The sequence below is a fragment of the Mesorhizobium kowhaii genome (genome assembly GCF_042431665.1).
GTDB lineage: Bacteria > Pseudomonadota > Alphaproteobacteria > Rhizobiales > Rhizobiaceae > Mesorhizobium > Mesorhizobium kowhaii.
Map to the genome: position 1 here is coordinate 1 of NZ_JBHLYT010000028.1, position 42,340 is coordinate 42,340.

At 60.8% G+C, this 42,340-nt stretch carries 37 protein-coding genes; 22 read left to right on the forward strand and 15 right to left on the reverse strand.

What is annotated here, in order from left to right; translation table 11 throughout:
* On the forward strand, positions 1 to 193 hold a 193-nt coding region (locus ACFFNA_RS17205), incomplete at its 5' end, for a hypothetical protein (protein ID WP_378920122.1).
* 344 nt (positions 194 to 537) lie between these two features.
* Here the strand turns inward: ACFFNA_RS17205 and ACFFNA_RS17210 are convergent.
* Positions 538 to 1,944 (reverse strand): FAD-binding oxidoreductase, encoded by a 1,407-nt coding sequence (locus tag ACFFNA_RS17210; protein ID WP_378920124.1) that lies wholly within the window; start codon positions 1,942 to 1,944, stop codon positions 538 to 540.
* Between the two features lie 86 nt (positions 1,945 to 2,030).
* On the opposite strand from ACFFNA_RS17210, the gene ACFFNA_RS17215 reads away from it, so the two are divergent.
* Complete coding sequence (locus ACFFNA_RS17215; protein WP_378920126.1) at positions 2,031 to 3,062, forward strand: GlxA family transcriptional regulator; 1,032 nt, start codon at positions 2,031 to 2,033, stop codon at positions 3,060 to 3,062.
* Between the two features lie 141 nt (positions 3,063 to 3,203).
* On the opposite strand, the gene ACFFNA_RS17220 is transcribed toward ACFFNA_RS17215, so the two are convergent.
* The 6 genes from ACFFNA_RS17220 to betC all read right to left on the reverse strand — a co-directional run bounded on the left by ACFFNA_RS17220 (position 3,204) and on the right by betC (position 10,541).
* Complete coding sequence (locus ACFFNA_RS17220; RefSeq protein WP_378920128.1) at positions 3,204 to 4,532, reverse strand: adenylate/guanylate cyclase domain-containing protein; 1,329 nt, start codon at positions 4,530 to 4,532, stop codon at positions 3,204 to 3,206.
* A gap of 325 nt (positions 4,533 to 4,857) precedes the next feature.
* On the reverse strand, positions 4,858 to 5,850 hold the full coding sequence (locus ACFFNA_RS17225) for an ABC transporter permease (RefSeq protein ID WP_378920130.1): 993 nt from the start codon (positions 5,848 to 5,850) through the stop codon (positions 4,858 to 4,860).
* On the reverse strand, positions 5,816 to 6,916 hold the full coding sequence (locus tag ACFFNA_RS17230) for a quaternary amine ABC transporter ATP-binding protein (RefSeq protein WP_378920132.1): 1,101 nt from the start codon (positions 6,914 to 6,916) through the stop codon (positions 5,816 to 5,818). Before ACFFNA_RS17230 ends, ACFFNA_RS17225 begins: the two co-directional genes overlap by 35 nt.
* 68 nt (positions 6,917 to 6,984) lie before the next feature.
* Complete coding sequence (locus ACFFNA_RS17235) at positions 6,985 to 7,938, reverse strand: SUMF1/EgtB/PvdO family nonheme iron enzyme (protein WP_514132018.1); 954 nt, start codon at positions 7,936 to 7,938, stop codon at positions 6,985 to 6,987.
* Positions 7,904 to 8,896 carry a glycine betaine/L-proline ABC transporter substrate-binding protein ProX gene (gene proX, locus ACFFNA_RS17240; protein ID WP_378920135.1) on the reverse strand — a complete coding sequence of 331 codons (993 nt, stop codon included), beginning with the start codon at positions 8,894 to 8,896 and terminating at the stop codon, positions 7,904 to 7,906. The genes ACFFNA_RS17235 and proX overlap by 35 nt, the downstream gene beginning before the upstream one ends.
* Positions 8,897 to 8,996: 100 nt before the next feature.
* Positions 8,997 to 10,541, reverse strand: a complete 1,545-nt coding sequence (betC, locus tag ACFFNA_RS17245) for a choline-sulfatase (RefSeq protein WP_378920137.1) — start codon at positions 10,539 to 10,541, stop codon at positions 8,997 to 8,999.
* A 257-nt stretch (positions 10,542 to 10,798) separates the two neighbouring features.
* Between betC and ACFFNA_RS17250 the strand changes: the two genes are divergently transcribed.
* From ACFFNA_RS17250 to ACFFNA_RS17275, 6 genes are all read left to right on the forward strand, one after another.
* Complete coding sequence (locus tag ACFFNA_RS17250) at positions 10,799 to 11,689, forward strand: LysR substrate-binding domain-containing protein (protein ID WP_378920139.1); 891 nt, start codon at positions 10,799 to 10,801, stop codon at positions 11,687 to 11,689.
* A gap of 218 nt (positions 11,690 to 11,907) precedes the next feature.
* Positions 11,908 to 13,272, forward strand: coding sequence for an LLM class flavin-dependent oxidoreductase (locus ACFFNA_RS17255; RefSeq protein WP_378920141.1), 1,365 nt, complete (start codon positions 11,908 to 11,910; stop codon positions 13,270 to 13,272).
* Between the two features lie 23 nt (positions 13,273 to 13,295).
* Positions 13,296 to 14,300, forward strand: a complete 1,005-nt coding sequence (locus tag ACFFNA_RS17260; RefSeq protein WP_378920143.1) for a flavin reductase — start codon at positions 13,296 to 13,298, stop codon at positions 14,298 to 14,300.
* Complete coding sequence (locus ACFFNA_RS17265) at positions 14,297 to 15,901, forward strand: GMC family oxidoreductase (protein ID WP_378920145.1); 1,605 nt, start codon at positions 14,297 to 14,299, stop codon at positions 15,899 to 15,901. The genes ACFFNA_RS17260 and ACFFNA_RS17265 overlap by 4 nt, the downstream gene beginning before the upstream one ends.
* A 23-nt stretch (positions 15,902 to 15,924) precedes the next feature.
* Positions 15,925 to 16,962: a GlxA family transcriptional regulator gene (locus ACFFNA_RS17270; RefSeq protein WP_378920147.1), complete on the forward strand. Its 1,038-nt coding sequence runs from the start codon at positions 15,925 to 15,927 to the stop codon at positions 16,960 to 16,962.
* A 149-nt stretch (positions 16,963 to 17,111) separates the two neighbouring features.
* Positions 17,112 to 17,636, forward strand: coding sequence for an NAD(P)H-dependent oxidoreductase (locus ACFFNA_RS17275; RefSeq protein ID WP_378920149.1), 525 nt, complete (start codon positions 17,112 to 17,114; stop codon positions 17,634 to 17,636).
* 18 nt (positions 17,637 to 17,654) lie between these two features.
* On the opposite strand, the gene ACFFNA_RS17280 is transcribed toward ACFFNA_RS17275, so the two are convergent.
* The 4 genes from ACFFNA_RS17280 to ACFFNA_RS17295 all read right to left on the reverse strand — a co-directional run bounded on the left by ACFFNA_RS17280 (position 17,655) and on the right by ACFFNA_RS17295 (position 22,302).
* On the reverse strand, positions 17,655 to 19,085 hold the full coding sequence (locus ACFFNA_RS17280; RefSeq protein ID WP_378920151.1) for an aldehyde dehydrogenase family protein: 1,431 nt from the start codon (positions 19,083 to 19,085) through the stop codon (positions 17,655 to 17,657).
* Positions 19,082 to 20,107 (reverse strand): ATP-binding cassette domain-containing protein, encoded by a 1,026-nt coding sequence (locus ACFFNA_RS17285; protein WP_446685969.1) that lies wholly within the window; start codon positions 20,105 to 20,107, stop codon positions 19,082 to 19,084. Before ACFFNA_RS17285 ends, ACFFNA_RS17280 begins: the two co-directional genes overlap by 4 nt.
* A gap of 62 nt (positions 20,108 to 20,169) precedes the next feature.
* Positions 20,170 to 21,219, reverse strand: a complete 1,050-nt coding sequence (locus ACFFNA_RS17290; protein ID WP_378920155.1) for an ABC transporter permease — start codon at positions 21,217 to 21,219, stop codon at positions 20,170 to 20,172.
* A 111-nt stretch (positions 21,220 to 21,330) separates the two neighbouring features.
* Positions 21,331 to 22,302, reverse strand: a complete 972-nt coding sequence (locus tag ACFFNA_RS17295; protein WP_378920157.1) for an ABC transporter substrate-binding protein — start codon at positions 22,300 to 22,302, stop codon at positions 21,331 to 21,333.
* Between the two features lie 170 nt (positions 22,303 to 22,472).
* Here ACFFNA_RS17295 and ACFFNA_RS17300 point away from each other — a divergent pair, with 170 nt between their 5' ends.
* Positions 22,473 to 23,414 (forward strand): LysR substrate-binding domain-containing protein, encoded by a 942-nt coding sequence (locus ACFFNA_RS17300; protein ID WP_378920159.1) that lies wholly within the window; start codon positions 22,473 to 22,475, stop codon positions 23,412 to 23,414.
* A 224-nt stretch (positions 23,415 to 23,638) separates the two neighbouring features.
* Here ACFFNA_RS17300 and ACFFNA_RS17305 read toward each other — a convergent pair whose 3' ends face one another.
* Positions 23,639 to 24,544 carry a LysR family transcriptional regulator gene (locus ACFFNA_RS17305; protein ID WP_378920161.1) on the reverse strand — a complete coding sequence of 302 codons (906 nt, stop codon included), beginning with the start codon at positions 24,542 to 24,544 and terminating at the stop codon, positions 23,639 to 23,641.
* Between the two features lie 118 nt (positions 24,545 to 24,662).
* Between ACFFNA_RS17305 and ACFFNA_RS17310 the strand changes: the two genes are divergently transcribed.
* From ACFFNA_RS17310 to ACFFNA_RS41270, 3 genes are all read left to right on the forward strand, one after another.
* Positions 24,663 to 25,085: a DoxX family protein gene (locus tag ACFFNA_RS17310; protein ID WP_378920163.1), complete on the forward strand. Its 423-nt coding sequence runs from the start codon at positions 24,663 to 24,665 to the stop codon at positions 25,083 to 25,085.
* 99 nt (positions 25,086 to 25,184) lie between these two features.
* On the forward strand, positions 25,185 to 26,003 hold the full coding sequence (locus ACFFNA_RS17315) for an NmrA family NAD(P)-binding protein (protein ID WP_378920165.1): 819 nt from the start codon (positions 25,185 to 25,187) through the stop codon (positions 26,001 to 26,003).
* 136 nt (positions 26,004 to 26,139) lie between these two features.
* Entirely contained in the window at positions 26,140 to 26,553 is a 414-nt protein-coding gene (locus ACFFNA_RS41270; protein WP_446685967.1) for a hypothetical protein, read from the forward strand.
* Between the two features lie 606 nt (positions 26,554 to 27,159).
* Here ACFFNA_RS41270 and ACFFNA_RS17330 read toward each other — a convergent pair.
* Positions 27,160 to 28,161: an NADP-dependent oxidoreductase gene (locus ACFFNA_RS17330; protein WP_378920191.1), complete on the reverse strand. Its 1,002-nt coding sequence runs from the start codon at positions 28,159 to 28,161 to the stop codon at positions 27,160 to 27,162.
* A 60-nt stretch (positions 28,162 to 28,221) separates the two neighbouring features.
* Positions 28,222 to 29,037 carry an oxidoreductase gene (locus ACFFNA_RS17335; RefSeq protein WP_378920169.1) on the reverse strand — a complete coding sequence of 272 codons (816 nt, stop codon included), beginning with the start codon at positions 29,035 to 29,037 and terminating at the stop codon, positions 28,222 to 28,224.
* 106 nt (positions 29,038 to 29,143) lie between these two features.
* Between ACFFNA_RS17335 and ACFFNA_RS17340 the strand changes: the two genes are divergently transcribed.
* From ACFFNA_RS17340 to ACFFNA_RS17380, 9 genes are all read left to right on the forward strand, one after another.
* Positions 29,144 to 29,731, forward strand: a complete 588-nt coding sequence (locus ACFFNA_RS17340; RefSeq protein WP_378920171.1) for a TetR/AcrR family transcriptional regulator — start codon at positions 29,144 to 29,146, stop codon at positions 29,729 to 29,731.
* Between the two features lie 508 nt (positions 29,732 to 30,239).
* A complete protein-coding gene (locus tag ACFFNA_RS17345) occupies positions 30,240 to 31,031 on the forward strand; it encodes a GntR family transcriptional regulator (protein WP_378920173.1) in 792 nt (263 codons plus the stop codon).
* A gap of 339 nt (positions 31,032 to 31,370) precedes the next feature.
* A complete protein-coding gene (locus tag ACFFNA_RS17350; protein WP_378920175.1) occupies positions 31,371 to 32,684 on the forward strand; it encodes an ABC transporter substrate-binding protein in 1,314 nt (437 codons plus the stop codon).
* 136 nt (positions 32,685 to 32,820) lie between these two features.
* Positions 32,821 to 33,648 (forward strand): carbohydrate ABC transporter permease, encoded by an 828-nt coding sequence (locus ACFFNA_RS17355; protein ID WP_378920193.1) that lies wholly within the window; start codon positions 32,821 to 32,823, stop codon positions 33,646 to 33,648.
* Positions 33,648 to 34,475, forward strand: a complete 828-nt coding sequence (locus ACFFNA_RS17360; RefSeq protein ID WP_446685968.1) for a carbohydrate ABC transporter permease — start codon at positions 33,648 to 33,650, stop codon at positions 34,473 to 34,475. Before ACFFNA_RS17355 ends, ACFFNA_RS17360 begins: the two co-directional genes overlap by 1 nt.
* 14 nt (positions 34,476 to 34,489) lie before the next feature.
* Complete coding sequence (locus tag ACFFNA_RS17365) at positions 34,490 to 35,569, forward strand: ABC transporter ATP-binding protein (RefSeq protein ID WP_378920179.1); 1,080 nt, start codon at positions 34,490 to 34,492, stop codon at positions 35,567 to 35,569.
* A gap of 69 nt (positions 35,570 to 35,638) precedes the next feature.
* Positions 35,639 to 36,676, forward strand: coding sequence for a zinc-dependent alcohol dehydrogenase (locus ACFFNA_RS17370; RefSeq protein WP_378920181.1), 1,038 nt, complete (start codon positions 35,639 to 35,641; stop codon positions 36,674 to 36,676).
* Between the two features lie 35 nt (positions 36,677 to 36,711).
* Complete coding sequence (locus tag ACFFNA_RS17375) at positions 36,712 to 38,040, forward strand: FGGY-family carbohydrate kinase (protein WP_378920183.1); 1,329 nt, start codon at positions 36,712 to 36,714, stop codon at positions 38,038 to 38,040.
* Positions 38,041 to 38,075: 35 nt separating this feature from the next.
* Positions 38,076 to 39,698 carry a dihydroxyacetone kinase subunit DhaK gene (locus ACFFNA_RS17380; protein WP_378920185.1) on the forward strand — a complete coding sequence of 541 codons (1,623 nt, stop codon included), beginning with the start codon at positions 38,076 to 38,078 and terminating at the stop codon, positions 39,696 to 39,698.
* 167 nt (positions 39,699 to 39,865) lie between these two features.
* Here ACFFNA_RS17380 and ACFFNA_RS17385 read toward each other — a convergent pair whose 3' ends face one another.
* Positions 39,866 to 40,645 (reverse strand): class I fructose-bisphosphate aldolase, encoded by a 780-nt coding sequence (locus ACFFNA_RS17385; protein ID WP_378920187.1) that lies wholly within the window; start codon positions 40,643 to 40,645, stop codon positions 39,866 to 39,868.
* Positions 40,646 to 42,067: 1,422 nt separating this feature from the next.
* Here ACFFNA_RS17385 and ACFFNA_RS17390 point away from each other — a divergent pair.
* Positions 42,068 to 42,340 (forward strand): Arm DNA-binding domain-containing protein (locus ACFFNA_RS17390; protein WP_378920189.1); only part of this gene is annotated, 273 nt, incomplete at its 3' end.

The window sequence follows — 42,340 nt, forward strand, 5'->3', positions numbered from 1 at the left end:
GACCGGCGGCTATATTCTGAAACGCGTGGATAGCTTGCTGATCGATGCGGCGAATGGAGTGGGCGACCACATCGCTGCGCTGATGCGTGGCGAGGCACCATCCGGGCGGGTGATACAGTTTCGTCCCAGGGGCAGGAGCGCAAGCTCAAAGACGGAAGCGAGAGTGCGAACCATTGAATGCCGCCAGATTTGACGCCGTATTGCGTCAGAATATCGCTGGCTACATTCAGGGCATGCTGGATGGTTTAGCGTTCACCCACACCGCTTATGCGCACGATCGGGATTCCAGGAAGTCGGCTCTTGCGCACTTCCTGGGCCAGACGAAGTAAAGAGGCCAGAGATCGGCCACACCATCGCTTGATCAGGCCACTCCGCAATGACTGCTTTGCGCCAATGTCGGCCGTTGCGGACAGATTTGCCACTGATTGAAAGCGGACATCGCGGCGACCACACTGGGCGTCGCTCGCGACTCAGCGCGATCAAAGCCACCACGGCCGAGACGAGAGTCGCAACCGTATGCCCGATTTGGATTGTGCGTCAGTGCATTGGCAGGATGTTCTGGTTGAGGCGGAACAGATTGTCCGGATCGTATCTGTGCTTGATCTTGGCGAGCCGCGCGTAGATCTCGGCTCCGAAGGCGTCGCGCACGAGATCCGCTCCTTCGCCATGGCCTGGGAAGTTCAGGTAGAGGCGGCCGGTCGAGTAGCGCTGCATGTCCTGCCAGAAGCTGCGAACCCAGCCGATGTTCGCATCGTCATCGTCAGCGCCTGGCCAGATGGCGTCAAGGCTGAGCATGAAGGGCATGGAGCGGTCGCCGAAGGCGGTCGCATCGGCTGCAACGCGCTGGACGAAACCGCCGAACTTCCAGATCGAGGCGAAGGTCATTTCGGAGGGCCGCTTCGCCATCCGCGCGGTGATCTCCCCGATGACCTCGTCATCGAGGCGCGAGAGGTAGGTGGATTTCCAGTAGCAGCGGTCGCGGCCTTTCGGGAACAGGCCGTCATAGAGCGACTGGATGGTGCGATACGGCATGCGACCGCTGAAATCGACGAGCGGTTCGCCAAAGCTGCGCAGCGGAGCCACGACGCGCTCGCCCTCGTCCGCCGGTCCGTCATAGACATGCGCAAGCGCCAGGACGCGGCGGCCCCAGGCGTGTTCGGGAACGGAGGGATCCTCCGGAATGGTGGAGAACTCGGCCAGCCCGCTCAGGCGGTCGGGGGCGGTTTGCATGAAGTCGCGCCAAAGCGGAATGATCTCGTTGGCGCGCTCTTCCGGATAGGCAGGACCGCAGAACATCAGCTCCGGTTCCATCGGGTGCAGCTTGAACTCGAAGCTCGTCACCACGCCGAAATTGCCGCCGCCGCCGCGCAACGCCCAGAAGAGATCCGGGTTCTGCGTCGCATCGACATGGATGAGGCGTCCATCGGCGGTCACCAGATCGGCGGCCAGCAGATTGTCGACGCTGAGGCCGTGGCTGCCGCGCAGCCAGCCGATGCCTCCTGAGAGTGTCAGGCCGGCAACGCCAGTCGCCGAGATCAGGCCGCCCGGCGTGGCGCGGCCAAGCGGGGTGGTGGCCGCATCGACATCGGCCCAAATAGCGCCGCCCTCAACGAAGGCACGATCGAGGCCGGGCGCGACCCGCACGCCATTCATCAGCGACATGTCGATCATCAGGCCGCCGTCGCAGACGGCGTAGCCCGCAACATTGTGGCCTCCCGAGCGGATCGCGATCGCCAGCCGCTCTTCGCGCGCGAAATTCACCGACGCCTCGACCTCGGCAGAACTCCGGCAGCGCGCGATGAGAGCGGGACGGCGGTCGATCATGCCGTTCCAGACGATCCGCGTCGTGTCATAGGATGGGCTCGACGGCTCCAGCACCTCGCCGCGCATCGTTGAACGGAAGCTTACGATGCTCGATGGTGCAAGGGTAGCGGTGGCGGCCATATGGCGGTCTCCTCGTTTCACACACGCTAGCGCAGCGCGGGCATGGCCACTAAAGTCGAAAATGCTGGAAGGCGGTCATTTCTGCCATGGTTGAACAGACCGGCCCATTGAATGTGGCGATCCTTGCCGTTCCGGAGGCTACCGCCTCCACGATCTACGGCATGTTCGACCTGTTTTCCTCGCCAGGCAGGGATTTCCTGTTCATCACCAGCGGTGCGGCGGGCACGCCGCGCATGCGGCCCTATGTGGTTGCTGGGGACGGTAGCGCGTTTCGCGCCGCAAACGGCGTCTGGGTACGCCCCGACCACGCGCTTTCCGACTGCCCGCGACCCGACATCGTCTGCATCCCCGATTTCTTCGTCAATCCGGGCGAAAGCGTCGCCGGGCAGTATGATGCCGAGGCCCGCTGGCTGCGGCAGGCGCATGCGGACGGCGCCATGTTGGCCAGCGCCTGTTCCGGCGCGGTCCTGCTCGGCGAAGCGGGGTTGCTGGAAAATCGCGAGGCCACAATCCATTGGGGCTATGTCGCGACGCTCGCTAACAACTATCCCGGCGTGAAGGTGAAGCCGGGCCAGTCGCTGGTGCTGAGCGGCGAGGCCCAGCGCATCGTCATGGCCGGGGGCGGCTCGAGCTGGCAGGATCTCGCCCTCTATCTCATCGCGCGCTTCGTCGGCCTCAAGGAGGCGATGGAGGTCGCCAAGGTCTACATGCTGCAGTGGCACGACATGGGCCAGCAGCCCTTCGCCGCGCTGATGCGCTTTCGCCAGACCGACGACGCGGTGATCAACCGCTGCCAGAAATGGGCGGAGCTCAACTACCGGACGCCCTCGCCCGTCGCCGCCATGACCAAGCTATCAGGCCTGTCCGAGCGCTCCTTCGTGCGCCGCTTCGCCAAGGCGACGGAAATGAAGGCAATCGACTACATCCACGCGCTCAGGCTCGAAGCGGCCAAGGAACTGCTCGAGACGGGCGACCTGCAGGTCGAGGCGGTGGCCAATGAAGTGGGCTATGAGGATGCGAGTTTTTTCGGGCGCCTGTTCCGGCGCAAAATCGGACTGACGCCGCAGCAATATCGCATTCGTTTCAGTGCTCTCCGGCGAGCGCTGAGCCGCGATTGAATCTCAACCGTCGCGGCGCGATGCCCATATTCCGCTCTGCGCCCAATGGCAGTCATTCCTGCGGTCCCGTCCATTCACCAAAAGCGGACATCGCTAGTACACACTTCACAGGCGGCTTTGCGCCAGAAGTGGACGTTGGCTTTAGCCTGCCAATGCATAAAGCTCCCAGCCCTCGGGGATGCCCTTCATCTCCCGGCGCCCGACGAAGGTGAAGTTCAACCCAGAGCCGACCGTCAGATCCTTCACTGTTCTGGACGCCAGGATTGAGCCTGGCTCCGATTCGGCCATGATGCGCGCCGTCAGGTGAACTGCCAGGCCGCTCAGGTCATCGCCGCGGCGTTCGCACTCTCCAATGTGGATACCGGTCCGCAACTTCAGCCCAAAAGCTTTCGCGTCTCGCGCCAGTGCCCTGGCACATTCAATTGCGGGGGTAGGTCCTGCAAATGTGAGGAGATAGCCGTCGCCAGTATGCTTGATCTTTTGTCCACCGAGAGCCGCAACGTGTCGACTTACATTGACCTCCAGATGTTCGAGGATCGTCCGCCATCGGTTATCCCCCACTTCACTTAGGGTTTTGGTCGAATCAACGATATCCGTCATCAGCAGCGTCATCAGTGCCCGTCCGGGCTTGGCGGTCATCCGTGTACCCGTTAGGAACTCCTCCACTTGCCCGATCAGCTCGTCCTGATCGCCGTACCAGGGGATGTGGTCATCGCCGGGCAAAAGGCGAAACTCGCTGCCGGGAATGTGTTCGGCGAGATAGTGCGCCTCATCCACTCCATGCCAGCGGTCGCCAGCGCGATGGAGAACAAGGGTCGGCACCTGTATCGCGGAGAGGATTTCGCGGATGTCGATCTCGTAGCCCAGCCGAGTAATCAATTCAGCCGCGCGAGGGCTGGCTGCAAATCGCAGGTATGCGGCAAACCAGTTTTGAACATCAGAATCGCCCGCCACGCTTGGCGCGGCGACTTCGAGATCGAATGGCCGGCCCCAGTTGTCCAGGAGCGATTTAACATAGCGCTCGATTTCTGCCTCGGTCCGTCCCCAGGGATAGTCGGGCGCCCATTTGGTTCGGGCACAGGAACCGAACAGGACCAGCGCGCTCACCCTTTCGGGATAAGTGGCGGCAAAGAGCGACGTCATGTTTCCGCCCTCGGAAACTCCGAAGAGCGCCGCTTGCTCCGATCCTACTGCATCGAGCACGGCGTTTATGTCCTCGGTTCTTTGTTCGAGCGTCGGAAAGCTGACGTTCCGGTCGGACATCCCCGTACCGCGTTTGTCGAAAAAGATCAGACGGGAAAAGCGGCTGAGCCCGCTGAGAAATCGAGCGTATTCGGGGCTTTCCCAGGCGTACTCGATGTTGCTGAGCCAGCCTTGAGCGTAGAGCAGATCCGTTGGGCCATCACCGACCACCTGATAGGCAATGGAAATGTCACCGCATCGTGCATAGCGCGTCTCGGGTCTTTGCATGATCGCCTGACAATCGATTGGGTAACTGCGACACGCTACCGAGACAGATGCGAAGCTCGCAGCCCAAGATACCGAACTTTGGCAATGAGGGGAATGTCGGCTTCGGGGTGAAGTCACGGCATCGGACCTTGGAGGCTGAAAGGTCCGCTATCGTTCTTCCCTGATCACAAGCGGACATACTGTTCCCGGCCCCAATTTAGTCATTAGGAGATACGGGTTCAGATGACCGCTCCAGGCACGCAGCAGCCATTCAGCGTGGTGGGTTGATATTGCCTCGACGGGGCACTGTGCCCGTCCGCTGGCGGGCATTCAAAACCCCGGATTCCTACATCGACTGTCCTCCTTGGGGCTGCTCAACTTTCTTCGCCACGCGAACTGGGGCATAGAGCGCCCGTGTGTGCGCGAAGAGCCGACGTATGGCGCCGATCGGCCCAGCCTCTATCCAGGATTTGTGTAACCTGTCCCTGCTTGATTGGCCGAAACCGTTCGAGATGCGATCGACAACCATGGCGATCAGCACGATTCCCAACCCGCCAGTGGTTGCCAAAGCAATGTCAAGCCTTCCGATGCCGCGAAGCACCATCTGGCCAAGGCCGGTCACCGAAATCATCGAGGCAATGACACTCATTGACAGGGACAGCATGATCGTCTGGCTGATCCCTGCCATGATAGTGGGTCGCGCCAGCGGCAACTGGACCTTGACGAGACTCTGCCAGCGGGAGGCGCCGAAAGCATTCGACGCCTCGACGAGATCGTGCCGAACCTGCCGTATGCCAAGATTGGTCAGGCGGATCAGCGGTGACACGGCGTAGATGATCGTTACCACGACGCCGGCGACGTTGCCGATCCCGAACAGCATGACGATAGGCACGAGGTAGACGAACGACGGGATCGTCTGCAGGAAGTCGAGCACTGGCCGGAGAATGTCCTGCAGAAGGTCGTTCTGAGCGATCAGGATGCCGACGGGGATGCCGACCACACAGCAGACGACGACCGAAGTGATGATGATCGCAAGCGTCGTCATCGCCTCCGGCCAGGCGCCGATCAGCCCGATCAGGATGAAGGCGACGGCGACGAAGATCGCGACCCTGAGGCGCGCCACTTGCCAGGCGAACAGGAAGACAAGCGCGATGAAGATCATCGGCGGGCAGGAGCGCAGCCCGTACTCGACGCCGGACAGGACGGTGTCGATCGGCGCTTTCATCGCCTGGAATACGAAGCGATAGTTGGTGACCAGCCAGCGGACGAAGTCGGCAACCCAGTCGCCAACCGGCAGGACGGGATTAGCGAACGGGTTCCAGGTCAGGATATCGTGCATCTGAGCGTCCTTCGGTCGGAGAATGCGGTTCGGGCGTCGTCGGCGGCTCGGCGGCGGTGATGGCGTTGATCAGGGCGTAGCTGTCGATGATGCCGACGATCGCACCGTTCCGCTCGACGCCGATCGGCTCGCGCACGGCTACAAGCTTCGCTGCAATCGTGCCCAGGTCAGCGTCATGGACGACCCTATGGTTGGGTCGCCGCTTGGCGTCGGCCGGCGGCACCATCACGTCCTCGGCCTTGACGAAGCGGCTGCGCGACATTGGCCGCACGAATTCGGCGACGTAGTCGTTGGCGGGGTGCAGAATGATCTCCTCACGCGTGCCGATCTGGACGATGTGACCGTCGCGCATGATTGCGATGCGGTCGCCGAGCCGTACCGCCTCGTCGAGATCGTGGGTGACGAAGACCGTCGTCTTGTTCAAGCGGGCGGACAAATCCAGGAAGTGGTTCTGCAGCTCGCGGCGGATGATCGGGTCGAGCGCGCTGAACGGCTCGTCCATCAAGAGGATCTCCGGATCCGCGGCCAGCGCCCTGGCAAGACCGACGCGCTGCTGCATGCCGCCGGAGAGTTCGTCGGGGTAGTGCCCCTCCCAGCCGTCGAGCTTCATCATTGCGAGCGCTTCGGACGCGAGGCGGCGACGTTCGGCCTTCGCCACGCCGCGGACCTCAAGGCCATAGGCGACATTGTCCTCAAGCGTGCGGTGCGGCCATAGCGCCATGTGCTGGAACACCATGCCGATGGTCTGCGACCGCAGGCGGCTGAGCGCGCGACGGTCCATTGCGCCGACATCGGCGCCGGCGACGCGAATCGTCCCGGCCGTCGGCTCGATGAGGCGGTTGATGTGCCGCAGCAGCGTCGACTTGCCGCTGCCGGACAGGCCCATGATGCAAAAGATCTCACCACGGGGGATCTGCAGCGATGCATCGGCGACGCCGACGACGTGGTTCAGCGTCTTGCGCGCATGAGCCTTGTCGAGAGCGCCGCCGCGAATGGCGCCCAGCGCTCCGGCCGGGTCGCGGCCAAAGACCTTCCAGACGCCTGTGCATTCGATGTGCCAGTCCATTTTCACCTCTTACAAGGGACGGGCGCAGGGGCCCGGATTGTTCGGAGCGACCAGAAGCGCGGGCGGCATCACAGGTCGAAGACGACGCGCAGGCCAACGTGCCCGGTGGTCGTGTCCGGCGTCACGATGCTACGCGCCGCGATGCGGTATCGGTAGCAGTAGGATTCGTGGCAAAGGTACGAGCCACCCTTTGCGATCTTCGCGGGATGGCGGCCGGCGCCGGGCGCGACCGCCGCGTCGGCGCACCACTCCCAGACGTTGCCCGCCAGATTGAACAGGCCGAGCCCGTTCGGCGCGAATGCGTCGACGACGCAAGTGCCCTGCCAACCGTCGGCCCCCGTGTCCATCTGCGGAAAAACGCCCTGCCAGATGTTGCAAGGCAGGAAGTTCTGGTCGTCCGGCTCACGGTCGCCCCATGGGAAGCGCGGGTCGACAAGGCCGCCGCGGGCGGCATGCTCCCACTCCGCCTCGGTCGGCAGGCGTCCCCCGGCCCACGCGGCGAAGGCCGCGGCGTCCGCCCAGCCGGCATGGGTGACCGGATGATTGCCGAGACCCGACAGATCGCTTGCCGAACCGAACGGCCTGTTCCACGCCGCGCCGGCGACCTCTTTCCACCACGGCGCCCCGGGTACGGCGGCCAGGCCGGAGCCGGCATCCGGCAGGAATGCCGCGAACACGAACGATGAGCCGTACCGCTCCGCCTCCGTTACGTGGCCGGTCTCGTCGACGAATTGCGCGAACCAGTCGTTCGTCACGGCGAAAGGGTCGACGGCATAGGCGGCCAGCATGGCCGGACGCTGGGGGCTTTCGCCGTCCCTGCGGATGACGGGACGATCGGTGCCGGCCCATGTCTCGGCTGCCGCGATCGGCACGGCACGGTCGGGGCGTCGACGCGCTGTGCGATACGCCGGCGCCGCAGCAGATTCGTGTCGCTCAGCCATGCGCGTGGGGAGGCCGGTGCAGCAGCTCATCGCGCGGGCTGTTTCGTCACTTTGCCGCTGCGGCTTCCTTGACCCAGGCATCGAACTGATCCTTGTGCGCATCCACCCACTCATGCGCTTGCTGCATGATCTGCTCCTCGCTGTTTTCGCCATTGTGCTGTCGCAGGATCACAGCGTTCATGTCTTCGATCGGCATATGAACGAGTTCGAACAGGCGCTTGGCGGCAGGGTTCTCGGCCAAAAATTTCTTGTTGGCGAGGAAGACGATCGTGTCCACTCCGAACCCCGGGTTGCGGCCGTCGGCCTGCTTGGTGTCTTTGCCGTCGGGCATGGCGGAAAACGGCACGTCGAGTTGCGTGACCTCCTTGCCGGGCCGCAGTACCGCGCCGACCCACTGCGGCGTCCAGGTGTAGAACAGGATCGGCTGGCTTGCCTGGTAGCGGGTGATCATGTCGGCGATCAGCGCAAAGTAGCTGCCCTGGTTGTGGGTGACGGTGTCGCGCAGCTTGAAGGCGTCGAGCTGGTGCTCAATCACCCGCTCGCAGCCCCAGCCGGGATTGCAGCCGGTCAGGTCCGCCTTGCCGTCGCCATTGCTGTCGAACAGCTTTGCGATCTTGGGATCGGCGAGCTGGCCGAGATTGTTGATGCCGTATTTGTCAGCCGTCACCTTGTCGATGAAGTATCCCTGGCCAGCCCCGGTGATATACTTGCCGACGCGTTCCATCGTGTCGTCGCCGCCGGCCTGCTGGTAGAAGGCGTCATGCGTGGGGATCCACTCGGTCGCCATGTAGTCCGCATCGCCTTGAGCAATGGCAAGGTGCAGCGGCGGATAGTCGGCCTCGAGGGCGGGCTTTACCTTGTAGCCGAGCATCTCGAGCCCGATCGCGATCACGTCGTGTGGAAAGATGTTCCCCTGGATCCCTGCAGGGCGGATCGGCTGTACTGTCTTGCCTTCCCCAGGCATCTGCGCATGCGCCACGCCGCCTACCAGCAAAAAAGGCAGACCCGCGGCACAAACAAGTTTCGTGATCAGGCGCATAGTCTGCTCCATTCATTTGAGGGTGGAACCCGGTGTTACGCTAGCGTCCACGGAATCGCCTGTGAAGAACGCAAAAACTTCCAGCTATGTTAAGTTCAGCTTAACGGTGCCGCACCGGCGGCGGAGGACCCTTGGCTCCTTCCTCCGCCGACAGCAAGGACAGCGCCCACTCATTGTAGCCGCCGCTGCGGTACCACCGGACCTGCTCGCCTGGGGCCTCATCGTGGTTCCAGCGCGTGGGCTGCCCGTTCTGCATCGCCTGTCGGATCAGTCGCCGCCGCCGCTGGCTAAGCAGGATGCGCTCGGTCAGCTCGGCCTCGTTCCATTTGGCGCGGACCTCGGTCTCGAATTCCGCGACGAGGCTGGCATACTGCGGCAGCAAAGCGAGGTTATCGCGCTCGTCAGGGTCGGCCTCCACGTCGAAGAGCAGCACGGGGTCGGTCGAGGACGAGATGAACTTGTACTCACCGCGCCGGATCATGAAGATTGGCGCGGTGATAGCCTCCGCCAGATATTCGCAATACACCGTCCTGGGGGGCGGCATTTGCGTGGCCAGCAGCGTGGTCAGGTCGATGCCTTCCAGTTCCTCGATCGCGCCATCCCAGCCTCCCCCGGTCGCAAGTCCCATGAAGGTCGGCAGCAGATCGACGAGGGAGACGAGCTCGTCCACCCGCGACGGCCCTATCCACGGCGCATTGATGACAAGCGGGATCCGAGACGACGGCTCATAGAAGCTTTTCTTGAACCACATGCCGCGCTCGCCGAGCATCTCGCCGTGATCTGACGTGAAGACGACGGCCGTGTTCTTATCGAGACCGGTGGCCCTGAGTGTTGCGAGCACCCTGCCGATGAGCTGGTCGACGTAGCTGATCGAGCCATAATACGCACGGATCGCCCGGCGGATCTCCGCCTCGTCGAAGTCGTAGTCGAGGATGCCGAAATCGCGCATCAGGCGCAGCGAGTGCGGATCGGCCTCCGTCTCGCCGAGCCTTGGCACCCTAGGCAGCGGGATGTCGACGCCCTCGTAGTAGTCCCAGAATTCCTTTCTGCACAGAAAGGGCTCGTGCGGGTGGGTGTAGGAGACCTGGAGGAAAAACGGGCGCTCGTCATTGGATCTGGCGATGTCGTAGAGGTGCTGGACCGCTTTGAAGGTCACTTCCTCGTCGTAGTCGATCTGGACGTTGCGCTCGCAGACACCGGAGGTCAGCAGCGTCCGCGGATCGTTGACGTCCGGGTTGTCCTCCCGGCCCCAGTTCGGCACCCAGGCATAGTCGGCGGGATAGATGTCGGCGGTGAGCCGCTTTTCGAAGCCGTGGAACTGGTCCGGTCCAATGAAGTGCATTTTTCCGGATAGCGCAGTCTGGTAGCCCACCGTGCGCAAATAGTGCGCGTATGTCGGGATAGTGGCGGGCATCTCGGCGGCGTTGTCGTAGGTGCCGGTTGCCGAGCAGAGCTGGCCCGTCGCCATCGAGAAGCGCGAAGGGGCGCAGAGCGGGAAGTTGCAGTAGGCGCGCTCGAACACGACACCGCCCGCGGCGAGCGCTTCGATGTTGTCCGCCTTGCAGATCGCGTTGCCGTAGGTACGGAGATAGGCCGCCGCGAGCTGATCGACCTGCAGGAATAGGATGTTAGGCTTTTGCGACATCTATTGGTCTTTCTGCCGTCAGCAATGAATCGGTCTTCGCACGCGATCGTGTCTTCGCCCCCTCGGGTCGCTTCACGCGAACTTGCGTTCAGGAAGGCTTGCGCGGTCTCTTGGGAAGCATTCCCGTCGTGCCGCTTTGCAACAAGACGTTCAGCCGCTCACCGGAAAAGTGCTTTTGAGATTTCAGGCTATGGGCCGGTCGGCAGGGCTTCAAGTGGTCCATTGCGGACGCTTGTGTTAACCTGCACGATACGCGAATGAACCCTAACGATGCATATCTCTTGCGCAACCTGGCTACGTTCGAGCTAGCCGCTCGGGTTGGCGGGTTCTCGCGCGCTGCGGACGAATTGCGGCTCAGCCGCGTCGCAGTGAGCCGGCAGATGGCCGAGCTCGAAGCCCGTCTTGGCCAGAAACTTTTCCACCGCAACCACCGCAGCGTCAGCTTGACGGCGGCCGGACGCGCGCTGTTGGACGAGGTGGCGCCGGCGCTCGGCAGCATTGGCAACGCGCTCAACCAGACGCGGCGCATGAACGCCCGGCCGCGGCTTTCGATCACGGCAACTGCCGCGTTCGCGACCTACTGGCTTATGCCGCGGATGGTGGGCTTCAATACGCTGCATCCAGACGTCGAGATCAATCTCGTCGTGTCGGACAGCTATCTCGATCTTGCCGCCGAGGAGATCGACGTAGCCATCCGCTACACGCCGACGACACCGACGGTCGGCGACGCCAGGATGCTGACCCGCGAGACGATCTTTCCGGTCTACAGTCCGCGCTACCCACGACGGACCGAGATGCGCTCCATCCTCGACCTGACAAAGGAGCGGCTGCTCTTCCTCAAGGGATCGTACCGGCGCGAGGCGAGCTGGCCCTTCTGGTTCCAGCGTCTTGGCCTGCCCTTGCAGGACGAAAACGGGATCGCGTTCAACACTTATCTCAACATGTTTCAGGCGGCCCTCGAGGGGCAAGGGGTCGCCCTCGCCGGGCGGCCTCTGGTCGACCGGTTTCTCGCCGACGGCACGCTGCTCCGGATCGAAGGCATCGCGCCGTACGAACGCGACTGCTACTTCCTGATCAATTGCTCGCCTGAGAAGCCGTTTGCGAACGCCTGGTGCGCATGGGTCGAGCGGGAGTTCATATCCGCTTGAGATATTCTGAAGGCTGGCGCTGTGAAAACTGCATTCCTACAGTCTTCAAGACCGCCACCCACCACCTGACGTAAGCTTGACTTAACAACAACGGCAGTTTTTTCGGCGTTTACAATATCCGGCCAAAGTCGGACGTTGCCCTCAACAAGAGCATGTCCGGTCGGCCGTACGATCCATCAGATCGTCGCCGCCACACGTGCCAACGGAGGGTTTCCTTGATGAGCAAAAAGCAGATGAAGCTGGGGCTCTCCATGCGCTACATGGGCTACCATGTCGGCTCATGGCGTCATCCGGACGTGCCCGCGGACGGCAGTTCTCTCTTCCAGTCGTTCCTCGACGTCGTGCAGACTGCCGAACGCGGCAAGTTCGACATGGTGTTCCTGGCGGACGGCATCGGCGTCCGTCTGGACGACAAGCCGAAGGGATCGATGGCCCGGTCGCGCCACAACGTGGAACTGGAGCCGCTGACGCTGCTCTCGGCGCTGGCTCCGCTGACCCGCAACATCGGCCTGGTGGCGACGGCCTCGACGACCTACAACGAACCCTATCACATCGCGCGCAAATACGGCTCGCTCGACCAGATCAGCGGCGGCCGCGCCGCCTGGAACGTCGTGACCTCCTGGTCGGATCAGGAGGCCTGGAATTTCTCGATGAGCAAGCAGCTCGAATACGATACACGCTACGAGCGCGCTCACGAGTTCGTCGAGGTGGTCACCGGTCTTTGGGACAGCTGGGACGAAGACGCGTTTGTCCTCGACAAGGAATCCGGCGTTTTCTACGACGAAGAAAAAATGCATGTCCTCAACCATGTCGGCAAGCATTTCTCCGTCCGCGGGCCTCTGAGTGTCCGGCATTCTCCGCAGGGTCGGCCGATCCTGGTGCAGGCCGGCGTATCGGAGGCCGGTCAGCAGATCGCAGCCGAATACTGCGACATGGTCTTCATGGCCAAGAATGACCTCAAATCCGCCCAGGACTACTATTCCTCAGTCAAAGACAGGTTGGAGAACTTCGGTCGAAAGAAGAGCGACCTGCTCATGATGCTCGGCCTGACACCCATCGTCGGTCGCACCCGCGCGGAAGCGCAGGAGAAATACGAGGAGCTCGAGTCGCTCATCGATCCGGTCGTCGGCCTTTCGATGCTTTACCGCTCCTTTGGCGATCTTTCGCATCTGCCGCTGGATGGCCCGGTGCCGATGCCGGACTTCGACAAGGTCGGTCTCAAGAGCAGCGCCCAGATGTACTACGACCTCGCCCAGAAGCAGGGCCTGACCATCCGTCAGCTCTACAAGAAGATTGGCATGGCCCAGGAGCACAAGACCATCGTGGGAACCGCCGCCGACGTCGTCGACGAGATGGAATCCTGGTTCGAACAAAGTGCCGCCGACGGGTTCAACATCACACCCTCCCTGCTACCGCATGGCATCGACGACTTCGTCGAACTTGTGCTGCCGGAGCTGCGCAAGCGTGGCCGTTTCCGCGAGGAATACGAGGGTCGCACGCTCCGTGAGAATCTCGGTCTTCCGATTCCGGCCAGCCGCTACGAGGTGGCAAAGGCTCCCTCGGAAAAACTTCTCGCCAGCTAAGCTCGATTGAACGAGGATCGTATATGCAGACCGACGCCGCCCTGGACGGATTCTCCAACGAGGACATTGCCCGCCGTCCAATCGAGGCAGGCGATCCGGCGACCGATGGCCGTCTCTTCCGCAGATGCCTCGGCCTGTACGGAACGGGCATCGCGATCATCACCACGGAGACGCAGGGTCAGCGAGCCGCCGTCACCGTCAACTCCTTCGCCTCGGTGTCGCTTGACCCACCACTGGTGCTTTGGTCGATAAGCCACGCCTCACGCAGCCATCCGCTGTTCAAGAACGGTGGACGCTTCGCCGTAAACATTCTCGCCTCGACGCAGATGAATGTGTCCAGACATTTCTCGAGCAAAGTTGAAGACAAGTTCGCCGATACCGCATGGTCGCTCGGCGAGCACGGTTCCCCCTTGCTCGACGGCTGCCTGGCGCATTTCGAGTGCGAAACCTATTCGCAGGTAGAAGGCGGCGACCACACGATCCTGATCGGTCTCGTGCGCCGCGCCAGCCGCTTCGAGGGCGAGCCGCTGCTTTTCGCCCAGGGCCAGTACAGCGTCGCCTATTCTCATCCGGAGGTTTCGCCAGCGCCCGAGGTCGGCGGCCTCAAGCCCGAGACGTCTTCCGACGGAACGATCATTCCTCAGATATTCGAAGCACACCATCTCCTCTCGTCCACCTTCGATGAGCACCGTCATGCCGAAGGTCTCGATATCTCAGTGGCCAGGGTGATCGCCTGCGTCTACGACATGCCGGGCCTGAAGACGGATCAGGTGGCGCGGGCCACATATCTCGGCCAGCGCGACACCGAAGACGCCTTGGCCACGCTCGTCGAGCGCGGGATGCTCGTCAGCGCGGGGGACGGCCCGTTGATCCTCACCGACGCCGGACGGCAGCGACGCGAGTCGATCCGGAAACGCTGGCAGGATTTCCAGAAAGATCAGCTGGCGGGCATACCGGAGGGCGACCTTCGCGCCACGCTGCGAACGCTCTCGAAGCTGATTGCCCAGAACCGAACGACGAAATCATGAACTGGGACTACATTGTCATAGGTGCCGGGTCGGCGGGATGTGTGCTCGCCAACAGGCTAAGTGCCGACCCGTCGACAAAAGTGCTTTTGCTGGAGGCCGGCGGCAGCGACAAGAGATTGAATATCATCATGCCGGCGTTGGCGTTCAAGGCGATGGCCGACGAGCGCACCAACTGGAAATTCATGACCGAGCCGGACCCGACGCGGAACAACCGTCGCGACATGATGCCCCGTGGCAAGGGGCTCGGCGGCTCCAGTTCGATCAACGCGATGTTCTATGTCCGTGGCAACCGAGGCGATTACGACCATTGGGCGCAACTCGGCAACCGGGGCTGGTCCTATGACGAAATCCTGCCCTACTTCAAGAAGGTCGAGGGCAACAGGGACGGTGTGAGCGACATCTACGGCAAGAACGGTCCGGTCGTCGTCAGCGCCGTCCGCAAGCCTCCCAAGCTCGCCCACGTCTTCGTCGAGGCTATGAAGGAACTGGGCTATCCGCACAATCCCGCCTACAACGCCGAACCCACCGACGGCGCGGCCATTATCCATGTCACCCAGCACATGGGAACCCGATTCAGCGCAGCCAGAGGCTACCTGGACCCAATCAGGAAGCGGCCCAACCTCAGGATCGTAACCGGCGCGGTGGTGCGCAGGATCGTATTCAACGGACGTCGCGCTGCGGGCGTCGAGTTCGATGCCGGTGGAAAGACGCAAACTGAGACGTGCATCGGCGAGGTCGTCCTGTCAGCGAGCGCGGTGAACTCGCCCAAACTGCTCATGCTCTCCGGCATCGGTCCGCGGGAGCAGCTCAGGGCGCACGGCATCGAAGTGCTGCACGACAGCCCCGGCGTCGGCCGCAACCTCCAGGAGCACGCCAGCACGCAGGTGAAAGCCTACGTCAACGTCAAGACCGCAAACCAGGAGTTCAACCTCCTGGGAAAACTGAAGTACGGCGCCCAGTTCCTCCTGGACCGCTCAGGTTACGCCACCTACACCTATACGGGCGTGGCTCTCGTCAGAACCCGGCCCGAACTCGAATATCCCGACATCCAGTACCATTTCGGGGCCTTTTCGGCGAACTACACGCATGACGGCATCGAGATGCAGAAAGAGGCCGCGATCAACCTCCAGCCCAATGTCAACAGTTCGCGCAGCCGGGGTTATCTGGAGCTGCGCTCGGGCGACCCCTACGAGCAGCCCAAAATCCAGCTGAACCTGCTGAGCGATCCCTACGACATCGAGACGTTGATGGCGGGCGGCCGGATCGCCCGGGCCGCGCTGAACTCGACGGCGTTCGCCCCATACGTCACGGGCGAACTTAAACCTGGCAAGGACGTCCAGACGGACGACGAATGGATCGCCTACATGCGCGAGAACGCGAGCGGCAGCTACCATCCGTGTGGCACGTGCAAAATGGGCATCGACCCCACGGCCGTAGTGGCGCCGGACCTCAAGGTCATCGGTGTGGAAGGCCTGCGCGTCGTCGATTCCTCCATCATCCCACAAATACCAAGCGGCAATCTCAACGCCATCTCGATGGCGATCGGTGAAAAGGGTGCTGAGCTGATCCTTCAAGAACGAGCCGCTCGCGCTGCGGCCTGACCAGGTATCGAATAGTCCGACCAATGACCGAAGATTCTCCGTCAAAGACCTACGTCTTCTACATCGTCCCCGAGTTCACCATGCTCGCCTTCACGTCGGCGATAGAAGCGTTGCGCTTGGCGAATGCGGTCATGGGGAAGGAAGTCTATCGATGGCGGACCGTCACGGTAGACGGCAACCCCGTGCGATCCAGCTGCGGGCTGTCGATTTCCCCTGATTGCTCTGTCGTTGCAGAGCGCTCGAGTACGCGAGCGGAACGGGCGCATATGATCGTGGTATGCGCGGGCTGGCACGTCGAGCGTACGGTGGATAGATCTGTCGCGGGGTGGTTACGCCAGAGCCGGAATTTCGGCATCCCCGTAGCGGGTGTCTGCACTGGTGCGTATATTCTTGCAAATGCTGGAATGTTGGCTGGAAGGCGTTGCACCATCCACTGGGAGAACCTTCCGATCTTCAAGGAGACGTTTCCGTCTGCCATTGTCCGCAGCGGTCTCATTGAAAGCGATGACAACATCCATACCTGCGTTGGCGGGGCGGCCTCCTTCGATATGATGCTGCATTTTATTGAGAAGGACTGCGGACGACGGGTGGCGTTGGCAATCTGCGAACAGGCAATTGTCGACCGCATAAGGGAGCCGGCTGAACGACAGCGTTGTCTGTTGCGAACATTAGGTAGCCTAAATCCGCTCGTCCTGTCGGCCGTCCAATTCATGGAAGACAATATCGCGGATCACACCGATGTCTCAGCGGTAGCGAGGCACATCAAGCTTTCCCGTAGGCAGATGGAGCGTCTTTTCGCCAGGGAGTTGGCGACATCTCCCTCCCGCTTCTATCTCGAACTCCGACTGGATCACGCACGGCTGATGCTCCTGCAATCAGGCATGGCGATTCTCGACGTGGCCGTAGCGTCCGGCTTTGTTTCAGCGTCGCATTTCGCCAAGTGCTACAGGACGTTCCATGGAGTTTCGCCACAGCAGATGCGGGCGCGGCGTCCGCGAAGCGCATATGTTCCCTCTCTCGAGCAGCGACTGGATCGCGCGCCTCCGGGAGGCATCGCATGACTGAACCGCGCGTCGACCGCCATTGCCGCGGAGCGTGCTGGTCCACCGCGCGGCGAGAGACCCGCGATGGTCGTTGTCTGCTCGGGTGACGTCGATCGCGGCGGGGCTTTGACAGGCCCAAACGCAGCTAGAGAGGAAGTCTGCTCCCAATGGGAACCATAGTCGGAATCAGCGGCAATTTCAGTCGTCCTTCCAAGACCCGCAGAATGGTGGAAACGATCGTCGAGGCCGCAGCGACGGAATTGGGTTGGGAAGCCCTTGTCTTCGACCTCGTCGACGCAGGACCGTCGCTTGGCGCTACCTTCGGAAGGAAGAATGCGCCACCCGAGACCGACCGAATTTGGACGGCGATCGAAACATGTGACGCGCTGGTGGTCGGATCGCCGGTCTATAAGGCATCCTATACCGGTCTATTGAAGCACTTGTTCGACATGTTGGACATGAATGCTCTTCGCGGACGTCCAGTTCTAGTCGCAGCGACCGGCAAAACATCGAGCCACGAGCTGATGATCGACCACCAATTTCGACCGTTGTTTGCTTTCTTTCGAGCAGCCGTCGTGCCTGGGTCCGTTTATGCGCTGGACCAGGACTTCGGGCCTGAGAACGAACCGACCGAGGCGCTGCGCCAGCGGATTGCGTCGGCTGTGGGCACACTTGTCGCCGCCGTCCGCTAAGACAGCCGATTGCTCCGGTCAGCCTTCATGAAGGCCGCCGATGGCCTTGACCTCGAGGAATGCCTCGAAACCGAATTCCCCGCATTCGCGGCCGTTGCCCGATTGCTTAAAGCCTCCGAACGGCGCCGACGCATCCCAATCCGGATGGTTGATCATCACCTGCCCGGCCCGAAGTTTCGAGGCGACGCGTTTGGCGACGCCGAGATCCTTCGACTGCAGATATGCGGCGAGGCCGTAGGGCGTATCGTTGGTGATCTCGATTGCCTCATCGACGCTGTCATACGGGATGAGGCTGACGACCGGGCCGAACATCTCCTCGCGAGCCACCGCCATATCGGTCGTGACATGGCCGAACACGGTCGGCCTCACGAAGTATCCGCGGTTTAGCGAGGACGGCCTGCCGGATCCACCGGTGACCAGGGTTGCACCTTCCCCCACCGCGGAGTCGATCAGCGAATTGACCCGCTCGAACTGCCGTTCGTTCATCACGGGCCCGAGCGTGGTGGCCGCGTCGTTTACGTCGCCGATGACGACGGATTCGGCGGTTCGTTTCGCGATCCCGATCGCCTCCTCGTGGAGTTGCCGGGGAACCAGCATACGCGTCGGCGCGGTGCAGGACTGGCCGGCGTTGCGATAGGCGCCGAGGACACCCCTGGTTACCGCCGGCTCCAGATCGACATCCGGCAGAAGGATGTTGGCGGAGTTTCCACCGAGTTCCTGGTGGACGCGCTTGACGGTATCGGCGGCGTTCTTTGCCACTTGAATGCCCGCCCGGGTGGACCCCGTGAACGAGACCATATCGACATCCGGATGGCTCGACATCGCTTCGCCGACCGTGGGACCATCACCGTTGATCAAGTTAAAGACACCGGGCGGCACGCCGGCCTCGTGCAGGACTTCGGCGAACAGCATCGGGCTGATCGGAGCGTATTCGCTCGGCTTCAGCACGATCGTGCATCCGGTCGCCAGCGCCGGCATGACCTTGGTGATGATCTGCAGAACCGGGAAGTTCCACGGCGCGATGAGCGCGCAGACACCGACCGGTTCAAATGCCAAGAGTGTCCGGCCGGCCAGCCGGTCGAATTCATAGTGTTCGAGAATACGAATGGTGTCGGCGATATGCGCCCTCGATCCGGCGATCTGCGCCTGCCTGGCGAACGTGATCGGTGCGCCCATCTCGAGCGTCGTCAGTTGGGCAAATTCCTCGGCACGTTCATCGAACAGTTTCAGGACGCGCCGAAGCATCTCCAGCCGTTCCTCGCGCGACGAACGGCCATAGGTGCTGAAGGCCCTTCGGGCAGCTGTGACCGCCGCATTCACGTCCTCCGCGGTGCCCATGGCAATGCTCCCGGCCGGTTCTTCCGTCGCCGGGTTGATGACGGCCCTGCGCGGCCTGTGTTTAGCCGGAACGAAGCGGCCGTCGATGTAGAAGTGGTCGAGATATTTCAAGATGTATGCGCCTCTTTGATTGACTCCGAGGCCAGCCCGGCAACCTGGGTCGGCGGCCCTGCATGTCGTGGGACAAGAGCCTTGAAGACGTCCTGCATTTTTATCAATCCGGCCGGAATTCCGTCCCTGGTCACGACAAAGGTCCGGGTGAGATCGCCTTGCGAACGCGACATCACCGTTTCGAGGTTGTCGTCCACGTCGACCTGTCCCGATGTGCCGGCCTGGACAATGAGGCCTGGCACCATGACAGACTCCGCACGCAGCACACGTGCGCGATTGATGTCGTTGACGAACTTCTCGATGTAGGCATCGGCCGGGTTGAGGATGATGCTCTGCGGCTCGCCTTGCTGGACGACAACGCCGTCTTTCAGGATCACCAGGAAGTCGGCGATCCTGAGCGCTTCATCCAGGTCGTGGGTGATGAAAACGATGGTCTTGGACAACTCGGCTTGAAGCTCGAGCAGCAGGCTCTGCATGTCCGTCCGCATCAGCGGGTCAAGCGCCGAAAACGCCTCATCCATGAGCATGACGTCGGAGTTGGACGCCAGCGCCCTCGCAATCCCCACGCGCTGTTGCATGCCGCCGGAGAGCTGATGAGGATAGCGGTTCTCGAAGCCCTTGAGGCCGAGCCGCTGCAGCCATTTGATCGCGTTCTGGCGGGCATCCGCTTCGCTGTCACCCCTGACGCGCTGTGCCATCTCGACGTTCTGGAGAACGCGCATATGCGGCATCAGAGCGAAGTTCTGGAACACCATCGACATCCGAAACCGGCGCAGCTCCCGTAGTGCCGCGCCGGTGAGGCCCGCCACATTGGCGCCGTCGAGAAGGATTTCGCCTGCGGTGGGCTTTATGAGGCCGTTCAGATGGCGGATCAGCGTCGACTTTCCCGAGCCCGAAAGGCCCATGATCACGGTGATGTCGCCGCGGCGTATATCGACGTTTATGTCCTGAAGCCCCAGGACATGATTGTGCTTCTCGAGAAGCTCGGTCTTGCCCATGCCGCCCTCAACCCTGGGCACCATCGACCGCGCATCAGGACCAAATATCTTGTAGAGGTTCCGGATGGAAATCTTGGGCTGTTCGGTCAACGGCCTTCCTCCCGTGGCTGGAGTGTTCCATTGACGCGCGCCATTGAGGCTTTGCTTACCCGGTCGAACATGATGGCCAGCAGCACGATGCCGAGACCCGCGACCAGACCGGTGCCGAGTTCGAGGTTGTTGATGCCGCGCAGAACCAGCACGCCCAAGCCCGGCGCCGACACCAGAGAGGCGATCACGACCATCGAAAGCGCCATCATGATCGTCTGGTTGACGCCCGCCATTATACTCGGAAGCGCCAGCGGCATTTCCACCTTGAACAGCTTCTGCCAGCGGTCCATGCCGAAGGCGTCCGCGGCCTCGCCGACGTTACCGTCGACCATCCGGATGCCGAGGTTGGTGAGCCGGACCACCGGAACGATGGCGTAGAGGATGATGGCGATGCCGTAGAGCTTCGACTCGGTCACCGAGAACAGGAAGATCAGCGGAATGAGGTAAACGAAGGAGGGAAGCGTCTGCAGCATATCGAGGACGGGAAGCGAGAGCCTCTCAAGCCGATTGCTCTTCGCCATCAGTATGCCGATGGGGATGCCGACGAGGATGCAGATGAAGGTGCAGGTAAAGACGATCGCCATCGTCTGCAGCGCGTAATGGAGATGGTCGATAAAACCGAGGAGGAACAAAGTCGCGGCGACCAGGGCAAGGATCGACCATGACCGGGACGCGAAATAGACAAGCAGCAGGAGCCCGATCACCAGCGCCCACCACGGGACGACTTCGACCACCTTGAGCGAGAAATCAAGCAGCCATGACAGCGGTTGCGTCAGCGGATCGAGCACCGTCTTCAGCGCGACACGGACATGGAGAAAGCTGTCCTCGATGCCGGTGGTCAGGTCTCGAGTACGCGGCACGGCGCGACAGGCATCATGCAGCGCGTCAAGCGAAGGAAACGGGGCGTCCCCCGGCGACTGCCCCCCTGCATTGGCTTCTTTGCTCTTCTTGAGCAATTCGGCCATGGTCATCGGGCCCGTGGCATCAGATGCGTCGCACCATCCACGAAGTCCGAGTTGGTTGAATAGTCCGTCGTAAAAAGCCATGGGCGCCTTCAGTCTGGTAACGAATGGCGTACCGCGATGCCGTCTCGAAAACCCAGGATCCAGAAAAACGACAATGGGTTCGCGGACAATCTGTCCGCGAACCCAGACCGTTTACTTTACGATGGCAGTGACCTTCGCTTTGGCGTCGTCCGACAGCCAGGTCGGCCAAACGTCCTTGTAGTTTGTCAGAAAATATACGGCAGTTTCGTCGGCGGTCGCCTTCTTGTCTTCCTGCCAGGCAAGCAGCTCGTTCATGGTCTTGTTGGTGAAGCTCACCTTGCTCATGAGGGCGACCAGTTCGGGGTTCTTGTCATAGAAAGGCTTAGCCATCGTGGTCAAAACCGTGGCCCTCGGCCAGCCGGTCTTGCCTGGTGTCGGGCAATTGGCGGTGGCGTTGCACTTGGCCTTGTCCTTGTCGACAGGTCCCATGTCGACCTCCACCATCTTGTATTTGCCGAGGACCCCTGTCGGAGCCCAATAGTAGCCGAACCAGGGCTCCTTCGCGGTATAGGCCGCCGCCATGGAGGCGGCGAGAGTCTCGCCGGAGCCATGGTTGAAAACCTCGATGCCATGTTTCTCGAGTTCGAATGCCTTGACCAGATTGTCGTTCGAGGTGCGGCAGCCCCAGCCAACCGGGCAGTTGTTGAACCGGGCGCCTACAAGTTTCGGGTTCGCCAGGATCCCGTCAAGCGACTTCAATTCGGGATGGGCCTGCGCGAGATAGTCGGGAATGAGCCATGCATCGACGCCGCCGTCGGAAAGCACGTCGCCTACCTTGACGATCTTGCCCTCTGCCTCGAGCTTGTAATAGACGTCCGCGACGCCCGGCCAGACTTCGGTCAAGATGTCGGGCTGTCCCGTTTCGGCAAGCGACGTGAGCGCTGGAACCGTCGACGTCGGCACCTTCTTCACCGTACAGCCGTAACCCTGCTCCATCAGGAAGCTCGATACGGCGGTCACCACGGCGGCCGAGGCCCAATTCATTTCGGTGATGGTCACCGTTCCACACGCCGCGTTGGCGGAGGATGCGCTTGCCAGAAAGCTCGCGCCGATCATACCGACTGCTGCAAGAATAGATTTCATGTCATTCCCCTTTGGCGAAGTTGTGCCTGACCGATCGCCGCGAGCTTAAGTGCTGCCTCCCGGCGGCTCGCGATCAGGTCTTTTTCGGCTTATTACGCAGGGGGCAGATTACGGTCCGGCGGGCTGGTGACAAGTTGCTTAATTCCTACGCTATGGGTAAGGTAGGCTTTATGCAAAGACTCCGCAGTAAACTGCCGCCGCCCAACCTTCTCATAACGTTCGAAGCCGCGGGGCGTCAGCTTAGCTTTACCAAAGCGGCGTCGGAACTGAACGTTTCGCGCGTCGCGGTCAGCCAGCAAATTCATGCCTTGGAGCGATTTCTCGGCGTGCCGCTGTTCCAGCGCCTGCAACGCTCGGTTCAGCTGACGAGGGCGGGAGAAAGGTATCACGTCGCCATCTCGGAGGTGCTAGAACGAGCGCTGCGCGCGACGGTGGAAATCAGCAGGCGTTCAGACACCAACATCGTCAATGTCGGCAGCACGCCGGGTTTCATGACCTATTGGCTGTCACCGAGGCTCGGCGAGTTCCGGACGATCCACCCCGACATCGAATTGAGATTTATCGTCTCAGACAGCAATCTCGGGTTCGAAGACAACATCGACGTCGCGATCCGCTACGGCAGTCCACCCTTCGACGACGCCGAGGCCACCTTCCTCGGCCGGCAAGCGATAAGCCCCACCTGCGCGAGCACGTTTCTGCCTCAAGGGACGATTTTGGCTCCAGCCGACCTGCTCAAGTATCCCCTCATTCATCTGGAGGGTCCCTTTGATGAACAGACCCGCTGGTCGAAATGGTTCCATGCGCTAGGCATGGATACGGCGAAGGCGCGACCAAGTATAACAGTCAACTCCTACACCAACCTTGTACAGGCAGCGCTCGACGGCCAGGGGTTCGCCCTGATCGGTCCACCGCTCATCGAGAGGTTCCTGTCCAATGGCACTCTGATACAGCCCGTTGACGCGCCTCCAGTCGTGCGCCATGCGTTTCACTTGTTGCTGCCCAAGGGAGGAATGCCGTCCGCCTCCTCGCAAGTCTTTTCCAATTGGGTCAAAAGTTCATTCCCGAAGAAGGAGGCAGACCTGGCGGGGGCCATCGAGCTCGACGACCGCTAGTCAAGGTTAGTGTTGGTCGCCTTCACGTGTCATGAAGCTGAGGCTGGCGAACATGGCCACCCACAAGCCGCGATCTATACCGCCCCCAGGCTTTCGCTGCGAGGGACTGAATGTCAGGAAAGCGCGGGTGAGTTCAACTGGTCATCGCAACACCTTCTGTAGCCTATCGGCAGACGTAACTTCGGAATGTTGATTTCGAGGGCCGGAGGGAGATGTTCGTCTCGCTATTCCATATACGGCGCCAGCACATCTTCGATCCATTTCATGAATGCGCGGACCCGGCGCGACAGATTGCTCCGATGTGCTACGACGAGGGACACGGCGAGCGCCCGGCGACGAAAATCGGGGATGATCTCCACAAGCGTGCCATTCTCCAGGTATCGGCCGATCCCCAAGAGTGGTGCCTGAATCAGGCCAAGGCCGGCCAGGGCTGCGGCTTCGTAGGTCTGCGCGCTGTTGACGTGCAGCGCACCTGGCAACTGAAGCGTCGCGTAGCTGTCGCCGTCCGGATATTCCCATCCATAGGGTCTTGCGCCCAGTGTCGTCGAAAAATGAATTGTCCGATGTTCCTGACGCTGGAGATCTTCTAGCGATAGAGGGACGCCATAGCGCGCCAGATAGGCGGGACTTGCAGCGTTGACCATGCGCAACATGCCCAGTGGCCGGGCAATCAGGGTCTCGTCCCCTATGGGGCCAAGCCGCAATACACAGTCGAACCCCTCTTGAACCAGATCGACTTGCCGATCCGTGCTCGACACCTCCAATTCCAAATCGGGGTGCGTCGCCATGAAATCCGGCAAGGCCGGCACGATCGTTGTGCGCGCCACCTCGGTCGGAAGATCGACCCGTAAACGACCGCGAAGTGCTACGCGATCGCCGGCGAACATCGAGTGCAGGTCGTCGACTTCAGCAAGCAGATCGCGGGCACGGGCATGAAATGCGCGTCCGTCCTCCGTCAACTGCACGCTGCGCGTCGTCCGGTGCAGGAGCCTGACACCGACATCTTCTTCCAGCTTCCGGACCGCCGTTGAGGCCCTCCCCTTTTGGATGCCCAGGCTATCGGCTGCGCGGGTGAAGCTCCCCATTTCCGCTACCGTTGTGAATATGAGGATGGGTTCAAGATTCTGCATTTTCGTGTCTCGGTATTGTTCATCACAGAGATAACAGTGCGTTCGTTCCGCCGATATTTATCATGCCCAATAGACACAGTAAGTCTCCAAATCAGATGACCCTATCGGAGAATGACAAGTGTCCAAAACAATGAACCTCTATCATGTGCCTGAAGCTATGACTTTGCATCCTAGCCTGTGGGCCGGCCGGATAATGAGCGCGATTGTCGTTATCGCTCTGGTGGCAGACGGGACCATTCAGCTTTTCGCGCCGGCACAGATCGCGAGCGTGTTGCAGGAAACCGGCTTCGCGATGGACCTGACCCGTGTCGTCGGTCCGATCATACTCGCCTGCGCCATCCTTTACGCCATCCCGGCCACCGCCGTCCTCGGCGCGATCCTGGTGACGGGCTTTTTGGGCGGTGCCATCTGTGCCCATGTCCGCATCGGTGAGTTGGGGTCGCCGCCGGAAATCATTTCCCTGCTTCTGGGCGCGATGACATGGGGCGGCCTCTACGCGCGCGATCCCCGTATCCGGGCCATTCTGCCGCTCATCCGTTGAACCAATAGGGGCAGTGCTCTGTCCCTCAAGATCAGGAGAAAACACATGTTTTTAGTGACGGGAATTACAGGAAATGTTGGCGGTGCCACCGCAAGACATTTGCTGGCGCAAGGCAAGAAGGTACGCGCGCTGGTCCGCGACCGCGCGAAGGCGGCAAGCTGGATGGACCAGGGTGTCGAACTGGTCGATGGCGACTGGAACGATGCGGCCGCCATCGAGCGGGCGCTCGAGGGCGTCGACGGGGCGTTTATCATGTTGCCGGCCGTCTGGGCCCCTTCGCCGGATTTCAAGGAAGCCAGGGGCGTCATCGCGAACTATGTCGAGGCGCTCACCAAGGCGCCGCCGCCGCGGATGGTCGCACTCTCGTCGATGGGTGCGAACAGGACCAGCGGGCTGGGGATGATCACGGCCCTGTCGCTTCTGGAGCAGGGCTTTCGCGACCTGACACTGCCGATCGCATATGTACGAGCCGGTGGGTTTTTCGAAAACTTCCTCTACGGGTTGCACGTCGCCCAGGGCGGCACGCTGCCCGTCTACTACAACCCGACAAATCGGAAATCGACCATGGTCGCGACCAACGACATCGGCGCTGAGGTGGCAAGCCTTCTGAGCGGGCCGGCTTGGTCGGGGCATCGGGTCATCGAACTCGGTTCGATGGTGAGCGCGGATGAGGTCGCTGCGCAATTGGGTGAAGTCATGAAGCTCGACGTCAAAGCCTTTGCCGTCCCGCGGGCTGAGTGGCCGGCAGCATTCGAGCAGTTCGGCATTCCGAAGGGCCAGACAGGACCGGCTGAAGCGATGTTTGAGGCCGTCAACTCGGGATGGATGGCCCTCGGGGTCCAGGGTACGGAGCACGTAGCGGGTACGACGCCCGCACGCGATGTATTCGAGGCTGTCCGGAACGCCGCCAAAGCGTAAGTCCGGGACGGCTCAGGCATGACACGGAGACTGCCCGCTTCTGCGTCGGACGCATCGCGGGCAGCGCTCAACAACTCAAAGCAACGCGAAGCGCCTCCACTCCCGCCGGACAGGCTCAACCTGCGGACCGTTTTTCATGGAGAGCCTCAAATTGCTGTGCCGCGGAGGGCGGTATACGATAGCTGGTGCTCTGGCGGGCCCGATCCAATCGATTGATCTTAGGGACCTCATCTACAAGGATCTGGAGTTGTTCGGCATCACATTGCCCTACGCCGGAAACCTTCAAGGCGATAATCGCCCTGATCACCTCAGGACGTCTGAAGCCGTTGATGGAGAGGACCTACCATTTGAAGGACCTCGCTTTGGCACAGACAGAATTCGTCAAACGCAATCATGTCGGCAAGTTTGTCATTGTTCCCTAAGCGCAGCCCATGCCGCAGCCGGCGGGAAGGCCTACCGGCTCGCCGTCGGGCCCATCGAAGATGCGCCGGCCGTTCATGGCACCGAAAAGTACGCGCGCTATGCCACTGAAATCACAAAACAAATTTGAAATCGACCAGCGCCGACGGTACGACGGAGCGGCTCAAACCTCTCCCTGCCGTGCTTACGCATCGCTTACGCAGGGACTTTACGAAGGAACGTCCCCCGAATGGCGAAGCTGACCAAACGAACCGTCGATGCCACCAATATCAGGTCCTCGGACTATGTCATATGGGACGACGACCTTCAGCATCGCCGGTTACATCCAAGGCCCGCTGGATGGCGTCGCCTTCAACCACACCGCCTACGCGCTCGATCGGAATTCTAGGAAATCGGCGCTTGCACACTTCCTGGGGCAGGCGAAGGGGACAGAGTTCAAGGCAGACCACGCTGCTACCTGATCAGGTCACTCTGACAATGGCCGTTTGCGCCTCATTTCCGTCGTCAAAGCCGCGTTCGCCCATCTTCAAAAGCGGACATTGCCTATGGTTTGCCTTGTGTCGGCAGTTTTAGCGCATGCATTCAAATCCCGCCGATCCACCATCAAGTTGCGGCGTCGTATAGCGATGTAAGGTAGCCATTCCGGGTTTCGAGATCCCGGACCACAGCCGATCTTGTCGTCGAAGACGACAAACCTTGTAGGAGGCCGTCTTGGTTCCTGAAAGCAAGGGAATTTCTATCTGACCTTGACGACGACCTTTCCCTTGGCGCGCCCTGTTTCGACGTAAGCCAGTGCCTCGTTGGTCTGTTCGAACGGGAAAGTCCGATCCATGACGGGGCGTACGATGCCGGCTTCGATGAGCGAGGTGATCTTGCCCAGTTGTTCGCCTTGCGCCCACATGAACAGGAACGAATAGCCGACACCGGCGCGTTTGGCCCTGCTGCGTATGCCGCGGCTCAGCAGGCGCAGAACCAGCCTCAGCGCCACGTTCAGTCCCTGCTTCCTGGCAAATTCTGGATCCGGCGGGCCGGAAATGGAGATGAGCTTGCCGCCCGGCTTCAGCACGCGCAGGGATTTTTCGAGCGTTTTGGCGTCCTGGCTGTTCAGAACGACGTCATAGCCCGACAGGACTTTCTCGAAATCGTCTTTCTTGTAGTCGATGACGATATCGGCGCCTAGGCTCTTGACCAGATCGATGTTCGCCGCGCTCGCCGTCGTCGCAACGGTCGCGCCGAGATGCTTTGCCAGTTGGATGGCGAATGTCCCCACGCCGCCGGAGCCGGCCTGGATAAAGACTTTCTGGCCTTTCCTCAGATTGGCCTTTTCGACCAGCACCTGCCAGGCGGTCAGGCCCACAAGAGGTATCGAGGCGGCCTCTTCCATGCTGAGGTTCTTGGGCTTCAAGGCCACATCGGCCTCATCCATGGCGATGAACTCGGCGAATGTCCCGATGCGGCCGTCGCGCGGCCGCGCATAGACCTCGTCGCCGGGTTTGAATTTTCGGACTTTCGATCCAACCCGAACGACAATCCCCGCCACGTCGTGGCCAAGGACGAAGGTCGGACGATATGGCAGAATCAGTTTGAACTCCCCGCTCCGGACTTTGGCATCCAGAAGGTTCAGGCCGGCGGCGTGAATCTCGACCAGGACATCATTGTCCAGCAGATTCGGCTGAGGCATTTCGGCAAGCCGCAGAATGCCCTTCTTCTGATATTTATCGACGACAAAGGCTTTCATCATGTTCGCTTTCTAAAAATGGGTCTTGATGCTGTCCCGCATAAGACAGGCTGGACTTGTTCAGACCGGTAGGCGGAACTGCTTGCGCAAGGTCTTGTCGAACATCTCCGCGGGTGCGAAGCGGCGCAGCAGGCTGACCTGGCGCGCTGCCTTGCCGGCGGTATAGCGCCGTCGCGGACGGGCATCGGTCGCCGCCTTGACGACCACATCCGCCACCACTTCCGGCCGATCGGCTTTGGGCATCACATCGGCAAGCAGCGCCTTGAACCCGGCTCTCGCCCCATCGTATTCCTTCAACACGGAATCCGGCTCAATCCCGTTCTGGTCGAAGACGGTGCGCACGAATGCCGGCTCGATGACCGAGACGCGAATGTTGAAGGCACGAATCTCATGATCGAGCGATTCCGAATAACCTTCGAGCGCGTGCTTGACCGCGGAATAATGCGCCGAATATGGCGCGGGTACCAATCCCAGGATGGAGCCGATGTTGATGATGCGCCCTTCGCCGCGCCGCCGCATCGACGGCAGCACCGCATTGGTCACGCGCATGACGCCGAACAGATTGACGTCGAACAGGGCCTGCACCTGTGCAACCGAGGATTCCTCGGCGCCACCAAGCAGGCCAACACCGGCATTGTTGACCAGCAGGTCGATCCGGCCGGTCTGCGCCAGCACTGTCGAAACGAGGGCGCTGACCGAGTCGCCATCGGTGACGTCGCACGTCAGCATGGACACCTGCGCCGGGCCATTACCAGCCTTGCCGCGACTTGTGCCGAAGACGGTGAAGCCGGCCCGCGCCAGCGCCTCGGCGCAGGCGCGGCCGATGCCCGAGGAGGCGCCGGTCACGATCGCGGTCTTTCCGGAATTCCTGTTCATTTGGTGGCTCCTAACTCAAGAGGTCTTGCCAGTCATCGGCGTTTGAATTATGATCGTAATATCAGATTATGACCGTAATGCAATAGGAAAATGCGAAAGGAAGATCATGCGCTACGAAAAAGGCCGAAAGGATGCATCGCGCAGCCGGATCATGGAGGTCGCCGCCGAGCGGTTTCGCAGTGACGGCATCGCCGCGTCCGGATTGGCCAGCATCATGAAAGACGCTGGCCTGACCAACGGCGCCTTCTATCCGCACTTTCAGTCCAAAGCCGACCTCGTCCGCGAAAGCATGGCTTCGGCGCTCGAAGTCCAGGCGCAACAACTGCGAGAGGCATTGGCCTCAGGAGGGTTGGATCTGGCTCTAGCAATGTATCTGTCGCCTCAGCATCGGGACCATCCGGAGACGGGCTGCGCTTCCGCTGCGCTGTTGCCGGAGATCGCGCGCGAGCCGTCCGAAACGCGTCAATTCTACACTGAGCGCCTGCTGACCCTGGTGCGCCAGCTAGCGGCGGACATGCCGCCGCAAACCCGTGATCCGGAGGGCGTGGCGTTCGGCATCTTCGCGACCCTCATCGGCGCCCTCGAACTGGCCAGAGCCGTGGAGGGAACGGAGTTGTCGGATCGCATCCTCGCGGCCGGAGCGGATGCGGCAAGGACGCTGATAAAGCCGCGTCCGGACGAAGTAGCGCGCTGACTTGTAGGGGTGGGAACAAGAGCAGTGCGAAATCGTACGCTAAGGGCAAACGGAACATGAACTGTGCCAGAGCTCGGACGTGCAGCCTCTGATCTCTGTGGATTGGCACCGCCGGGCACCAGTTTGGTTTCTTCGTCCGTCCGACTCGACAACGCACCGGCAGACTGGCTGCGGAGAGTCGGCGAGGTTATGGATCGCGGTTATACGATTTGGTAGAACCGGCTTCAGGTCGGTTCAAATCGTGATATTGAGATGCGCCGACGTGCCAGGCTTGAGACTCGGCGCAACGTGTCCATTCGTTTGGCGATCGGCGCGGCTGCGTTGGCGCCGCCGAAATCTCCTTGGCGGTTTATCGCAAAACCTTTCCACATGCCCGCAGTTGTTGTACGTACTTATCCTACAGGTCGTACCTTGGCTATCACGCTCAGTTGCCGTGATTGCCTGTACATGCAGGAGCGGAAGGGCCTTTGAAGACTCGGCCAGTCCCTCTACACGATGAGGATCGGAAATGGAACAGAGCAAGCACCTGGAACATTCGATTGACCGGGTTTCGCCTGAGCCGTTCTACGCGCAGCTGTCGAGGCTTATCGAGGAAGCCATCGACCGCGGGGAGTATGGACCCGGTGAACGCATCCCAACCGAAAGCGAGTTGTGCCGCAATTATAACCTTGCGCGTTCGACAGTCAGGGATGCGCTGCGGAGTCTCGAGGACAAGAACAGAGTTCGTGTTATTCCCCGTCGTGGCGCTTTTGTTATCGACTCAAAGGACAAGGGCGCCGGTTGGGTCCTTCAGGTGGCAGATGGCTTCTTTGAAGGCGAAGTCGATCATGACCGCAGGAATGTCGAAACGGAGGTTCTGGAGGCAAAGACTACAGGTTTCTCCGGGGCTGCAGCCCGCGCATTGGGACTGCAGGACGGGGACAAGGGGTTCCTGCTGCGCCGCCTGAGAAGGCTTGATGGCGAGGTTGCTCTGCTATCGGTCAACTATCTGCTTCCGGAACTAAAGGATATCGTTCTCCAAAGCGATGTCATGCAGCGGCGCGGCTCACTCAATCGTGTTCTCAAGGGGAATGGCTACCGCATATATGGTGCAAGACGCACCGTCGAAGCCGTCGGCGCCCCAGAAGACGTATCCGAGTTTCTCGATGTCCAGCCAGGTTCACCGCTTCTTCTCGTGACTTCCATATCCTGGGGCGAGGACATGCGACCCTTCGACTACTATACCTCGTGGGTACGCACCGATGTGGTGCGTGTCACGGTCGTCGCGTCGGCCGATCCGACGAGCCTTCAGCGACCCTAAGCCGCGCAAATACGACTCCCAGCTTTGACAATACCGCTTGATTCCGGGCTTCTCTTGTGACACGGTCTGTACGTACAAGAGGGACAGGTAGGACAAACTCGCTAAGGGTTTGCACGACTGTCACGATGTCGGGAGGAGTTATCATGCTGGCGACTTGTGAACGGGATGGCTGCATCGAGTCCTGGTCAGCTAGCCCTGACTAAAGCTGTCTGCCGAGCCTCTCCAAACTCCAGAGCTGGAATGTTGCGATTACGCCGAGCAGGCGAACGCATCCGAGTGCCGCGTCCAGGCGGTTCGACTTTCATCTGGGAACCAAAGAAGACTAACAAGGAGGATGTAATGAACTTGAATAGACTACTGTTCTCATCTGCTCTGACGCTCATGTCCTTCACAGGGATTGCCAGCGCCGAGACCACCCTGACGATCGCGACCGTCAATAACCCTGACATGGTCGTGATGCAGAAGTACTCGGCCGAATATGAAAAAGAGGCCGGGGTCAAGTTGAACTGGCTGGTGCTGGACGAAAACACCTTGCGCCAGCGCGTGACGACCGACATCGCCACTAAGGGCGGCCAGTTCGATATCATCACGATCGGCCTGTACGAGACCCCAATTTGGGGCAAGCAGGGCTGGCTGTTGCCCTTCGACAATCTGCCGGCTTCCTACGACGTCAATGACATTCTGCCGACGGTGCGTGACGCGCTGTCCTATGACGGCCATCTCTACTCGGTTCCCTTCTATGCCGAGAGCGCGATGACGTTCTACAGAAAGGATCTTTTCGAGAAAGCCGGGCTGACCATGCCGGAACATCCGACATGGACCCAGATCAAGGAGTTCGCATCGAAGCTGGATGACAAGTCCAACGGCTTCAGTGGCGTCTGCATCCGCGGCCTGCCCGGCTGGGGCGAGAACATGGCTCTCCTGGGCCTAGTCGGCAACGTTTTCGGCGGGGTGCAGTTCAACATGGACTGGACTTCCGCAGTCAACAGCGATGCGTGGAACAAAGCGATCAGCTTCTACGTCGACCTCGCGAACAAGTATGGTCCTCAAGGCGTCGTCGGAAACGGGTTCAACGAGAACCTGAACCTCCTCGCCGAAGGGAAGTGCGCGATGTGGAACGACGCCACCGTTGCCGCCGGACTGCTCTTCGATCCGAAGCGTTCAAAAGTCTCGGATAAGCTCGGCTTCGCCCAGAACCCGGTCGAGACCTGGAACAAGGGCGGTGCGTGGCTCTGGGCTTGGGCCTTGGGCGTTCCTTCGTCGTCCCAGCATGCCGATGAAGCCAAGAAGTTCATCGAATGGGCGACATCCAAAGAATACATCAACATGATCGGTGACAAGGAAGGGTGGGTGACCATCCCCCCGGGCACCCGTAAGTCGACCTATGAGAATCCCAAGTATCTCGCGGCGGCCCCGTTCGCAAAGCCGACGCTTGACGCGATCGAAAGCGCCAGCCTGACCGACAACACCGCTGTGCCGAAGCCCTACGTCGGGATCAACTTCCCCATCATTCCCGAAATGCAGGCGATCAATAACTTCCTCGGCCAGCAGATCGCGGCTGCTCTGACCGGAAGGATGTCCGTCAAGGATGCACTCGATGCGGCAGCGGCCAACTCTGACAAGATCATGAAGAAGGCCGGCTATATCAAGTAAGCGGGGATGAATTCCTGCGCCTCGGCGGGGCCCGAGGCGCAGGTCCGCACACGGGGAGGTCAAGTTGACAGCATCGACTGGTAAAGTTCAGCGGCGAACCAAGGCGCGGCCAACTCTTAGGGTCAAGACCTGGCCGCTGCTGCTGCCGTCGGTGGCAATCCTTGCGGTCTGGGCATTCGTGCCCTTGGTGCTGACCCTCTGGTATTCCTTCCAGAATTATAACTTGCAGGTGCCACCGCCGGAATTTGGCGGTCTGGTCAACTACGAGTACCTGTTCACCGATCCTGACTTGCCGGTCGTGGTGTTGAACACGCTCATCTTGGTGTTCGTTCCGCTGGTCATCACGCTCGTCCTGGGATGCGCTTTTGCGGTTCTCTATGACGGGCCGTTCCCAGGCCGTTCGATTGCCCGCCTCCTTGTCATCACGCCATTCTTCGTAATGCCGACCGTCGCTGCACTTGTATGGAAGAACCTGCTTCTGCATCCTGTCTGGGGGTTCATTTCCTGGATGATGCGACTCGTCGGCCTGCAACCGATCGACTGGTTTTCCAGCTATCCGATGGCAGCCATCATCATCATCGTTTCCTGGGCATGGACACCCTTTGCCACGTTGATCCTGCTGACCGCGCTGCAATCGCTCGACCGCGAACAGATCGAGGCGGCCAAGATGGACGGCGCCAAGGCGATTGCCCGGTTTATCCACGTTGTCCTGCCGCACCTGTATCGGCCCATAGCGGTGCTGGTCATGCTGGAAACGATTTTTTTGCTGTCCACCTATGCCGAAATCTATGTCACCACCATGGGCGGCCCCGGATCAGCCACGACCAACATACCCTTCTACATCTTCTCACGCGCGCTCCAGGGTTTCGATGTGGGCTTAGCGTCTGCCGCAGGCGTCTTTGCCATCCTGATTGCCAACATCGTCGCTTTCTTCTTCGTCCGCGTCATGTCGGAGCAACTGTGATGCAGCGTAAATCGTTGAAAACACAGGATATGGCGCGAACAATCGCAGGTTGGCTGGTAGGGATCGTCATGGCTTTCCCGGTGTTCTGGATGATGCTGGCCGCCTTCAAGACCGAACAGGACGCGGCGGCGATCCCGCCCTTGCTGTTCTTTCACCCGACCCTCGAGAATTTCATTGAGATGAATGATCGCGTGGGCTACCTGCGTCATGCTTGGAACAGCGTAGCGGTCTCGGTGGCTTCCACCGTGATTGCCATCGGCTTGGCTACGCCAGCGGCGTATGTGATGGCCTTTTATCCGACCAAGCGCACACGGGCCATCATGCTTTGGATGCTCTCGGTCCGCTTCATGCCGGCCGTCGGCGTCCTTATTCCGATTTACCTGTTGCTGGTTCAATTCGGCCTGATCGATACCCGGATTGCCTTGGTCATCATCACTTGCCTGAGCAACCTGCCGTTGATCGTTTGGATGCTCTTCTCCTATTTCAAGGAAGTTCCAGTCGAGATTCTGGAGGCGGGCCGGATGGATGGAGCCCGCCCGCTGACCCAGATGCGATATCTCCTGATACCGCTCACAGCGCCCGGCATATCGTCGACCGCCCTTTTGGGGATGATCCTTGCCTGGAACGAATCCTTCTGGAGCATCAACATCACCGCGACCCAGGCAGGAACCCTTGCCCTCGCAATCGCGTCCTTCGCCAATTCCGAAGGGCAGTTTTGGGCAAAACTGTCGGCCGCTTCCATTGCCTCGGTCGCCCCTATCCTGATCTTCGGCTGGATCACCCAGCGCCAACTCGTGCGCGGCCTGACATTCGGCGCTGTGAAGTAACATAGGAACCATTCATGTCCACGCTCAAACTCTCGAACATTCACAAGGATTACGGCGCCGTCCACATCATCAACGACGTCAGCCTCGAGGTTGCGGACCGTGAATTCGTCGTGCTGGTGGGGCCTTCCGGCTGCGGAAAGTCCACGCTGCTGCGGATGATCGCTGGTCTCGAGGAAATTACGTCAGGTGAACTCACGATCGATGGCGAGGTGATGAACGACGTCTCGGCCGACGCTCGTGGGCTCGCAATGGTATTCCAGAGTTATGCCCTCTATCCGCACATGACCGTGGCCGACAACATGGGCTTCGCTCTTAAACTGGCTGGCGTGCCACTGGCCGAACGCAACCGCAAAGTGCAGGAAGCTGCGCGAACCCTGCAACTTGAGCAGTTGCTTGACCGCAAGCCCAAGCAGCTGTCGGGCGGCCAGCGCCAGCGGGTCGCCATCGGCCGGGCGATTGTGCGCGAGCCGAAGATTTTCCTGTTCGATGAGCCCCTTTCCAATCTTGACGCGGCGCTCAGGGTCCAGATGAGAATCGAGCTGGCCGAATTGCACCGCAAGCTCAAGGCGACAATGATTTATGTCACCCATGACCAGGTCGAAGCGATGACGATGGCAGACCGCATTGTTGTCCTGCGGCTAGGAGTCATCGAACAGATCGGAACACCGCTCGATCTTTACAATAATCCCGCAAACACGTTCGTGGCAGGCTTCATCGGTTCGCCAAAGATGAATCTGATCGACGCTCGCGTCGCTGAAGTCGGGCCGGGCGGCGTAAGATTGTTCTTAAGCGGCGGATCTCACATCATCGTCCCGCTCCAGCCGAACCTGGTGCAGGGCGACAGCCTGACGGTGGGCCTTCGCCCCGAAATGATCGAGATCAATGATAGCGGCACCATGTCCGGTGTCGTCGATGTGGTTGAACACCTCGGCAGCGAGACGCTTTGCTACGTGAACCTGGGAACCGGCAAGCTGATCACTGTGAAGCTCGACGCGTCGACCAAGGTCTCCGTTGGCGATGCTGTTAATCTGGGTGTTGCCAAGGCCGGTCGACCGCTCCTGTTTGGTGAAAACGGCCTCCGACTAGAGGCGTGAGCACGGTCGGCTTACCGCCCGGGGTGGGGCCTATGCGCACGCGAGTCAGACCTCCGCATACCGACGGCAATGATTGAACGCGAAAAGCTTAAGGGAACTCGTCAAATGGCAAGCGGAATGAGAGCAGTTCTGATCACCGCCGATCACAAGGTGAGCGTGGTGGAACGCGATGTCCCGGCGATCAGCGAGGACGAGATCCTCGTAAAGCCGACCCGCTGCGGAATATGCGGCACTGATCTACACATCCTCCACCACGGTTTTGTCGGCACGCACTACCCGGTCACACCGGGCCATGAGTTTGCCGGCCACGTGACGGCCGTTGGCAGGAACGTCAAAGGCCTTAAGGAAGGGGACTTCGTCGCCGTCGATCCCAACGTGGTTTGTGGAAATTGCCGGTGGTGCAAAGCGGGCCGTCCGAACCTTTGCATTCATCTGACCCCGATTGGCGTCGGCCGGCCTGGCGCGGCCGCTGAATTCGTCGCCGTTCCTGCGCGTAATACGATGGCTGTCAAAGAGAATATCGGCGACGGGGCGGCTGCCCTGATCGAACCGCTTGCCTGTGCGCTACACGCGGTGGAATCGTCACGTGGGGTGAAGGGTCGCAACATCCTGGTCATTGGCGGCGGCACCATGGGTATGCTGATTGCGCTTGCCTCGAAGGCGCAAGGGGCGGGGTCGGTGGCAATTTGTGACCCTGCACAGGCCAAACTCGAGATGGCAAAGCGCGTCGGCATCACGGACGCGCGGTTGCCCTCCGGATTCCGAGGCGATCTGTTCGACATCATCTTCGAAGCCGCCGGCGTTCAGCCTGCGTTGCAGCAGGCAATGGAGCTTCTGGAAAAGACCGGGACACTGGTGCAGGTCGGCGTCCACGACGCCGACAAAACCGCGCCCTTCAACCCGTTCCTGCTGTACGAGGGCGAACAGACGTTTGTCGGTTCCAATTCCTGTGCCGAACAGTTCGCACCGGCCGCGGATTTCATCCAGGACATCAAGGCCCAAGCCGATTTGCTCATAGGCGAGCCTTTCGACGTTTGGGACTTCGAAGCAGCCGTCGAAAGCATGGGCAAGGGCCTCTCGGTGAAAACCCAGCTGCGGTTCAGCTGAGATCCGGCGTCCACCTCTTGCACCGCGGAGCGACAATGCTGGTTTGCGGCATCGACATTGGCACCACCAACCTTAAGGTCGCCCTCTTCGACGAGTGCAATCATCTTGTCTGGTTGCGCAGCGAGCCAACGCCGCGCGCGCGGGACGGATTCGGTTTGGTGACCGACGCCGCCGATCTTGTCCGCCTGATCGAGCAAATGGTCATCGGCGGTTGGAAGGAAGTAGGGCAGGCTCGGCCGATCGTGGCAATCTCCTCCACCGGTGTTGGAGAAGACGGACTGTACGTTGATGCGGCACTGGATCCGCTCGGCCCGGCCATCCCCTGGTTCGACCCTAGGGCAACGTCCGACGCCAACGAGTTGGCGTCCGGTACCGCTGCAACGCCGCGCGCAGGCATCGCTGTAGACCCGACGCGCAGCGCGGCAAAATGGCTATGGTCGGCGCGAAACCTGCCCGAACAAGTGGCTGCCGCCTCCTGCTGGTTGTCTTTGACGGACTACCCGCTGGTGAAATGGTCGGGCACACCATTTATCAGCGACACGCTTGCCGCGCGAACGGCCTGTTTCGATCCGGTGGAGCGCGACTGGATCGCATCGCTGATGATCGCGAGCCGCGCCCCGGCCCTGCCAAGGGTAGTCTCGGCCGGTACCATCATCGGCATGGTCGCGAGCCCGGAGCTCATAAACAGTGGAGCCGCCAGCAGCCGTACATTGCTCGTTGCCGCAGGGCATGACCATCCGGTAGCGGCACATGCGATTCACCAGTTCGCGGCCGATGCGCGCGTCGACTCCCTTGGAACCGCCAACGTGATTTATGGTGAGACGGCCAGCGTTTCCCTGGGTGCGTTCGATTCCACTGTCGCTTTCCTGCCGTCGATCGAGGGCGAGGGCACGTTCGCTTGCCTCGGCGTCTTTGAGTTCACCGCGGCCGTCAACCGCTTTCCGGGCGGTATGGAAGCTATCCGGCGCGCTATGGCACTGGAGAGCCTGCCGGGTACCCCGGGCGATGGGTCAGAGGATGTCTCGTCGGAGCGGAGATTGCTCGAATGGGCGACCATGAACGCCCGTCACATACTGGAGCGCCTAAACGCCTACGGGGTGCCCCAGGGACCGATCTATGCGACGGGCGGCTGGAGCCGCTCGAACGCCCTGTTGGAATTGCGGGCAAGCATGTTCGGCCAGCCGGTCCACGCTCCCGCGGAAAAGGAACTGTCCGTTCTGGGCGCCGCGCTCTTCGCGGCTTCCGCCGCCGGGCTCGGCACCAGTATCGAGTCGCCTGTCACAGTCGTTCAGCCGAACAAGGCCTGGCAGCCGCGCTACGCAGAGGCCTTCGAACGGTTCAAGGCCAGGACCAACCAGAAATAGCCCCTCAAGGGTCGGTATTGAAGACGGGAGTGACCATGGCGCAGTTTCTGAATGCCCGAGAGAATATCGTGACGGAAGCAATCGACGGGCTGCTCGGTGCATCCAACGGCCGCTTGGTTCGGCTGGACGGCTATCCTCACATCAAGGTCGTTGTTAGGGCGGACTGGGACCGCGGGAAAGTCGCCATTGTGTCCGGCGGCGGGTCGGGCCACGAGCCAAGCCATGCCGGCTTTGTGGGCAAGGGTATGCTCACAACGGCTGTTTGCGGCGACATCTTCGCTTCGCCATCCGTCGATGCCGTCCTGGCGGGTATTCTGGCGGTGACCGGAGACGCCGGCTGCCTGCTCGTCGTCAAAAACTACACCGGCGACCGACTGAACTTCGGTTTGGCGGCCGAGCGCGCACGGGCCTTGGGAAAGAAGGTCAACATCGTCATTGTGGCCGATGATATCGCCCTGCCGGATATTCCGCAGCCGCGTGGTATCGCCGGCACGCTCTTCGTCCACAAGATCGCCGGTGCGGCCGCTGAAAATGGTGCGGACCTGCAGGCCGTGACCGACATCGCGAAGCGGGTGATTTCCGGTACGCGCAGCATCGGCATGTCGCTTGATACATGCACTGTCCCGGGATCGCCCAGGGAGGACCGCATTCCGTTTGGCAAGGCAGAGCTCGGCCTCGGGATCCATGGCGAGCCGGGCGTTGAGCAAGTTGACTTTGTCGGTGCCAAGGGTGCTTTGGCGCTTGTCGGCGCCAAGCTTGGTGAAGCCATGGGATCGGGCCCACACGTCGCTCTGCTGAACAATCTTGGTGGAACGTCCTCTCTGGAAATGGCCGTCTTGACGCATGAACTGGCCCAGTCGGGCCTCGCCACGAGAATCAGCCACATTGTTGGCCCCGCCAGCATGATGACAGCGCTTGACATGCGTGGGTTCTCACTCTCGGTCTTTCCGGTCTCGGCGGGCGATCTTGCCGCGCTGAACGCATCCGTCCAAGTCACGGCGTGGCCGGGTCTCGCAAAGTTTGGCCTGCCTCAAACCGTCCCGATGCCGGCGGGGATCGCGCCGACGGCAGAAGCGCCGTCCGCGAATGCCCAACTCCGCAAGCTGATATTGGGAATCTGTGCAACGCTGTTGACAGCGGCGCCCGACCTTAACGCGCTGGATGCAAAGTCCGGAGACGGCGACACAGGGTCGACGCTTGCCGGCGCCGCGCGGGCGCTTCGCGATCAGGTCGACCAGCTGCCGTTAAACGACATTCCCGCGCTGTACCGTTCCGTCAGCCGGGTGCTTAGCCAGACCATGGGCGGATCGTCCGGCGTTCTGCTGGCCATTTTTTTCGCAGCCGCAGGAGAAGCAGCCGCCGGCGGTGCCCAACTGCCGGAAGCCATGCGCGCGGGCCTTCAGCGCATGCAGCAAATCGGCGGCGCTCAGTTGGGTGACAGGACAATGGTTGACGCGCTTGCGCCGGCTCTGGACGAGCTGACGTTAGGCCTTCCGGCCGCGGCAGCCGCGGCACGTGAGGGAGCGAACCTCACCGCTACAATGACGCAAGCCCGGTCGGGCAGGGCGTCTTATGTTACCGGAGGGCAGCTGGCCGGGCATATTGATCCCGGCGCTGAAGCGGTGGCGCGCTTGTTTGAAGCTGTCGCCAACCGATGAGCCAGCAGTCTGATCGAAGTCGGCACTGATAGCTGGCCCCCGCGCGGGGGGCTATTCCTTTCAAGAGAAATCGGAAACGACGCCTACCCTCGGAAATGCAATTGGCGGAAGGGCTGCCCCTTCCGCCAATTGCCTCCGCCAAGTGCTTCCGAAGGGAGTGTCGAAAGTCAGTCGCGGAACTTGACGCTCCGGGTGATCTTGGCGATTTCCGCCAAGGTCTGCTCTCCTTCATGCCGGTCACGTTGCCAGATGTTGCGGCCGACAATCACGCCACGCGCGCCCGCGCGGATGGTCTGAGCAACCGCATCAATCGTTTCGCTAGGGGGACCAGAAAGCGGCCCGCCCGCTATCACCAGGGGGACCTTCAGTTCCTCCGCCAGGCGCTTCGTGCGTTCTTCACCCGGGAAAGCAATCTTGATGATATGCGCGCCGAGGTCATAGGCGATCCGCGCCACCTTTTCTTCCTGCTCGATCACTTCCTCGCTGCGAGGCGCGCCGATAATCACGGGTTCGAGCACAAGCGGAATGTCCCAGTGATCACAGGCGGTGATGACCTTGCCAACGCGGTTGCACATCGCCACCCGCTCTGTGTTGGACATGTTCCATGGGAACAGCATCTTGACCGCATCGACCCCCATCCGCACAGCCTCTTCGACCGTCGTAATGAGATCATGCGATCCACCTTCGAGGGCGCGGAAATCGTAGTAAGTATCGATGGTGAGAACGCGGGTCAGGTGAGGGTTCGCGGCGAAGAACTTTTCAGTTTGCTTCACCTGGCCGGGGGTCATCATGAAGCCGGTCACATCGTGGTCGGCCCACGCGGCAAATGGCGCGGATGGCGTTTCCAGCCCCGGGATCCGGTCAAATATCAGCCCGTGGTCAACAGGCATTATGATCGCCACGCGATCGCTAGGTAATGTCCGTCGCAGACGATATTCCATCGACATGTGTTTCGTCCCTATTGTGCTTGGCGTTTGAGAAACTGCGATAATGGCAAAGGAGAAAACCGAGCGGCTTGTCCCTGTTGTACGGACAAGCCGAACATTACGTATCTAGCCTCTCAGGCTTTTGGATGTCAAGGCAAGTCCGGTGCTAGCAGGTGCAGAAAATCAGTTAGGTGGCATTGCTCGAGCTGCCTCTGGTCGCGTTCTCGCACGCCGAACTTCTGCCGTACTGACGCGGGCGGCGGAGGCGGAACAGCATCGGGAAGCACATCGAAAAATGCCACTCAATCGAAAGGCTGGAACATGCAGTCAGTTCGGGGGAACACTCTTAGCCCGCGCGAGGAGGTCAGCGCACTTCCCATTTACAACGCTGGCATCTCGGCCGCCGTGGCACGGCGGATCAGCGGCCGGCAGGACATCGCGGCACTTGCAAGCAACGAAAATCCCTACGGTGCATCGCCGGCGGTAGCTGCCCGCTGCGGTCACTCGTGCCGTCGCGCTATAGCGGCTCAGCCTGTGGCGCACTGCGGCAGGCGCCCTCGGAGAGACTTGGCGCCGGCCTCGACGGGATCGTCTGCGGCAATGGGTCGGAACAGCTGATCGCTGCCTTATGCCGCGCTTATCTGCGAAAAGACGATAGCGTCCTGACCATTTCGCCTTGCTTCGGTCTGCATGAGATCGAGCCAATGGCGGCAGGCGCGAATGTGATCAAGGTACCGATGACCCGGCATTCGACTATGAAACCGATGGACTGGTGCGCGAGCTCGCACGCGAACCAAGAATCGTCTTCATCTCTTCGCCCTCGAACCTGTCGGCAAGGTCTTGTCACGGCTGGAACTGGACAGGTTGCTCGACGCGGTGCGTCCCGAGACACTGTTCGTGCTGGATGAGGATCTGCAATCCAAAGCTGCTAGTCCGATCTCGGCCCATTCCAGCCGTCTCCGAAGATGAGCACCTCTAACGACTACGTGTCCAAATCCACGACGTACCGCACAACTTGACTGCTGCCTTTGTGGGCAGCAGTACAGGGTAATTTGCACGTAAGCGGCAAAGCCCTTTTTTCTACTCAGTACTGGCGCCAAACGATGCGAGATCGTGCGGAATACGGCAAAAGTAGCCCATTTTCTTGCGAAAGCCGGCATCAAACAAACGGTAGACTACTTGCGATCGAACAGCGAGACCCATGCCAACCCTAACTATTTGTAAAATATATGAAAACTGGCGCACCCGACAGGATTCGAACCTGTGACCTCTGCCTTCGGAGGGCGCTATATCGCTTTCGCTAGGATACGCTAGAGTATCCTAACTCCCTAACAATTCAATAGGATAGCGAGTGTCACGTCGCCGGGCGTATCCATTATTTGCCTTGAGCTTGCTCCCATTTGGTTGCAGTATGGTTGCAACATAAGGAACCCCAGAGGCAAGATGCCCAAATTTAACAAACGCGCAATCGAGAGCCTTCGGTCAGATGGCACCAAGACAGGAACCCTTTATTGGGATACCGAGCTCAGAGGGTTCGGCGTCAGAGTGTTCCCATCTGGCCGAAAGACATTTGTGGTCAAATTCCGTACCCACAGTGGACGCCAGCGATGGCTGAAGATTGGCGCCTATGGCCCACTTACCGCGGAGCGCGCACGGGACCTTGCGAAGATCGAGTTGGCCAAGGTCGTGGAAGGCAAGGATCCGGCGACGCTTCGG

Coding starts and splice junctions, on each gene's coding strand:
- ACFFNA_RS17210 (WP_378920124.1), bottom strand. CDS start 1,944: ATGGCCGCCACCGCTACCCTTGCACCATCGAGCATCGTAAGCTTCCGT.
- ACFFNA_RS17215 (WP_378920126.1), top strand. CDS start 2,031: ATGGTTGAACAGACCGGCCCATTGAATGTGGCGATCCTTGCCGTTCCG.
- ACFFNA_RS17220 (WP_378920128.1), bottom strand. CDS start 4,532: ATGCAAAGACCCGAGACGCGCTATGCACGATGCGGTGACATTTCCATT.
- ACFFNA_RS17225 (WP_378920130.1), bottom strand. CDS start 5,850: ATGCACGATATCCTGACCTGGAACCCGTTCGCTAATCCCGTCCTGCCG.
- ACFFNA_RS17230 (WP_378920132.1), bottom strand. CDS start 6,916: ATGGACTGGCACATCGAATGCACAGGCGTCTGGAAGGTCTTTGGCCGC.
- ACFFNA_RS17235 (WP_514132018.1), bottom strand. CDS start 7,938: ATGCCTGGGTCAAGGAAGCCGCAGCGGCAAAGTGACGAAACAGCCCGC.
- proX (WP_378920135.1), bottom strand. CDS start 8,896: ATGCGCCTGATCACGAAACTTGTTTGTGCCGCGGGTCTGCCTTTTTTG.
- betC (WP_378920137.1), bottom strand. CDS start 10,541: ATGTCGCAAAAGCCTAACATCCTATTCCTGCAGGTCGATCAGCTCGCG.
- ACFFNA_RS17250 (WP_378920139.1), top strand. CDS start 10,799: ATGAACCCTAACGATGCATATCTCTTGCGCAACCTGGCTACGTTCGAG.
- ACFFNA_RS17255 (WP_378920141.1), top strand. CDS start 11,908: ATGAGCAAAAAGCAGATGAAGCTGGGGCTCTCCATGCGCTACATGGGC.
- ACFFNA_RS17260 (WP_378920143.1), top strand. CDS start 13,296: ATGCAGACCGACGCCGCCCTGGACGGATTCTCCAACGAGGACATTGCC.
- ACFFNA_RS17265 (WP_378920145.1), top strand. CDS start 14,297: ATGAACTGGGACTACATTGTCATAGGTGCCGGGTCGGCGGGATGTGTG.
- ACFFNA_RS17270 (WP_378920147.1), top strand. CDS start 15,925: ATGACCGAAGATTCTCCGTCAAAGACCTACGTCTTCTACATCGTCCCC.
- ACFFNA_RS17275 (WP_378920149.1), top strand. CDS start 17,112: ATGGGAACCATAGTCGGAATCAGCGGCAATTTCAGTCGTCCTTCCAAG.
- ACFFNA_RS17285 (WP_446685969.1), bottom strand. CDS start 20,107: ATGGTGCCCAGGGTTGAGGGCGGCATGGGCAAGACCGAGCTTCTCGAG.
- ACFFNA_RS17290 (WP_378920155.1), bottom strand. CDS start 21,219: ATGGCTTTTTACGACGGACTATTCAACCAACTCGGACTTCGTGGATGG.
- ACFFNA_RS17295 (WP_378920157.1), bottom strand. CDS start 22,302: ATGAAATCTATTCTTGCAGCAGTCGGTATGATCGGCGCGAGCTTTCTG.
- ACFFNA_RS17300 (WP_378920159.1), top strand. CDS start 22,473: ATGCAAAGACTCCGCAGTAAACTGCCGCCGCCCAACCTTCTCATAACG.
- ACFFNA_RS17305 (WP_378920161.1), bottom strand. CDS start 24,544: ATGCAGAATCTTGAACCCATCCTCATATTCACAACGGTAGCGGAAATG.
- ACFFNA_RS41270 (WP_446685967.1), top strand. CDS start 26,140: ATGGAGAGCCTCAAATTGCTGTGCCGCGGAGGGCGGTATACGATAGCT.
- ACFFNA_RS17330 (WP_378920191.1), bottom strand. CDS start 28,161: ATGAAAGCCTTTGTCGTCGATAAATATCAGAAGAAGGGCATTCTGCGG.
- ACFFNA_RS17335 (WP_378920169.1), bottom strand. CDS start 29,037: ATGAACAGGAATTCCGGAAAGACCGCGATCGTGACCGGCGCCTCCTCG.
- ACFFNA_RS17340 (WP_378920171.1), top strand. CDS start 29,144: ATGCGCTACGAAAAAGGCCGAAAGGATGCATCGCGCAGCCGGATCATG.
- ACFFNA_RS17345 (WP_378920173.1), top strand. CDS start 30,240: ATGGAACAGAGCAAGCACCTGGAACATTCGATTGACCGGGTTTCGCCT.
- ACFFNA_RS17350 (WP_378920175.1), top strand. CDS start 31,371: ATGAACTTGAATAGACTACTGTTCTCATCTGCTCTGACGCTCATGTCC.
- ACFFNA_RS17360 (WP_446685968.1), top strand. CDS start 33,648: ATGCAGCGTAAATCGTTGAAAACACAGGATATGGCGCGAACAATCGCA.
- ACFFNA_RS17365 (WP_378920179.1), top strand. CDS start 34,490: ATGTCCACGCTCAAACTCTCGAACATTCACAAGGATTACGGCGCCGTC.
- ACFFNA_RS17370 (WP_378920181.1), top strand. CDS start 35,639: ATGATTGAACGCGAAAAGCTTAAGGGAACTCGTCAAATGGCAAGCGGA.
- ACFFNA_RS17375 (WP_378920183.1), top strand. CDS start 36,712: ATGCTGGTTTGCGGCATCGACATTGGCACCACCAACCTTAAGGTCGCC.
- ACFFNA_RS17380 (WP_378920185.1), top strand. CDS start 38,076: ATGGCGCAGTTTCTGAATGCCCGAGAGAATATCGTGACGGAAGCAATC.
- ACFFNA_RS17385 (WP_378920187.1), bottom strand. CDS start 40,645: ATGTCGATGGAATATCGTCTGCGACGGACATTACCTAGCGATCGCGTG.